We start from the raw sequence: 42576 nt of genomic DNA on the forward strand, positions 1-42576 counted from the left end.
CGAAGTTCTCCGAAGCGATTAACTCAATCTTTGAACGCTGTCTTCCTAGTTCTGCCTCAATTGCAGCAAATACCTTTTCGTCTTGACGTTTTAAATGATCCACCAAAATCCCCCTTTTCTGAACGAATTACATCAATTCCCAACAGTTTTTTCTTATTTATTCAGAAAAAACGAAAATTCAGGTTGTAATTCTTTCGAACCTTCATGTTTTCAACTACATTCTAACATGACTTTCTATATCATAAAAGAAAAAAAAGACCGAAAATCGGTCTTTTCTTTCTTCTATTATAAAGTCAGACAACATACCTTTTATCCTATGATAAAAAGCTGCTATATGACTTCCTCATTTTTCGCATTTAACGGCAAGTAATCGTTTCTTCCTCCGCTGCATAAACAGCACGTGCTCCACCTATTAGTTTTCCACGTGTTTTCGCCATCGTTACATGTGCATTTCCAATTTCCTTCAAACTTGTACGAACTGGAACAGCTACATGCTTTAAATGCATACCAATAAATGTATCACCAATATCCATTCCAGCATCCGCTTTAATAAATTCAACTACTACCGGATCTTTCAAATTGTGATACGCATATGTCCCCAATGCACCACCTGCTGATCTAACAGGCGTAACTGTTACAATTTCAAATTGATATTTTATCGCTACTTCTCTCTCAACTACTAAAGCACGGTTTAAATGCTCACAACATTGGAACGCTAACTCAATACCTGTTTGCTCTTGAAATTGTTTTAACTCAGAAAAAATCGCCTCTGCTACTTCCATCGTTCCTGATGTTCCAATTCTTTCTCCTAGCACTTCGCTCGTGCTACACCCCACTACAAAAATTTGACCACTTTGCAATGAAGCTTGTTCTTGGAAATCAGAAAGCGATATTTGTAGCTGTTCTCTTACCTTTACGATTTCTGTCATTACGCCTCTTCCTTTCACAGGTTGGTTCACCAAATTATATTTCACACTACTGATAGTTAGAATCTATTACTTTGTTTCGTATGTTTTAATTTTTCCTACGCGGTTTTCGTGACGACCACCTTCATAGTCAGTTGTTAACCAAATTTTTGCGATATCACGCGCTAGACCAGCACCAATTACACGCTCGCCCATTGCTAGCATGTTAGTGTCATTATGCTCTCTCGTTGCTTTCGCACTGAAAGTATCATGAACTAACGCACAACGAATACCGTTTACTTTGTTTGCCGCGATTGACATACCGATGCCTGTCCCACAAACTAAAATACCACGATCTACTTCACCATTTGCTACCATTTCCGCTGCTGGAAATGCAAAATCAGGGTAATCAACTGAACCAGCTTCACATTCACAACCTAAATCAATATATTCAATATTTAATTCTTCTAATAAACTTACAAGTTCTTTACGGATATTCATACCGCCGTGATCAGATGCTATTACTACTTTCATTTTTACCCCTCCAAAGTTTCAATCAATTATCTTCATTTCACACTCGCTACCTCAATAGGACGAAGTGATCTCCAATATCGTATTATACACGAAACATCAACCCTCTGAATGTTTTTTCAGTAAAGTTTGTACAAGTTTTTCCATCTCATCTAACGTTTCTTTATAAATAGAAAGCGATCCTCCAAAAGGATCTGAAATGTCTTTACCTATACCTTCAGTGAGTCCATATAATGTATTCAATTTCTTTTCAACACTCGGATAGTGACCAAGTACAATTTGCTTATGATTTTCTGTCATCGTTACGACAATATCAGCCCAATCAAGCAAAGCTTCATTTACCTGCTGCGCGGCATGATCGATTGAAATTCCTTTTTCAGCTAAAGCTTCCTTCGCATATATCGATGCATCGCTTCCAGGATAGGCGAAAACACCAGCAGATTGCACTTCAAACTTATCTCCTCCATGATGACGAAGTAACGCCTCAGCCATCGGACTACGACATGTATTGCCAGTGCAAACAAATAACACTCGTTTCATCCAAACCCACCCCTTATATTGTATCTTTTCCCTTTAATAATAGCTTACATTAGGATGGAACAAAAGAAATGTGAATATACAAAAGGCGCATTTTTCTAAGAAAAATGCGCCTATCCACATATATGTGAAACCCTATTTCCAAGTGCCTAGAGTATTTTAACATACCTACTAAACATACAACAAAAAATAAGGAATCCATTTCATATGAAACGGATTCCTTTTATACAACAATTATTTCATTGTAACTTTCATTACTTCTGTTGAACCTTTTGTAGCTGTTACACCTACAGTTGTTTTAATAGACTCAGCTGCATCTGTGTTTGTAATAACGATTGGAGTAATCGTGCTTTTCGCTTTTTCACGGATTAATTCTAAGTCGAATGAGATTAATTTATCTCCAGCTTTTACAGCTTGTCCTTCAGAAACGTGAGCTTCGAAACCTTCGCCTTCCATTTTTACAGTTTCTAATCCAACGTGGATTAAAATTTCTGTACCGTTTTTCGCTTTAATTCCGATAGCATGTTTCGTGTGGAATAATTGTACGATTTCACCATCAACTGGAGATACAACTACACCTTCAGTAGGATCGATTGCAACACCGTCACCCATCATACGACCAGCGAATACTGGATCTGGTACTTCTTCAATATTTTTCACTGCTCCAGTTAATGGAGCTACAATTGTTTCTTCATTTGTTTTTGAACCAAGACCGAATAATTTTTTAAACATAGGATAGTCCTCCTTATAATTTACCTAAAAGTTTATAGGGCAATCCCTAGTAAAGCTCGGGATACATGTAAGACTTCATACTTCGAATATTATACTGTAAAAACGCTTTCGAAATAAATTACGTCATTACTAATAGACTCTTATTGTAGCGCTTCACAAAATTCCAGTCAATTCTGATTGTCTGAATAACAATAAGAAGTTAACTTCTACTTATATTTTCTCTTTTTTCGCCCAACTTGTCTAGAGGTCTTTACTACATTTTATTTTTTGTCGTTAATTTGTAAAATTTAATTCAAACTTTTTTCGAAATTAACTTGACTAAAGTAAGTAACTATTTTATTATTACTTACATAAGGTAAGTTAATAAACTTTTAGGAGGTTTTCAAAAATGATGGATTTCGGTCTTCTTATTATTCGTCTTATTATAGGAATTACATTCATGGGTCATGGTGCTCAAAAATTATTCGGTTGGTTCGGTGGTTATGGCTTAAAAGGAACAGGCGGTTGGATGGAATCAATCGGTTTACGCCCTGGTGTATTTATGGCATTTATGGCTGGTGCAACTGAATTACTAGGTGGTTTCTTATTCGCATCAGGTATTTTCACTGTAATTGGTTCATTATTTATTGTTGGAACAATGTTAATGGCAATCTTCACTGTTCACGGAAAAAATGGTTACTGGGTAACACAAGACGGATTTGAATATAATTTAATGTTAATCGCTGTCGCTGTTGGTGTCGCTTTAATCGGGCCTGGCGCATACGTTTTACTTTAATATTTATCTCAATTTCAAGATGTTTACTTAAAAAGAGATTACTTCAGTATAATTGAGGTAATCTCTTTTTTACATCATTAAAAAAATATTATTTCCAGCAGGAGTTTCCCACTAACATCTTGTAAACAAACAATAAGTCGTCATATTCAGAAGGGAGATTTTAAACATGTTATCAATTAATCCAAATGAACAAACGGAAAAAGAGAATTACAAATTATTAACGGGCAGCATTATTCCACGTCCCGTCGCATTCGTTACTTCTATAACAAAAGACGGTGTATTAAATGGAGCGCCTTATAGTTATTTCAATATTGTTGCTGCTAATCCACCACTTATTTCAGTTTCTGTACAACGAAAAGCAGGAACACCGAAAGATACTTCCCGAAACGCAATGGAACAAGGAGAGTTTGTTGTACATATTTCTGACGAATCTTACATAGAAGCGATTAATGAAACAGCAGCTAACCTTCCGCCAAACGAGAGTGAAATCGAACTAGCAAAACTAACACCAATTAAAAGTGACGTCATCTCTGTTCCAGGTGTGAAAGAAGCGAACATTCGAATGGAATGCGTACTAGAACGCGCAATCCCTCTTGGCGGAACGGAAGACTCACCAGCTTGCGATCTACTAATCGGACGCATCGTTCGTTTCCACGTCGCAGAACACCTATATGAAAAAGGCCGCATTCACGCAGAAGGACTAAAACCAGTAAGCCGTCTAGCAGGACACAACTATGCAAAATTAGGAGAACAATTTGAATTAGTTAGGCCAATCTAAAAGTGGAAGTGGCCCGTTTAGCTTTGACCAGCTAAGGTTCTCTCGCACAAAAGGTGCTTTTTACCTTTAGTAGCGGAGGTTCTTAGATGCGAAGAGCTGGCCACTGGAACTGGATATATCTAAAAGTGGAAGCGGCTCGCTCAGAATGGGAGAGGGATGGAGCTTCTGACGTAGAGGCGCTTTTTGCCTCGCAGGAAGACGCGAAGCCACCGACCATTCTAGCCGCTGGAGCTGGATATATCTAAAAGCGAAGGTAACTTAATTACCTCCATCAATCAAACATAAAATCCCCTGCTAAATAGCAGGGGATTTTATCATTGTAATTCTTCCTTCTTTTCCTCTAAAGCAGGCAATTTCTCTTTTTTCGGTTTCCCAAGCTTAATTACTAGGAAATATAGGGAAAGCAATGTAATAAGAAAAACAATTAAAAAAGGGTATGGAGAATAAAAAGTACGCGCTGCCTCAGTCTTCCCCGCAACAAACTTCAATGACTCAATATCTAAAAACTCAGCAAACATTTGTACACCGAGCATACTAAACCAAAAAACAAAAAAACTAATAATAATACCAAAAACTTGCTTCAATCTCGTCATTCATCTCATCCTTTCTATATCTGTAATTTTTAGTGCAATAAATATAGTACAAACAAAATATGCACAGAAAGGAACCATCTCACCATTCACGAATTAACTTAATCCAACCTAACATCGAAATTTGCAAAATAATACCCCAAATTATAAGTCTTCTTAGCCATCGAGGAAAGAAGGTTAAAAACTTAACATACCATTCCAATAGCGTGTTCATAATTCCCTCCTACATAAAATTATATAGGAAAAAGGATATATAATCCAAATCCAACCAGAATGATACCACCTACTATCTCACCATATGTACCGAGTATACCTTTCGCATGTCTACCAATTAATAAACCAAACCACGCTAATAACATGCTAATAAATCCAAAAAGTAATATTGTAATGATCGTCTGTGCTCCGTAAATACCAAGACTAAGGCCTACCGAAAAGCTATCTATACTGACGCCAAATGCAAATACAAATAAACTAATTCCAATAGGAGCTGTTCTAGTCTCTTCATTTTCTAAAATAGACGAATATACGATATAAAACCCTAGCCCAATTAATAAAATAGCACCTGCAAAATGTGCAATGTCCCCATACTTCTCTGATAAAAAACGACCTAATACCATTCCTATAAATGGCATGATAATATGAAAAATCCCTATCGTCATACCGATATACAGGATTTGTCTTAACTTTAAGGTCATCATCCCCATACCAAGACTCACCGAGAACGCATCCATCCCTAAGGCGAATGCCATAATTATTAAAGGTATTAGCTGTTCAAACGTCATTCATGTCCCTCCTCGGACGTGCTACTTCAAAATATGCTTATCCGAGGAGAAATATTCTGTTTGCTAATCGTACCTTATCATTCAGTAATAATATGATGTCCTGCTGCTTTTGTTAAGCGATTCATAATTGCATTCCCTATTCCGTCATTCGGGAACGACTCACTAAAAATAACATCCACTTCACTTGCATCAAACGTTCTAAGTACATCATATAATTTGGTCGCAACGCTAGCTAAATCACTTCGCATACCACAAGATAATACGACATCTGCACTATATACATGCTGATACTCTTCTGTCGTTAATACACCTACTTTAAATCCTTCTTCCTTCTTCTTATCCACAAGACGCTGAATAAACTCACGTGATCCTTCAACAATACTAAGTGGCGCTTTCGGTGCATAATGTGTATATTTCATTCCAGGTGATTTCGGTTTTTCCTTCTCATCCTTTAAAGCTGGATCTAAAGAAACAGTACCTATTACTGCTTCCAATTGTTCTTTCGTAATCCCGCCTGGACGTAAAATTGTTGGAATCTCACTTGTACAATCGATTACAGTTGATTCAACGCCTACTCCCGTTGCCCCACCATCAACAATACCTGCAATCTTTCCATTCAAATCTTCATATACGTGAGAAGCTAATGTCGGGCTTGGACGCCCTGAACGATTCGCACTCGGTGCTGCAACCGGTACATTCGCCTCCTCAATAAGAGCGAGCGCTACTGGATGATCCGGCATTCTTACTCCAACCGTATTAAGACCTGCCGTCACCTTCTCAGAAATACCTTCTTTTCTTGGCAAAATAATCGTTAATGGTCCTGGCCAAAAGTGTTCCATTAACTTCTCCGCAACCGGTGGAATTTCATTTACAATCCCATCTAACTGAGATTTTGTACCTATGTGAACAATAAGTGGATTATCACTTGGTCTCCCTTTTGCTTCAAAAATTTTCGCAATTGCTTCATCATTCATCGCGTTTGCACCTAGCCCATATACCGTTTCCGTAGGGAAGGCAACCGCTTCGTTTTCTCTTAATAGTCTTGCTGCTTCTTGTAACTGTGGATAATATTTTTTTCTTTCCACAACATTATCCACAACCCACATATTTGTGTGCATTTTTTTCCACGTCCTTTTCTACCCTGAAATACTTGTCTATTTTTAGTTTACTATGAGATTTATCCAAAAGACAAACAAGGTTTATCCACAAAATGTGGATAAACCTAATTAATCCGTGGATAACTTTGTGAATAGCTGACAATTTAGTATTATTGCATTCGGCTCTTTTATATTTTTACAAAAGTGTTCTAGCTGTCGAATTCCCTCTGGCACTTTCTCTCTCTCTATAGTGACAAAGTCAAAAAACTGAAAGATTGTTATAGATTGTGGATGATTTGTTAGTAAGTACAATTGTCGAATATTTTTTTCTTTCATATACTGCAAAAACATTTCAAAAAAATATAAGAAAGTCTGTTTATCCACATGAGGTGTGAATAAACAAGAACGAATAAGTGCATTTTCTTCACTTTGTTCATATCCAATTACAGCTCGTATTTCTTCCGCCTCTTCCAAAATCATAAATTGTGCGTATAACTCATTTATTTTATCATCTTTTTTATTAGCTTGTCCGAAAAAAGAATGTAATCTTTCTACATCCTCTTTCGTAGCAAAATACACTTTCTTCATAATAAATCCCTCCTCATCTTTATATATGAGAAGGGACTTGTTAATAGTACTATTTAGAAAATAAAGATGTAAAAGCTTCTACAATAAATAATTTAACTTCTGGCTTTTTTTCTTCCTCTTCTACTTGTACATACTCATTTTGTTTTTCTTGCTTTTTCTCCACAGGATTCTCCACTTTTTCCACTGTTTTTGTTTCTTCTTTACTTACAGGCTGTTCTTCTACTTTTATTTCACTTTTTACTACTTTCTTTTCAGAAGCTGTTACCTTTTTTGCTACTTCCTGTTTTACAACTTTCTTTTCCTTCACCTTATCCTCTTCTATCTTTGGTGAATCGACTATATCCCCTTCAGCTTGTTCCACTTGATCTTCTTCAGGAGATTCAGCCTTCACAACATGCTCTTCTTTTCTTACAGCTGTACCACTTGAAAAATCTAAGAAACACATTGGAGGAAATAACACACACCACCAATTCGCCCCTTCACCTTTTCCAATTGTAATGAGTACCGCTTCATATTCTCCTGCTGGATAAATAAAATTCCCATATACCTTTGTAGGAAACTTTACATTCTTACCAAATTTCACTTGGAATGACTCTGTACTGCCTTCCTTTTTTAGCGTGTTTTTCACTGTTTTTTCGATTTCTGGAATATGACTTTGAATTACCTTTCGCGCCTCTTCAAATGACGTTAAATCTGCTACCCATTCATCAATTTGCGCTTTTACTTCATCGCGTACTTTACGCTTTAACGCCTGATCTTTATCTGAATCACTATTTGCTAAAATTCTTAATCGAACGGCCTCTTTCGGAATAACAGAAGGCCCTTTCGCATCAGCTTTCATATATCCAAACTGCACAAGTAACTGTGCACCAATTAATAATAGAAGAAGATAAGCAATAACTTGTTTTTTCATTTCCTCCACCGTCCCCTCTACAAACAGTGTGGACAGACTTTCATCTTTCTAAACTATTAAATTCAAAATCTATATGAATTTTCCCCACAAAAAAATAGAGTAAGGCGTGAACCTTACTCCATCTCTGCAAATACCATACGATCTTTTCCGTTAATATCAAAAACAACTTCAACATGAGCATGCGGAAAGGCTTGTTGTAACAATTCCTTTACATCCTCACCTTGCCCTACTCCAATTTCAAATGCCACAATTGCTTTCTTCTGCAACACGTTCGGCAATTCTTCCATAAAACGGCGATAGAAATCTAATCCATCTTCACCGCCAACAAGTGCTCTCTTTGGTTCATGCTCTTTCACAACAGGAGAAAGACCACGCCAATCCTCTTCTGGTATATATGGAGGGTTTGAAACGACAACATCTAACTTTTGATCTATTTTATAAAATGGTGACAATAAATCACCGTGATAGAACGTTATTTCTGCACCCAAAAATTTTGCATTTTCTTTTGCAACTTCAATCGATTCTCTTGCAATATCTACCGTATACACATGAAGATTTTTATTTTCTAAAGCGAGCGTAATAGAAATTGCTCCACTACCTGTACCAATATCCGCTACATGAAGTTTCTCATTACCAAAGTGACGCTCAATTCGCTCTAGCACTCCTACTATAAGCTCTTCCGTTTCATGCCTTGGTATTAATACTTCTTCATTCACAAAAAACGAGCGTCCATAAAACATTTCATAACCGAGCATATATTGGATTGGAATACCTTTCACGTGCTTGTGGATAAATTCCGCAAAACTTTTCTCTTGTTCCGCGGTTATCTCTTCACGCATATTCATGAGCATTCCTGTTCTGTTCGTCTTTAATACATGACAAAGGACAAGTTCTCCCGCATTTTCATCTCGTCCATTTTCCTGTAAAAAAGAAGAAGCCCATTTCAGGGCTTCATAGACACGCATTACTCAGCTGCCTCCATCTTTTGCGCCTGATCTTCCATCACTAAGGCATTGATGAAATCATCTAACTTACCTTGTAGGATTTGATCTAGCTTTTGAATCGTTAAGCCGATTCGATGGTCAGTTACACGGTTTTGCGGGAAGTTATACGTACGAATACGCTCTGAACGGTCTCCCGTACCAACAGCTTGTTTACGGTTTTGATCGTACTCAGCTTGCGCTTCTTGTCTGAATTTATCATAAACACGTGCACGTAATACTTTCATTGCTTTTTCTTTATTCTTAATCTGTGATTTCTCATCCTGACAAGATACAACTACACCAGTCGGTAAATGCGTTAAACGTACCGCTGACATCGTTGTATTAACACTCTGTCCACCAGGACCACTAGAAGCAAATGTATCAACACGAACATCTTTTTCATGAATAGTAATTTCTACTTCTTCTGCCTCTGGTAATACAGCTACAGTTGCTGTAGATGTATGAATACGTCCACCAGATTCCGTTTCAGGAACACGTTGTACACGGTGAGCACCATTCTCGAATTTCAGCTTCGCGAAAGCACCTTTACCGTTAATCATAAAGATAATCTCTTTATATCCACCTAACTCTGTATAGCTCGCTTCGATAATTTCAGTTTTCCAACCTTGCACCTCAGCATAACGGCTATACATACGATATAAATCACCAGCAAATAAAGCTGCCTCATCACCACCAGCAGCACCACGAACCTCCACGATAACGTTTTTATCATCATTAGGGTCTTTTGGAACAAGTAAAATTTTCAGACGTTCTGATAATGTTTTCTCTTGTCCTTCTAATTCAGAGACTTCTTCCTTAACCATTTCACGCATATCAGCGTCTAACTTATCTTCTAACATTGCTTTTGCATCTCGTAATTGCTCACGAACATCTTTATACTCACGGTACACCTCTACCGTTTCTTGCATATCAGATTGTTCTTTTGAATACTCACGAAGCTTATTTGTATCGCTAATAACCTCTGGGTCACTTAACAATTCATTTAACTTCTCATAACGATCTTCTACAGCTTGCAAACGATCTAACACATCATTCACCTCTACATCCTAGTATCTAATACAAATAGTATATGGTACTTACTCAAAAAAACGCAAATTATATTTAAAAGTAGCGGTGGCTCTTTCAGCTCTGACCAACTAAGGTTCTTTCGACCTAAAGGTGCTTTTTACCTTTCGGGCGGAAGGTTCTTAGATGCGAAGAGCTAGCCACCAGAACTAGATATATTTAAAAGCGCAAGCGGCTTGCACCACTCATTCTCTCTATTTTGAAAAAAACCCGCCCTACAAAGCGAGTTTTACTTATTTTTGTTTGCAGGAACTGCATGACAATGACGACAACGTGGTTCGTACGATTCTGAAGCTCCAACTAAAATAATCGGATCATTAAATGCCGCCGGCTCTCCATCAATTAATCGTTGTGTACGACTTGCCGGAGATCCACATGCAGAACATACTGCTTGCAGTTTTGTTACGTGTTCAGCAATCGCCATCAGCTGAGGAACTTGTCCAAATGGTAGACCACGGAAATCTTGGTCTAAACCAGCTACAATGACACGATAGCCACGATTTGCCAATACTTGCACCACTTCCACAATGTCCCCATCAAAAAATTGCACCTCATCGATTGCAATAACATCCAACTCTTCTGTAATATGTTCAAATATATCCTTTGAAGCTGAAACAGGAACTGCTTTTACCTTTAATCCGTTATGTGATACAACATCTTCTTCACTATAACGATTATCAATACATGGTTTAAATACAATTGCATGTTGTTTCGCAAATTGCGTGCGGCGCACACGGCGGATTAGCTCTTCTGATTTACCAGAAAACATACTACCGCAAATCACTTCAATCCAGCCATTTTGATTTATTAAGTACATGAAGCTCTCCTTTCATCTACTTTTTAGTTAAAAGTAGGGTAAAGGTATAATATTTTCGCAAAAAAAACAGACAAGCGAATACATACACTTGCCTGTTTTATGTTTTTATTACTTGATACCGTATTTCTTATTGAAGCGATCAACGCGTCCGTCTGCAGTAGCAAACTTCTGACGTCCAGTGTAGAATGGGTGAGAATCAGAACTGATCTCAACTTTTAGTAATGGATAAGTGTTACCATCTTCCCACTCAACAGTTTCGCTAGAGCCTTTAGTAGACCCGCTTAAGAATTTGAAGCCTGTGTTTGTGTCCATGAATACAACTTTCTTGTAATCTGGGTGAATTCCTGCTTTCATTCTTTTCATCTCCTTCCGCCCTGAATCATTTTCGAAACAGAGTTTTTCATCTTCAGCTGCATACACAACTATATTGATGAAACACATATGATGAAATTATAACAAGGCTAACTTCATTTTGCAACTACCTGTTTTTGTCTTTTTAAATTAAAAGTGGAGACGGCTCGTTCAGCTCTGACTGGCTAAGGTTCTCCCACTTACTTCTCCCTTTAACATCACCTAAAAAACATAAAAAAACTCGCTTACTACGAAATAAGCGAGTCCCAATCTTTTCCCTTTACTTAGTTGTTACATACCTTTTTGAGTCTGCAACAATGTTTTGTAAAAATTCTTCATTTGTCTTTGTTTGACGAAGTTTACGTAAGAAACCTTCAACGAAGTCTGGTGTATCACGCATTGTTTTACGAATACCCCACAACTTGTCTAAATGCTCTTTCGGAATTAATAGATCTTCTTTACGCGTACCAGAACGACGAATATCAATCGCTGGGAAGATACGACGCTCAGCTAATGAGCGATCTAAGTGAAGTTCCATATTTCCAGTTCCTTTAAATTCCTCGTAAATTACATCGTCCATACGAGACCCTGTATCAACAAGCGCTGTTGCTAAAATCGTTAAGCTACCGCCCTCTTCAATATTACGCGCAGCCCCAAAGAAACGCTTCGGTCTATGGAAAGCCGCTGGGTCGATACCACCCGATAATGTTCTACCACTTGGGGGAATAACGAGGTTGTAAGCTCGCGCTAAACGGGTAATACTATCCATTAAAATGATAACGTCTTTTTTGTGCTCTACAAGACGCATTGCACGTTCTAACACAAGTTCAGCTACTTTAATATGATTTTCTGGTACTTCATCAAAAGTAGAACTTACAACATCGCCCTTAACAGAACGTTCAATGTCTGTTACTTCCTCTGGACGCTCATCAATTAGAAGCACAATTAATTCTGCTTCTGGATGATTTGTTGTAACACTGTGTGCAATTTCTTTTAATAGACTTGTTTTACCCGCCTTTGGAGGCGCAACAATTAAACCACGTTGTCCAAATCCAACTGGTGCGATTAAATCCATGATGCGTGTCGGTAACTTTTTCGGTTCCGTTTCCAATTTCATTTGGCGATCTGGGTATAATGGTGTTAATGCAGGGAAATGCACACGCTCTTTTGCTGACTCTGGATCATCTCCGTTTACAGCTTCAACTTGTAATAATCCAAAATAGCGTTCATTTTCTTTCGGAGGTCGTACTTTACCAGAAACCTTATCTCCATTACGTAAATCGAAACGACGAATTTGCGAAGCTGAGATATAAATATCTTCTGAGCTTGGAGAATAGTTGATAGGACGTAGGAATCCAAATCCTTCTGATTGAATAATTTCTAATACGCCTTCCATGAAAAAGAAACCTTCTTTTTCTGCTCGAGCTTTTAAAATGGCGAAGATTAATTCTTTTTTCGTTAATTTGCTATAATACGAAATCTTAAATTCTTTCGCAAGCTCGTATAACTCTTTTAATTTCATGTTTTCTAATGCTGCAATTGACAAATTCATTCAGACACCACACTTTAACGTTATTCTCTTTTCACATGGGTAAAGGGAAAAAATACGGAAGGCAAATAATTAATAATGAAAGGCAATAAGTTCAAGTAGGGTAATATTCACTATTGTAACCCTTTTATCTAGTTTTAATCAATACGTTGGGACACAAATACAATAAGCGAAGACAAGAAAATTTGTCTTCGCTTATTATTTAATCTAGTTTTAACAACTAGAATGGTCGGTAGCTTTGCTTCTTCCATTCTGAACGAGCCACTTGCACTTTTTATTTAATAACCAAGTTCGGTTTTTTATTTAAACTATGGCGTCCGTCTACGAAACGTACTGTACCTGATTTTGCACGCATAACAAGAGATTGTGTTGTTCCAACGCTACCTTTAAATTGAACGCCTCGTAACAATTCTCCGTCTGTTACACCTGTTGCTGCAAAGATTGCATCGTCACCCTTTACTAAGTCTTCCATACGAAGAATACGATTTATATCTTCAATACCCATTTTTTTACAACGAGATAATTCAGCTTCATTTTGAGGAAGAAGCTTTCCGTGGATTTCTCCACCTAAACATTTTAATGCGACAGCTGCTAATACTCCTTCAGGAGCCCCACCAGAACCGAATAAAATATCTACACCTGTACGGTCAAATGCTGTATTGATTGCTCCAGCTACATCTCCATCGTTAATCAATTTAATACGAGCACCAGCTTTACGAATTTCTTCGATAATTGCTTGATGACGTGGACGGTTTAAAACTGTTGCTACAACATCTTCAATATCCTTGTTTTTTGCTTTCGCAACTGCACGTAAGTTATCAATAATAGGTGCATCAATATCAACGGCTCCAACTGCTTCTGGACCAACCGCGATTTTATCCATGTACATGTCAGGAGCATGTAACAAATTACCATGATCTGCAATTGCAATAACGGCAAGTGCATTCCATCCGCCAGCTGCTACAATGTTTGTCCCTTCTAAAGGATCAACTGCAACGTCTACGCGCGGGCCATACCCTGTACCTAATTTCTCTCCGATATACAGCATTGGCGCTTCATCCATCTCACCTTCACCAATTACAACTGTACCTTTCATCGGAATTGTATCAAATACATCACGCATAGCTGACGTTGCTGCACCGTCTGCTTCATCCTTTTTCCCGCGTCCCATCCAACGCGCTGATGATAATGCTGCAGCCTCTGTTACACGTACTAACTCCATAGATAAACTTCTTTCCACGATAATCCCTCTCCTTTAAGCCTTTATATTTCTGCCGTATTTTGTGAACTTTATTTTTCTATAAAGTGTACTTCCGCAAATAGTGATACTTCGCTCCCCACTTGTGGAAGTATCACTTATGCGTTCTTCATCTCTTCAATTTCTTGCTCTGTCATTTGTTCTCGCCAAATGTTTGCACCAAGCCCTTTAAGCTTGTCTACTATATTTTCATAACCTCGATCAATATGCTCAAGTCCGGTTACTTCTGTAATTCCATCCGCCATTAATCCTGCAATAACAAGCGAAGCCCCAGCTCGTAAGTCACTCGCCTTTACTTTTGCACCTTGTAATAAAACAGGACCAGTTACAATTGCCGAACGACCTTCTACTTTAATTTGTGCATTCATACGACGTAATTCATCAATATGTTTGAAACGAGCACCGTAAATTGTATCCGTTACAACTCCCGTCCCGTGCGCCTTTGTTAAAAGCGTCGTAAACGGCTGTTGTAAATCTGTTGCGAAACCTGGATATACAAGCGTTTTTATATCAACTACTTTTAACCTTCTATTACCGTTCACTGTAATTTGATCATCGTTCGTTTCAACTTGAACACCAGCTTCTCTTAGCTTTGCAGTAACTGACTCTAAATGCTGAGGAATAACATTATCAACTGTTACTTCTCCTCCTGATGCCGCTCCTAAAATCATATACGTACCAGCCTCAATACGATCTGGAATGATAGTATGGTGACAACCATGCAGTGAGTCCACACCATCAATTCGGATTACATCTGTACCAGCACCTTTAATGCGTGCTCCCATGCTTGTTAACAATGTAGCTACATCAATAATCTCGGGTTCTTTCGCTGCATTTTCAATAACAGTTCTACCTTTCGCTCGGACAGCTGCTAGCATAATATTAATCGTAGCCCCTACACTAACAACGTCTAAATAAATACGTGCCCCGCGCAATTCATCTGCTCTTAAATAGATAGCACCTTGTTCATTCGTAACATGTGCACCTAACGCTTCAAACCCTTTAATATGCTGATCAATCGGCCTCGGTCCTAAATGACATCCACCTGGAAGCCCAATAACAGCTTTTTTAAAACGACCAAGCATCGCACCCATTAAATAATAAGAAGCACGCAACTTTTTCACTTTTCCATTTGGTAAAGGCATCGCAACCATGTTAGAAGGATCGACTACCATCTCTTCCTCCTGCCCATATGTTACTTTCCCTCCAATTTCCTCTAGTAAGTCTCCTAACATTTTCACATCCGAAATATTAGGAACTCCACCAATGGTTACTGGAGTATCTGCTAAAATTGTCGCTGGAATTAGTGCAACAGCGCTGTTTTTCGCACCACTCACTCGAATTGTTCCATTTAAAGCTCTTCCGCCTTCAATTAGCAATTTTTCCATATTGAGCTCCCTTCTTGTGAATGTATTTACCTTCTAAATTCTTTATAAAAAGAATTAGAAGATTCCCCTTAACAATCTCAATCACTCTTTCCATCCCAAAACTCAATAAATAGGAAACCATTATCTCCATTTCTCCTATATTCCGAATAGATAAAGATTAACTATTCATCGAGCAAAATTTATCAATTTAGATACGTTATCACATTTATTAATAGGACTATGCACATTATTTTCTATTTCAAAAACGAAATGATAAAAATCTTTAGACTTGTTCACGCTTTCATTATACAACGAAAGGAAACCGTCTAAAAGACTAGACGGTTTCCAAAACGGAATTTTATTCTTACGCTTTACCGTTAGAACCGAATTCGCGAATTTTACCAGCAACAGTTGCTTTGATAGCTTCGCGGCCAGGTCCAATATATTTACGAGGATCGTAAACTTCTTGATCTTTGTTTAATGCTTCACGAACAGCTTTTGTAAACTCAATTTGGTTCTCAGTGTTTACGTTAATTTTTGAAGTACCTAAAGAAATAGCTTTTACGATATCAGCAGTTGGGATACCAGTACCACCGTGTAATACTAAAGGTACGCCAGTGAAGTCGCGAACTTGCTCCATTTCTGCGAATCCTAAGTTAGGCTCACCTTTGTAAGGACCGTGTACAGAACCTAAAGCTGGAGCTAGGCAGTCGATGCCAGTTGCTTCAACAAGGTGCTTACACTCTGCAGGATCAGCGTAAATTACGCCTTCAGCGATGATATCATCTTCTTGTCCGCCAACTGTTCCAAGCTCAGCTTCAACAGATACGTTACGAGCGTGTGCGTATTCTACCACTTTTTTAGTAGTTTCAACGTTTTCTTCGAATGGGTGGTGAGAAGCGTCAATCATTACAGATGTGAAACCTGCATCGATTGCTTCTTTACATTTTTCGAAGCTTGAACCATGGTCAAGGTGAATCGCTACAGGAACAGTAATGTTCATTTCTTCGATTAAAGCTTTAACCATAGCTACAACTGTTTTGAAACCAGTCATATGACGAGCTGCACCCTCAGATACGCCTAGGATTACAGGAGATTTTTCTTCTTCCGCAGCAGCTAAGATAGCTTGAGTCCACTCTAAGTTGTTCATGTTGAATTGACCAACTGCGTATTTTCCTTCTAGTGCTTTGTTTAGCATTTCTTTCATAGAAACTAAAGGCATGGTGAATCCTCCTAAAAAACGTTTTTTGTATCCGATAAATTCTTATCGCTGGTAGTATGACCAGAATAAGGTAAAATATGTATATTTACATACCGGACTTTTTTCTACACTCAATAGGATAACAACTTGTACTCAAAAACTCAACTGTATTCACCTGCTCAATAGTCCATGTAAACGCTTTTTTCCATATTTTTTATAAAAAATTCATTTTTTACGCCTCTACAGCAAGCTCATTTCTCACCGCTTGACGAATTTCATCAATATCAAATGGTTTAGCAAAGTGCATTAAAGCTCCTAAATCTTTTGCCTCTTGGATCATATCAAGCTCTCCATAAGCAGTCATTAAAATTACTTTAATACTCTCATCAATTTCTTTTACATGCTTTAAAATCTCTATACCATCCATACCTGGAATTTTCATATCTAACACAACTAAATCTGGATTATCTTTTTTCACGATATCTAAAGCTTGAAATCCATTCGCTGCTTGGAACGTCTGATAACCTTCTTTTTGGAACACTTCATGTAATAACACACGAATGCCATATTGATCATCAACGATTAAAATTTTCCCTTCCATAACTCCCAACCTTTCTGTATAAATACAAGATTTAAAGCTTCTTATATCTTAACGATTTATTTTCGCTATTCTTTGGCAAATTCCTTCCTATTCTTTCTTATTTTACCGTTTCCTTTTTTGTTATGCTACCCTACGATTTCACCTTTCTAAAAAAATACACTATAATGAAAGCCGGCGAACACGTACGAAGGGAGTAACATTATGTTAAAAATTTTTTCGACTCAATTAAGTGGTTATTTCTCCAGAGTTTCTCAAAAAGAGGAAATGAATATAGAAGATAGCGCTCGTCTACTTGCTCAAGCATTAGTTGGCGATGGCTTCATTTATTTACATGGTACAAATGAAATGGATGGCGTTGTTGCTGAAGCACTATTCGGTACTGAACCAATGCAGCAAGCGAAACGTTTATTTGAAAATGATAAAGAAGCAGAAGTAACTTCTGCAGACCGTGTACTTCTTATTAGCCGTTTTTCAACAGATGAAGAAGCGGTAAGTATTGCAAAAAAACTTCAAGAAGAAGGCCACTCTATCGTTGGAATCTCTGCTATTCAAGAAGGTATTGAATCACTGGAACAATATACAGATGTACATATTGATACAAAACTGTTAAAAGGTCTTATTCCAGACGATGAAGGTAATCGCTACGGATTCCCAAGTTTAATGATAGCCTTATTTGCTTATCACGGATTGAAATTTACAATTGATGAAATGTTAAACGAATATTAAAAAAAGCGCCCTATTTCAGGCGCTTTTTTATTACTTGCTCTCTTTATTCGTAATAGAAGCACTTACGAAATCATGGAACAATGGTTGTGGACGGTTTGGACGAGATACAAGTTCTGGGTGGAACTGTGCTGCCACGAACCAAGGATGATCTTTTAATTCAATGATTTCAACTAGGCGACCGTCTGGGCTTGTACCAGAGAATACAAATCCTGCTTTTTCCATATCCGGACGGAATTGATTGTTGAACTCATAACGATGACGATGACGCTCATATACAACTGGCTCACTGTAAGCTCTATAAGCATTCGTTTCTTCAGAAAGCTTACATGGATATAGACCAAGACGAAGTGTACCACCTAAGTCTTCTACATCTTTTTGCTCTGGTAATAAGTCGATGATTGCATAAGGTGTGTCAGGATTAATTTCAGAAGAGTTAGCTCCTTCTAATCCTAATACGTTACGTGCAAATTCGATTGATGCAAGTTGCATACCTAAGCAAATTCCTAAGAATGGAACTTTGTTTTCACGAGCATATTGAATTGCAACGATTTTACCTTCTACACCACGATCTCCAAAACCACCTGGCACAAGAATACCATCTGTGTCACCAACTAATTCTTTTACGTTCTCTGCTGTTACGTGCTCAGCGTTTACCCATTTCACTTCTACATCTGTGTCGAATGAATAACCTGCATGACGAAGTGCTTCTACAACAGAAATATATGCATCTTGAAGCTCTACGTATTTACCAACAAGAGCGATTTTTGTTTTCTTAGAAAGGTTACGTACTTTATCAACTAGCGCAGTCCACTCTGTCATATCTGCAGCTGGATTGTCTAATTTTAAGTGATCGCAAACGATTTGGTCCATGTTTTGCTCTTGAAGAGATAATGGAACCGCATATAAAGTATCTGCATCGCGTGCTTCGATAACTGCTTTTGTATCGATGTCACAGAATAATGCAAGCTTGTCTTTCATATCTTGAGAAACAGGCAGTTCTGTACGAACAACGATAATATTTGGTTGAATACCTAAGCTACGAAGCTCTTTAACGCTATGTTGCGTTGGTTTTGTTTTCATTTCACCCGCTGCTTTTAAGTACGGGATTAACGTACAATGAATGTACATTACATTGTCACGACCGATGTCGCTCTTAATTTGACGGATTGCTTCTAAGAATGGTAGAGATTCGATATCACCAACAGTTCCACCGATTTCTGTAATAACAACGTCCGCATTTGTTTCGCGACCAGAACGATATACACGTTCTTTAATTTCGTTAGTAATGTGAGGAATAACTTGAACTGTTCCTCCTAGATATTCACCACGACGCTCTTTTTGAAGAACTGAAGAGTAAATTTTACCTGTTGTTACGTTGCTGTATTTGTTTAAGTTGATGTCGATAAAACGTTCATAGTGACCAAGGTCTAAGTCCGTTTCTGCACCATCATCTGTTACGAATACCTCACCGTGTTGGTATGGGCTCATAGTCCCTGGGTCTACGTTAATGTACGGATCAAACTTTTGAATCGTTACGTTTAAACCACGATTTTTTAAAAGTCTTCCAAGAGATGCTGCTGTAATACCTTTACCTAAAGACGATACTACACCGCCTGTTACAAAAATATACTTAGTCATGAAAAAGCTCCCTTCTACCTTGTTGTTATATAATCACCGTTGCAAAGCGCAACGTATGTAGATAACACTGTATCTATCTTATTGTTAGACTCTTTTTGTATTCTAAACAAAAAACAAAAAAGAAAATTGCTCCCCTCATCACAAAAAGTAACAAGTAGGGAGCAATTTTCTTTTATATTTACACTTTAAAAGTATTATCGTCCTTTTTTAAAGAGCCCAAAAATGATTCTACATGGACGATAATGAAAAGTCAAGAACTACAGTTCTTCCTCTTCTTCTTCAGTTTCATCATACTCAAGTTCTTCTTCAGCGAAGTCATCTTCATCATCTTCATCTAAATCATCAAGATCATCGTCATCTCCGTCTTCTTCTTCAAGAACCTTGTCCAAATCTTCTACTTCTTCTTCTTCCTCTACATTTCCGTCTGCATCGTCGAAGTCATCTTCGTCTTCCATGTAGTCGTCAAAACCGTCCTCTTCAACTTTACGTTTCTTCTTCGGTTTTGGCTGAGGCAGAATTTCTTCATCGATTTGCTCATATGGGTACCAGCTACGTAGTCCCCAACGATTTTCTCCTAAATTAATGAAGCGTCCATCGATGTTTAAATCTGTATAAAATTGTGCGAGTTTCGCATTAACTTGCTCTTGAGATAGTCCCAGCACTTGAGCGATTTCTTTAACCAACTCGTTGAATGTCGTTGCTTGTCTTTTATCCCCTAAAACGCTATGTACAACTTCAATCATTGAACATTCTTTTAGCTCTTCTGGTGAATATTGCTTAAAATTCACTTATGCGGCACTTCCTTTCATCAAATATAACCTTATATATAACGGTCTGCTTAAAAAAATCCATACTATTCATTATAAACAAAAGTCGCACAAATATGCTACAAAAAAAACGGGAAACTTTTATCCCGCTATTTGCGAGCAGTAAAACTCCCGTCTCAACATTCGGCTGGAGCAAAGAAGTTAGGCGGAAGCCCCGCTACCTTTAAACGCCTGATTTGTGAAGGCTACTAATCGGCTTTGGATGAATACCCTCACTTTATATGGTAATAAAATTATAATTTGTCCATTCCTTACTTCGGAAGCATATGCGCCCCTTGCAACACATACCTAATTTGCATTTCTGTATATTCTTCGAGCGTATACAGTTTTTGCAGCGCCCAACGTCTAAATCCCCACATCTGTCCTTGTATGAAAATGTTATGTGCAAGAAGCTGTATTTCTTTTTTATTTAATATAAATGTTCCATTTTCTGTACATTGTTCTAAAATATTCTCAAACATTCCTACCATTTGAAACTCTTTCTCTAGTACGTATGGGAGTGATTCTTTCGGTAAAAACCGTACTTCTTGATACATGATTAATACTTCTTCTTGCAATTCGTCCATCACTTTAAAGTAATTTGTTATCGCTATCTTTAAACTGTCTATACTTCCCTTCTCCGTGCATACTACTTCCTCTAATCGTTCTTTTACATGTTCATAAATACTATCACAAACTAAATATAACACGTCATCTTTCGTACGAATGTATTCATATAGTGTTCCGATACTAAATCCGGCCGCTTTTGCAATCTCTCTCGTTGTTGTACGCGGGAATCCTTTTTGCTTAAACAGTTGCACCGCACCTTTAATCATTTGTTCACGCCTTAACGCAACTAATTTTTCATCTTTTACTGACGCATGCACATTATGTTTAACCATCCCCTTCACCTCTCTCTATTATTTTTTGGAAGGAAAAAGCGTAGGAAAATACCTACGCCTTTGCCCCTACTTCGTTAACATACGAGAAATTACGAGCCTTTGAATTTCTTGTGTTCCTTCATAAATCTGTGTAATCTTTGCATCTCGCATATAACGCTCTACTGGATAATCTTTCGTATAACCGTAACCACCAAATACTTGCACAGCTTCAGTCGTCACCTTCATCGCTGTATCACCTGCAAATACTTTTGACATCGCTGATTCTTTCCCATACGGAAGCCCTTCCGATTCAAGCCACGCAGCTTGATATGTTAAAAGGCGTGCAGCCTCTACATCCGTTGCCATATCCGCAAGTTTAAAACCAATCCCTTGCTGCGCCGCAATCGGCTTTCCAAATTGATGGCGCTCTCTTGCATATTCTACAGAAGCATCTAAAGCCCCTTGTGCAATACCAACTGCTTGTGCAGCAATACCGTTACGACCGCCATCTAACGTTTGCATTGCAATCTTAAATCCTTGCCCTTCTTCTCCTAGTAGATTTTCTACAGGAATACGGCAATCTTCAAACATAATTTCAGTCGTTGGCGAAGAGCGAATCCCTAGTTTACTTTCCTTCTTCCCAACCGAAAATCCTAGCGTGTCGCTTTCCACAATAAATGCGCTCGTGCCGCGCTGCTTCGATTCAGGATCTGTTAACGCAAAAACAACATAAATGTCAGCAATACCGCCATTTGTAATGAAAATTTTCGATCCATTTAATATGTAATGGTCTCCATCTCTTTTGGCGATTGTCTTCATTCCACCAGCATCTGATCCAGAACTCGGTTCCGTTAAACCGTATGCACCAATTTTCTTCCCTTCAGCCATCGGTCGCAAAAACTTTTGCTTTTGCTCCTCCGTTCCGAATTTAAAAATCGGCCACCCAGCAAGTGAAGTATGCGCGGACAGCGTTACACCTGTAGAAGCACAAACGCGTGATAATTCTTCGATCGCAATTACGTACGCTAAGTAATCGCTTCCAATTCCACCATACTCTTCAGGCCATGGAATACCTGTCAAACCAAGCTCCGCCATATGATCAAATAGCTCGCGGTCAAATCTCTCTTCCTCATCACGCTCAGCTGCCGTTGGTGCTACTTCGTTCTTAGCAAAATCCCGAACCATTTTTCTTATCATTTCATGTTCTTCTGATAATTTAAAATGCATTTCCGTCTCCCCCTCTTCCCTTTATAAAGCACGGCTAATAACAAGTTTTTGTATCTCACTCGTTCCTTCATAAATTTGCGTAATCTTCGCATCACGGAAAAATCTCTCTACCGGATAATCTTTCGTATAACCGTAACCGCCAAATACTTGTACCGCTTCAATTGCAACTTCAACTGCTGTCTTAGAAGCAAATAACTTCGCAATAGACGCTTCTTTACCGCATGGTAATCCTTGTGCTCTAAGCGATGCAGCCCTATATACAAGTAATCGCGCCGCCTCCACACTTGTCGCCATATCTGCAAGTTTGAAGCCAATCCCTTGCTGCGCCGCAATCGGCTTCCCGAATTGCTCTCGTTCCTTTGCATAATCTATCGCACATGCGAGCGCTGCTTCCGCGATCCCTAAAGCCTGCGCCCCGATTCCAATTCGTCCAACATCTAAATTCGCCATCGCTACCTTGAATCCTTGTCCCTCTTCACCGAGTAAATTCTCAGCCGGCACTATCATATCTTCGAACGTAAGTTGAACTGTACGAGAACCGAGAAGTCCCATCTTATGTTCATCTTTTCCGATAATTAAGCCTGGCGTATCTTTCTCTACAATAAATGCAGAAATACCACTTTTTCCTGCATCTGGATTTGTAGAAGCGAAAACGATGTATGTACTTGCTTCGCCGCCATTTGTAATAAATACTTTCGATCCATTAATGATGTAATTATCACCTTTCTTGACAGCTCGTGATTTCAAACTCCCTGCATCTGATCCAGCATTTGGCTCAGTTAAGGCGAATGCACCTAAATATTCACCAGCCGCAAGCTTAGAAACATATTTCTGCTTCTGCTCTTCTGTTCCAAAGTATAAAATCGGGTTCATTCCAACTGACGTATGTACAGCTAAAATTACACCAACCGTTGCGCTTACTTTTGAGATTTCCTCAATTGCTAAAATGTAAGAAATAAAATCCATTTCTGCGCCGCCGTATTTTGCAGGCGCCGGAATACCCATTAATCCAAGCTCACCCATCTTTTGCAAAATCTCTGTCGGGAACACCCCTTGTTCCATGCTAGGAACAAAGGGTGCTATTTCCTTCTGTGCAAAATCCCGGACCATTTTCCTCATCATCTGTTGCTCTTCATTAAAACGAAAGTTCATATACTCCGCCTCCATTTGCTATATATCTTTTAACAATTTGGTAAGACCACTACTCTATACAAGGAGGGATTTACTCATAAACGTAGAAACCACGGCCCGTTTTACGCCCTAACCATCCTGCATTTACGTACTTACGTAGTAATGGACATGGGCGATATTTACTATCTCCTAATCCTTCATGCAACACTTCCATAATGTATAAACACGTATCTAAACCGATAAAATCAGCGAGCGTTAAAGGGCCCATCGGATGATTCATGCCAAGTTTCATTACTTCATCAATCGCTTCTTTCGTCGCTACACCTTCATATAACGTATAGATTGCTTCGTTAATCATCGGTAATAAAATACGGTTCGATACAAACCCTGGGAAATCATTTACTTCAACTGGTACTTTCCCAATTTTCTTCGTAATATCTTCAATCGTTTCATATACCGCATCATCTGTAGCCAATCCACGAATAATTTCAACAAGCTTCATAACTGGAACTGGATTCATAAAGTGCATACCGATTACTTTTTCTGGGCGTTTCGTTACCGCTGCAATTTCAGTAATTGGAAGAGATGACGTATTCGTTGCTAAAATTGTATGATCTGGAGCAATTTCATCTAAATTCGCAAATATTTTCTTTTTAATATCCATTTTCTCAACAGCTGCTTCAATAACAAGATCAGCTTCTTTCACACAATCTAAATCAAGAGTTACTGTAAGACGATTTAACGTTTCCTCTTTCTCTTCTTCCTTCATGCGTCCTTTTTCTACTTGACGCACTAAGTTTTTCGTAATGATAGCTAACCCTCTATCTAATTGCTCTTGTTTTAAATCTTGAATCTTCACATCATATCCTGCCATTGCACATACTTGCGCAATTCCCGATCCCATTTGTCCCGCACCAATTACAACTATTTTTTGTACACCCATTCTTTCTTCCCCCTTAATATAAGTCTGTAATAAATGAATCGTTTTCTCGCCGTAAATTAATGAACCTCAATCATAACTGCATCACCTTGACCGCCACCGCTACAAATCGAAGCAATTCCAATTCCGCCGCCGCGCTGCTTCAGTGCATGGATAAGTGTAACGATAATACGCGCTCCGCTTGCTCCAATTGGGTGTCCCATTGCTACCGCGCCGCCATTTACATTCAATTTTTCTGGGTCAATACCTGCAATCTCTGTACTCGCAATTGCTACTGCCGCAAACGCTTCATTAATCTCGAATAAATCGATGTCTTCAATTGTCTTGCCGGTCTTTTTCAATAATTCGTTAATTGCATAACCTGGCGTTCTTGGGAAATCTTTTGATTCTACCGCGATTGCCGTATGTGCTAAAATCGTCGCCAAAGGCTTTCTTCCTTCTTGCTTCGCTCTGTCCTCGCTCATTAATACAAGTGCAGCACCGCCATCATTCAGTCCTGGAGCGTTACCAGCTGTTACTGACGATGTCTTATCAAATACAGGTTTTAATTTCGCTAACTTTTCAATTGTTGTATCTTCACGCGGCGCCTCATCTTTAGCAACAACAATAGGATCGCCTTTTCTTTGCGGAATTGTTACTGGTACAATTTCCTCTTCAAAGCGCCCTTCTTTATGCGCTGAAACCGCACGCTGATGACTACGATATGCCCATCCATCTTGGGCTTCGCGAGAGATTCCGTCTTCCTTCGCAACTTCGCCGCCATAAACGCCCATGTGTATGCCTGAAAATGCGCATGTTAAACCATCTGCAACATTTAAATCGATAACTTCGTTGTTACCCATTCTGTATCCCCATCTTGCACCTCGTAAAATGTAAGGACTGTTACTCATCGATTCCATTCCACCAGCTACAATAAGTGATTGATCACCAGTACGAATAATTTGATCTGCTAACGTAACCGCACGAAGTCCCGATGCACAAACTTTATTTACTGTTTCCGTCTGCACTTCCCAAGGGATTCCAGCAGCTCTCGCAGCTTGACGAGATGGAATTTGCCCCTGTCCACCTTGAATAACCGTTCCAAATATAACTTCTTCAACATCACTAGCAGAAACATCTGCTCTTTCAAGCGCTGCTTTAATTGCAATTCCTCCAAGTTCTGTTGCCTTCACATCTTTTAAAGATCCTCCAAATTTTCCAACCGGTGTTCTTGCAGCACTTAAAATAACTGTTTTATTCATGTTTCTTTCCCCCGTTTCTTTTTTAGTACCGAGCGCTCGCTCGGTATCCTTGCGTTGAGAAGAGGTGCAATAATTGCACCTCTTTCTAAAGTTGTATACATGCTTACAAACTACATTGCTTCTTTCTTCTGTCCGATAACAGATCGTTCTAAAATCTCTGTTACATCAAGTGTTTGAACTTTCTCTTCTACTTCCTTCGCTTTCGTCCCATCACTAATCATCGTTAAGCAATACGGACAACCTGTACCGATAATGGATGGTTGCACAGCTAGTGCTTGTTCTGTACGAGCAACGTTAATACGAGAACCCGTTGTCTCCTCCATCCACATTAAGCCACCACCTGCGCCACAGCACATTCCTGTTTCACGGTTACGTGCCATTTCTACAAGATTCACACCAGGAATTGCTTTCAAAATATCGCGCGGTGCTTCGTACACTTCGTTGTATCGTCCTAAATAACAGGAATCATGGTACGTAACTGTCTCCTCAATAGCGTGAACAGGTTTTAAGAGTCCTTCTTTCACCCACTGAGCTAACAATTCTGTATGATGATAGACTTCTGCTTGTAAGCCAAAGTCTGGATACTCATTTTTGAATGTATTATAAGCGTGAGGATCAATCGTAACGATTTTCTTCACTCCTGCTTTTTCAAATTCTTCGATATTCTTTGTTGCCATCTCTTGGAATACGAACTCATTTCCAAGGCGACGCGGTGTATCTCCAGAGTTCTTTTCTTTATTACCAAGAATCGCAAATGAGACGCCTGCTTCGTTCATTAACTTCGCAAACGATATCGCAATCTTCTGACTACGATTGTCGTATGATCCCATCGAACCAACCCAGAATAAATATTCGAACTCCTCGCCAGCTTTTGATTTTTCTTTTACAGTCGGAACTGTTACTTCATCATCACCTTGGCGCCATGTTTCACGCTCTTTACGGTTCAGACCCCATGGATTCCCTTGACGCTCGATATTCGTCATCGCACGCTGCGCTTCCGCATCCATCTTTCCTTCTGTTAAAACAAGATAGCGGCGTAAATCAATAATTTTGTCAACATGCTCATTCATAACCGGACACTGATCTTCACAGTTACGGCACGTTGTACAAGCCCAAATCTCTTCTTCTGTAATAACATCTCCAATTAAACTCGGATCGTAAGCTAGCGCTGTAGCTGCTGATTCTTGCTGCCCTTTTCCAGCTGCCATCATCGCTAATTGATTTCCTTGTGTATTATTAAAAGCAACTACTGGAACCCAAGGTGCTTTCGATGTTACCGCCGCTCCTTTATCAGTTAAATGATCACGAAGTTTTAAAATTAAATCCATCGGTGATAACATTTTTCCTGTTCCTGTTGCCGGACACATATTTGTACAGCGCCCACACTCTACGCAAGCGTATAAATCAATAAGCTGATTTTGTCTAAAGTCTTCAATTTTACCAACACCAAATGTTTCTTGCGTTTCATCTTCAAAATCAATCTTTTCAAGCTTCCCTGGATTTGAGAGACGACCGAAGAAAACGTTAGCTGGTCCAGCAATTAAATGTGCATGTTTTGATTGTGGAACATAGACTAAAAATGTTAACAAAATTAGTAGATGCACCCACCAAGAAAAATAGAACACTGAAATGGCTACGGTTTCATTTATTCCCGAGAAAACGTAAGCGATTGCAGAAGCGATCGGTTCACTCCATGAAAGTTCCTCGCCGTGCCATATAATTCCCATCCCATTACCAAGTAGTACAGAAATCATTAAACCACCGATAAAGATAAGAACAAGGCCTGATTTAAAATTACGTTTCAAACGAACTAGCTTCTCAACATAACGTCTATGAAAAGCCCAAAAGACTGCGATTAATATAACGAGTGTGACAATTTCCTGGAAGAATGTAAATGCAGGGTATAGTGGTCCAAGTGGAAGATGCGATCCTGGTGCGAGTCCTTTCCAAACGAAGTCAATTGCTCCAAATTGGACAAGAATAAATCCGTAAAAAAACATAACGTGAATAATGCCGCTCTTTTTATCTTTCAGCAGCTTTTTCTGACCGAAAACATTGACCTTAAGAAGATCCCAACGTTCTTTGAAGCGACGGTCAAATTCAATCTTTTTTCCTAATTGTATGTAGGCCATTCTCGTTCGTATAAGATATACAAACAAATATCCCGCATAAGCAATAACAGCAATGGCAGCCAGCCAATTAATGATCAGTAAGCTATTCATTTTTATGCTACCCCTCTCTTTGTAAGCCTTCTTTCTTTTTTAGAATCTTCAAAAACATATAATTTTCTGAATTTTATCCCCTACCTTCATTATATAATGAGTGAGCATTCAGTCAACAGTTTTTTGTTATACAACAACATATTTTTTAATAAACCTGTTTATTTGGGTGAAACTATAAAGTGAAACTTTAATCAGTGGGGACTGTCCATTCCACACTAAATATTAGTTAAACCAATCGGGCTTTTACGGGCAGTTGATTTCAACCTAGCTTCCTCGTATTCAGCGGATTTTGAGGCGATTGTCTTACTGCCCGTTAAAGCGGGATAAGATGAAATTTTAATGAACAAACCGTGCTATCTTCTAGTTAAATTTTTGGTAGCATTCTTACTCCCCTTATCATTTGTAACACACTGAAGGTGAAAAGAATGCAAAGGAGGGACTTCACTCATGTTCTATTTCTCTCTCTTATTCATATGCGTTACTCTTTGGATCACAATTGACCTTTCATATGGGAGACTTCTTCATTTAAAACGTGTGCGTTCCCGTACTTTCCCTTTACGTCAAAGTGATTTTCACCTTTATACATATGGGAAAGATTTATACGATGCTTTATTTACTGATATAAAACAAGCCCAGCACCACATTCACGTTTTATTCTTCATTGTAAAAAATGATAAGATCAGTCGTGAATTTTTAAAGTTACTTATTGATAAGGCAAAAGAAGGCATTGAAGTAAGACTGTTACTTGATCGATTTGGTAGCCATTATTTATCAAATGAAGCAATTCGTTCCCTACAAAAACATGGTGTCTCTTTTTCTTTTTGTCATAAAGTCAAATTCCCTTTCCCTTTCTTTTCTGCCAATCAACGCAATCATAGAAAAATTACAGTGATTGACGGGAAAATTAGTTATATTGGGGGATTTAATATCGGCGAGGAATATTTGGGACATAATGAGCAATTAGGATTATGGCGAGACTATCATTTACGTCTTACAGGAGAAGGCGTTCAGGATTTACAAAAACAATTTTTACATGACTGGTTGGATGATACGAACCAAAATTTATTGGATGCTCCTCTTTATTTTCCGAAACAGGAACCTGGTACCATCCTACATCAATTCATTCCAACCGATGGTGCCTATTTACAACATACCTTTTTACATTTAATTAAAAGTTCGAAAAAGGAACTTTTTATCGGTACACCATATTTCATTCCTGGCAAAAAAATTATGAACGCTCTATTAAAAGCACGAGAAAGAGGGGTCCAAATAACAATTCTCGTTCCAGAAAAGGCTGATCATGCCCTCGTTCGAGAAGCGAAATTCCCGTACTGCCGAAAGTTAATACGGGCTGGTTGCAATATTTACGCATTTCAACAAGGTTTTTTTCACGCTAAAGTTATTATAGTGGACGATGATATTTGCGATGTTGGAACTGCAAACTTTGATATGAGAAGTTTATATAGTAACCATGAAATCAACTGCCTCTTATACGATAGGCACTTCATACAGGTGGTAAAAAATAAATTCCATGAAGATTTAAAAAATGCGTCATTACTTTCCTATGACGATGTTAGCCCGCTTTCCCTTATAGATAGAGGAAAGGAATGGATAGGAACGATACTTGCTTTCTTCTTATAAGAAAGGTGATGAATAAAAGAGGTGTATTCCTTATGATTATGCGGTTTGGATACGTCTCACATGCAATGGCATTGTGGGACTGTTCTCCTGCTAAAACGATGACATTTACAACTTTTAAAAAACTCAATAAACAAGAGCGAGAGGATAAACTGTACGATGTTACAAGGCAAAATTTAGAACATACAATACGTATCCTTCATTACAATATCGCACATGAAATCCCATTATATCGTCTTTCTTCTTCCATCGTTCCACTTGCAACACACCCTGAAGTTGAATTTGATTATATTGGAGCATTCATGCCGCTTTGGCGTAAAATAGGGTCGTTAATTCAAGAGCACAATTTACGAGTAAGTTTTCACCCAAATCAATTTACATTATTCACAAGCGATAAGCCGCATATTACAACTAATGCAGTTACGGATATGACCTATCATTATAAAGTATTACATGCGATAGGAATTGCAGATTCTTCTTACATTAACATTCATGTAGGTGGTGCCTACGGAAATAAAGAAGCAGCAGTTGGACGCTTCCATGAAAACATAAAAAAACTTCCTGCACATATAAAAAAACAAATGACTCTAGAAAATGATGATAAAACATATACAACTGCTGAAACTTTATCAATTTGCCAAAAAGAAAAGATCCCTTTCGTATTTGATTATCATCATCACATGGCTAATCTTTGCGAAGAATCACTAGAAGAATTACTTCCTGCAATTTTTGAAACTTGGTCACATACAAATATCCCACCTAAAGTTCATATTTCCTCTCCTAAATCAGAAAAAGAATTTAGAGCTCATGCAGATTATATTAATTTAGAATTTATTAAGCCCTTTTTACACATTGCAAAAAAAATTAATTATAATTTTGATATTATGATTGAAAGTAAACAGAAAGATTTAGCAATGTTACAATTAATAAGTGAGCTTTCTTCTATAAAAGGAATCAAAAGAATAAATGGCGCAACATTACAATGGTAAATTGTCATGTTGCGTTGTTTTTTTCAAAAAGTAATTCTTATAGTAAAAAAGTTCCTATTTTATATGATATTATTTAAATTAGCATTTTCATCCTGCGATTCAACTTTATTGAAACGGAGTCATCATATGATTAATCAAAAAAAATATGTACAATTTGTCATGATGTATATAATTGTATTTTCTCTTTGGATATTCCTTATTCCAAATGAGTGGAACATAAAAGAAATTGGAATCCTTTTCTTATTTTGTTTTGCCGCAATCTTTTCTTGTTATTGTTCCTATAAAGCAATAAAAAAAATGAAGCGTGGTGATAAATTATTTTGGGTGTTATTATTATGTACTTGCCTATGTGGATTGGCTATGGAGATAACTTTATTCCTTCATTCACTTTCTATATGCGATCAAGTCCTATTCTCTTATGAGGCACTACCTTTTTTCATCATACAATATATTTTACTCTTTTCTGGATTTGCTATAAAGTTCATAAAACATTACTCTATTAGAGGCCTTGCTCAATTTTCATTCGATAGTATCTTTATCGTTATTATGAATATTTATTTTACCTTAACCTTTATTTTAGATCTTTCAAGCTTTCATACGTTAACAAAGGATACGTGGGTTTTAATTGGATATTTTATTGCACAATCATTAGTCATTTACGCCGTTATTAGCCTATATAGAAGAGAACAATATTCTTCTAGTAGAATTTCATTAATTATTGGCTTTACTATCATTCTTGTATACGGATATATACAGCTATTCCAGTTAAACACAGGAATAAAAACTTCTGCTGAATTCTCTTATTTAATACATACTGCTTCGATTTTATTAATTGGTTTATCGTCCATACTATACATTTTAGATAAGCCAATGCAACATGAAACAAAAACGAAATATTATCGATTTGATTATGTACGCTTTATATTGCCTTATTTTAGTATAATCATTACTTTTTCCTTTATTATCATTCAGCCTTGGGATGATAAATTCATGTTAATTGGTCTTGTATTATCACTTATTTTATTATTCTTGCGACAACTTTACATGTGGAAAGATAATAAAGTCTTAATTGATACATATGAACAGCTGACTACACAACTAGAAGATGAAGTTGAAGAAGGTGCTTCTGCGTTATCAAAAAGTGAACAACGTTATAAATCTTTATTTGAAGATCATCCTGATGCCGTTTTCTCTTTAAATATGCATGGTATTTTTCAGCAATCTAACACAGCTTGTGAAAGCTTATTTACTGCTTACTATTGTGAAGTAGCAAGCTATTCCCTTCTGCACTTTATTGATCCAAAAGATCATGACTTACTAAAAAGAGCATTACAAATAACAAAAGAAGGTAGACCACAAACTTTAGAGGTTCGTACGAAAGAACAAGAAGGCTATTACTATTACCTTCACATTACACTCATACCTACTTTTATAAATAAAGAAGTTGTTGGGATGTTTGGGATAGCGCGTGATATTACAACTTTATATGAAAAACAAAAACAAGTAGAACATTTGGCATTTCATGATGCACTTACTGGATTACCAAATCGCCGCAAATTCGAAAAAGATTTAAAGACTATTTTAAATACAGCTCAAACTAGCGCAAATGATGTTGCCGTCATGTTTCTTGATTTAGATCGATTTAAAAAAATTAACGATCGACTCGGTCATGATGTCGGAGACTTATTACTAATTGAAGTAGCAAAAAGGTTACGCGGATGTTTGCGTTCAAAAGATATCGTTGCCCGCCAAGGCGGAGATGAGTTTACAATTCTATTACCAGATATGTACTCAGAAAAAAGTGCGGCTTTTATAGCTGAACAGATTTTAACTATTTTAAACAAACCATTCTTCATTAAAGATGAAGAACTATCTGTTACACCGAGTATCGGCATTGCAATGTATCCTGATTACGGAACCGATGTAACTGAATTAATGAAAAATGCCGATTTAGCTATGTATCGTGCGAAAGCAAATGGAAAAAACAGATTTGTTTTCTTCTCGAAAGAAATGAGTATTGCACAAAATGAGATTGAGTTCTTAGAAGGTGAACTTTCAAAAGCATTACAACAAAATGAATTTTTCCTTGAATACCAACCACAAGTAAGCACAAAAACAAAACAAATTATCGGTTTTGAAGCGTTAATTCGTTGGAAACATCCAAAACTCGGTATCGTATCTCCTGCCCAATTTATTCCTCTAGCAGAGGAAACAGGATTTATTATTGAACTTGGAAATTGGATTTTACGTACTGCCTGCTCAGAAGCAAAAAGATGGCATAATCAAGGTTTTTCTCACTTAAAAGTTGGTGTGAATTTATCTGTTGTTCAATTTAACCATACAGATTTAATCCCAACTATTTCAAAGGTGTTGAAAGAAACAGAACTAAAACCGGAAGCACTAGATATTGAAATTACAGAAAGTATCGCTATTAACCAAAATCAATCTGTAGTTGCAAAGCTAGAGCAGCTTCAAAATCTCGGTATTCAAATTTCAATAGATGACTTTGGAACTGGTTATAGTTCTTTAGCTTATTTAACAAAATACCCAATCAACACATTAAAAATTGCTCGAGAATTTATTTGTGGAATTACAACAAGTCCTTTAGAGGAAGCAATTATCTCTTCCATTATTACACTATCAAAAGAATTAAATTTAGAAGTTATTGCAGAAGGTGTAGAAACAGAAGAACAATGGAAATTTCTTTATGAACAAAACTGTGACCACATTCAAGGATTCTTTATTAGCAAACCTGTTTCTAGTAAAGACGTTTGGATGTTACTCCATAAAAAAACAACCGCCTAAGTAAGACGGTTGTTTTTTAGTACTCATAAGGTACCTCTTGAGCTAATTGTACCTCTTGATCATTATGAGAAATTATTTGGCTTTTCTCTAATGCTATATCTCCTAATGAAATACCCCATGCCATCGCTAACGTTAATAGACTACCAATAAGCAGTTTCTTCATATTCCATCACCTGCATTTTTTCTTTAAATATACCATGAAAATTTATCCACATTTTATGCAATTATGCATATTTGTTTTTTAGGTCTTTTTTATTTTTTCATTTTTTTCATAAGTGATTCTTTTAATGCGTGGTTTCCTAACATATCAAAAAAGAAGCATGCTTTTTCGTAAGCATCTTCAATTTCTGCTCTATCAGACCCTAGCTTTGCTAGGCATTCACCTTTTCGAAAGTATAGCTGTCCAATCAATGTCATACTATTAATTTGACACGATAGTTCAATAGCTTTATTTGCGTGGCAAAGCGCTTCTTCGTATTGATTATCTGAGTATAATGCTTTTGCATGATTATGTCTCACCTTTACATCAAATTCTTTATTATCATGCAATGTCTCTAACTGTTTTAATATATTTTCAAATAACTCAATAGCCTTCTTCAAATAGCCATTTTCAGCATAAATGTTTGCAATTGCATTTTCAATATAAAGATTCTGATATACATCTATTCCTGCCAATTGTTGATTGAGCAATTTCTTTAATTCTAAAATACAATATTCGTAATCAATTTTTTTCAATACGTAAGCTGCTACATGATATTGCCATTGAAGAAATTGCTGAAGCTCGGGATGATATTCTTCCTTTTTCAGTTCATTCCATACCCTATTATAAATTTCTTTATATTTTTTTTGCTTACAAAGCATAATAATTCGATCTTTTAACTGCTTATTCCTCTCAATATCAGAATAAATGAGTACCTCATAAAAATGAATAATGGGAACTTGTAATTTTGCTGCTATACCTTGCAATATATCCATACTTGGGTATACCGCACCCGATTCAATTCTACTCACTTCTGATTGATGACATATGTTCTCGGATAACTGTTTTTGTGTTAATCCTCTCATCACCCTAATTTTCTTAATTTCAATTCCTAATTTTTCTGCGTGCATACTTACTCACCATCCCATTATAACAATCTAATTTTTTGAGTTGTCATACCACTACAATAATGTGAATTCGACAATTTTTGATATGAAATAATGCATAATATATATAAAATCTGGCAAATGTTTCATACAATTCATCTCACATACAATAGATTAGGAGTGTTATAGATGAATTATAGAAAACTTGCTAGTGCATTCGTTACATTCGGTCTCCTTTGTCCTTTATCCACAGAAGCTATTCATGCCCAAGAATTAAACAAAAATGAAGTGAAAGTTGAAATTGCTCAGCCTGGTTTAACAATCGGAAAATTAACAGAACCTCAAAATGATACGAAAGAGAATATTGCTAAAAAATATTTAAAAGGTGAGGTAAACGGGGCTAAAGCTCAACAAGAGCAAGTTACAACTGAAAAAAATGTTGATTTTCAACCTACAAATAAAGAAACAAAAGAAAATCAAACCGAAGTTCGCCTTGCACAAACTTACAAAAAATATAAAGTATATGGCCAAGATCTTATTGTAAACGTAGATAAAAATGGAGTAATTACAACTGTTAGTGGTAAAGTTGTCCAAAATTTAGACCAACAACCTAATCTTACTATAACAAATTTTTTGTCGAAAAATGAAGTAAAATCTAAATTACGCGATATACTTCAAATTCCAAACGATGCGACTGAGACAGAATTCTCCAACGAAACCGTTGTTTATAAGAAAAAAGATGGATATTACACATTTGCAACTGTTATTACCTTTACTTACGAAAATAATGAACAAATTATAAACGGTAATGCAATCCTTGATTTAAAAACTGGCGAGGTACTTTTCCAAGAAAAATTCATTAAAAATAAAGAGAATAAAACTATAAATCAAGTAACATCACCTAGACTATCCCCCACAAGTGAGCAAGGAACCGGGAAAAATGCACTTCAAGAAAACATCTCTTTCAATATCGCCAAAGGGACTGACGGAAAATTTTATTTAGCTGATCTATCACGCGGAACTGGCATATATATTTATAATGCAAACTATGCGGACTCTCTCGGCGGATATAGTCAAGCTGGTTATCCAGGGACACTAGTTTCAAGTAGCACTCCTAACTTTGCAGATAAAGAAGCAGCGGGTGCTATGAAGAATATGAGTGATATTTATGACTACTTCAAAAAAGAACATAATCTAAAAAGTTACGATAATAAAGATTCAAAAGTTGTTGCTAGTGTACACGGTTTTGATTCTACTGAAGTTAGTGATGGTGTAAAAGAAGATTATGTAAATGCATTTTGGCACCCTGCTTGGAATCAAATGGTATTTGGTGATGGTTTAAACGGAAAGCTCACTTCAGCCCTTGATGTAACAGCCCATGAATTTGGACATGCTGTATTCAGCGGTACGACAAAGAATAAAATTGTGAGATATCCAAGCGCTGAAACATCTGCGTTAAACGAGGGACTAGCAGATTTCTGGGGCACACAAATCGAATATTATGTAAAGAAAGATAAGGGAAACTGGATTATGGGCGATACACTAGGTGGCCTAACAATCCGTGACATCCCGGGAGAAATTGGTGACGGTGGTCATAAATTATATACAAACTTACAAGATTTTTATAACGATGGAAATAATCAAGAGTCTCACGTAAATTCTGGTATCATCAGCCACGTATTATATCAATTAGCTGAAGGTAAAACATATAACAATGTTGCTGTTCAAAAACAAGGCAACGAAAAAGTAAGTAAAGTTGTTATGCGCACATTGCAAAATTACGCAACTTCAGCTGAAGATTTTGAATCACTCCAATCCCACATCGTACAAGCTGCAAAAGATTTATACGGAAATGCCGTATCAAATGAATTTGCAAAAGCATTTGAAGCACATGGTTATAAACCATTACAAAAAATAAATAGAGTAATAGAAGTATAATAATAAAAAAGAAGTTTACCGTTCGTAGGTAAACTTCTTTTCATATCCATCCCTTTTCTTCCGCAATTGTAATTGCCTCAATTCTATTTTTCGCGTCGAGCTTCGTTAACACTTCAGAAATATAATTACGTACTGTGCCCGGTGAAAGATAAAGTGTTTTCGCAATTTCATTTGCAGTCTTTCCTTCTTTAGCAAGTAACAATACTTCTTTTTCACGATCTGACAACGGATTTTGCTCCTGCCATAAACCAAACATTAAATCTTGAGAAACCTCTCGTTTTCCCTTCATTACATTACGAATCGCTGCGGCTAAATCTTCACTTGGGCTATCTTTTAACAAATATCCGTGCACACCAGCTTTCATTGCTCGTTCAAAATAACCAGGTCTTGCAAATGTTGTTAAAATCATTACTTTGCATGATGATTTTTCTTTCTTTAAAGTCTCAGCGACATCCAATCCACTTTGAATCGGCATTTCAATATCCATAATACTTACATCTGGCTTTAACGATTCAATTAATTTTAACGCCTCTTCTCCGTTCGCAGCTTGCCCAATCACTTCCATATCATCTTCTAAATCAAGTAGGGCTCCTAATGCACCACGAAGCATCCGTTGATCTTCCGCAATAATAATTCGAATCATACCCTCACCTCATCTTTTCCTGTTCTAATGACCACTGGTACTTTTACTGTTAATAGCGTCCCTGAATGTATCGTATTTAGTTCAACAAATCCATCAATAAGAGCAATTCGTTCTTTCATACCGCGAATACCATTTCCATCATTGTTTTGATCCTCTAAACCAATTCCGTTATCTTCTACTTTCAAAATCAGTTCACCTTGTGATTCTAATACAGAAACAGTACACTGCGTCGCCTTACTATGTTTTACAACATTCGTCACAGCCTCACGTAAACACATTCCTAAAATATTTTGTTCAATCGGTGATAACGAACTTGCACTCGCTTCTTGTTCTATTTCTAATTCAATATTAGCAGCTTGTAAGATCGCTTTTATTTGCTCAAGCTCTTCTTCTACTGTAATCATGCGCATATCAGAAATTAATTCCCTCAGCTGTTTTAAAGCGGTACGAGATGTTTGTGTAATTTCCTTTGCTTCCACACTTGCACGCTCTGGATTTTTTACGATTAACTTCTCAACAAGCTGGCTTTTTAACGTAATAAGAGATAACGTATGACCTAACGTGTCATGAAGATCCCGTGCAATTCGCTGCCGTTCTTCACGTTTTACTAAATCTTTAATTTGCTCATTCGCTTCGTTTAATTGGTTCTTTAACATCTTTTTCTGATTAAAATTACGCATACCAAATGGCGTAAGAAGCATTAAAATAAACATCGGAACGATATTTACTAAATTTGCCGGTGTTAGTTGATTCATATTTACAAATACAAATGCTCCGAGCATTACAACTAACAGACATAGTAGCACTCGAAATACTTTCTTACTTGGCGCAAAGCCCATCGCACTTGCCGTGAAAAAGCCAAAGAATATCATGAAAGGATTATAAAATATGGCAAATAAAAAGGTTAATATCATTTGAATAAATGCCCACAAAACGAACGTCTTCTGAACAAAATAAAGTTGACGGTATGTGATAATGAAGACTATCAACATACCGATCCCCATTACAAGTTTCCATCCTGATACTTGTGTTAAATTATAAATTGGAAATAACAAATATACGAGCCACATATACGGAAAAAATCCCATATGTTTCGGAAAAACCTCAATCCTCTTCTCTATCATTTATACCGCTTCCTGTCTTTTTCTTATATATATTGATACTACAACAAATATAAGGAAATAACCTCCTAGTACCGCGATATTTTCCCATCCAATTGATTTTCCAGCTACAATATCCCATGCACCGCTTCCAAAATGATATGTCGGTGTCCATTCACCAATCGTTCTTAATATTTTCGGGAATACTTCAATCGGCATCCATAACCCGCCAATTACAGCTAAACTCATATTTAAAATATTTGCTAGGCCAGCAGCTGCGTCTGCCTTCTTAATGGAACCTATTACTGTTCCTAACGCTAAAAATGGTGTCACACCTAACAATAACCATAATCCAGCACCAATCCATTGTCCTACCGTTAACTCAACATGATTAATTAATATCCCTGCCATAAAAATAACTAAGATTGAAAAAGCATTTACTACTGTTTGAGCGATAATTTTTGCTGTTAAATACGCCCCTTCAGGAAGCGGTGTAATTTTTAGAAGATGTGTCCAACCTTGCCCTCTTTCCTGAGAAAGTCTCACACCAAAACTAAAAAGTGCAGTCCCTACAATACTAAAAGTCGCCATAGAAATTAAATAATGTGCTTTCCACGCATCTCCGTTTTGTGGCACTTGCACAACATTTGTGAAAATGTAGTAAAACATAACTGGCATTAATAATGAGAAAAAGATAAATAATTTATTACGAAACGTACGTAAAATTTCTATTTTGCATTGCATCCATAAAGCTTTCATGCAATTTCCCCCTTTTGATTTGCGACAAACTGTTCAAATGCTTCATCGAGACTTCCACGTTCAACAGAAACATTTGTTACAGGTAGATTCTTCTGATAAATTGCTTGTAGAGTGGCATCTGTATCTTCCGTCGTTAAAGTGAAGCGCCCTTCATTTGACTGTACTTCTGTTACATGCGGTAATTCCTTTAGTAAACTCTTAGGGATTTTTTCTTTCGAATAAAACGAGATCGTTTTTCGAGAAATCGTCGCTTTCATTTCATCTGGTGTGCCATCTGCGATAATCTTTCCGTTCGCAAACAATAAAATACGATTCGCCAACGCATCTGCTTCCTCTAAATAATGTGTTGTTAAAATAATCGTTTTCCCTTCACTTGCTAACGTTTTAATCGTTTCCCAAAACGTTCTTCGAGACGTAATATCCATTCCAACTGTCGGCTCATCTAAAAATAACAAATCTGGATTTCCAGCAAGTGCGAGTGCAAAATTTAATCTTCTTTTTTGCCCACCTGATAACTTTTCACATCTTTGCTTTCGCTCTGATTCCAAATTTGATAACTGTAGTAATGTTTCTTTCGCTACCGGGTTTGTATAATAACTGCGGAATAGCTCAATTGCCTCTTCCACTGTAATGCTATCAATCACACTTACTTCTTGTAACATTGCACCAAGGCTATTACGAACGCCTCTATGCTTTGGACTCTTTCCAAATATAGAAACTGTCCCTTCTGTAGGATCTTTTAATCCAAGCATCATCGAAATCATCGTCGTCTTCCCCGCACCATTTGGTCCAAGTAATGCTACTATTTCCCCTTTATCCACGTGAAATGAAACGTTACTTACTGCGTTTTTATGTTTAAATGTTTTAGTAACACCATTTATCTCAATAACCTTTTCCATCTCTCCACCCCCGCTGTTTCTTATATTTACATTGTATTCCTTGGAAAAGTTAGGAAACAGTATGATGCGTCATGACATCGATATGACAATTGTCATGTATTCTTTGTATGAGTAATCAACCCGCATACCGCAAGCGAGTAGCAGGACGAAAATAAACATGATACAATCGGGTAAGATATATATTCGAGGAAGGACAGTGGTTTTCATGATTATTCGTAATGAACAGGATTTAGAAAGCTTACGAAAAATCGGCCGCATCGTTGCGCTTGCACGTGAAGAAATGAAAAAAGAAGCGAAGCCAGGTATGACAACGAAAGAGCTTGATTTGATCGGTAAAAAAGTATTAGATGAGCATGGTGCTATTTCTGCACCTGAAAAAGAATATGATTTCCCTGGTGTAACTTGCATTAGTGTAAATGAAGAAGTTGCTCACGGCATTCCAGGAGATCGTGTATTAAAAGAAGGCGACTTAGTAAACGTCGACGTATCTGCCGCACTTGATGGTTATTATGCAGATACGGGTATCTCATTTGTACTTGGGAAAGACGAAGAAAAAGAAAAACTTTGCCAAGCAGCTGTTGACGCATTTTGGGCAGCAATGAAAAAAGTTAAAGCTGGTTCAAAACAAAATCAGATTGGTCGTGCGGTTTCAAACTTCGCACATAAAAGTGGATACAATGTTATTCAAAACTTAACTGGTCATGGTATCGGTCTTAGTTTACACGAAGCACCAAACCACATTTTAAGCTATTATGATCCAATGGATAGTGCACTTCTAAAAGACGGTCTTGTTATCGCTGTAGAGCCATTTATCTCTATGAAAGCTGATCATATTATCGAGCGCGGTGATGACGGTTGGACATTCGTTACTCCTGACAAAAGCCTTGTTGCACAATGTGAACATACAGTTGTCGTAACACGTGGTGAGCCGATAATTTTAACAGAAATATAATACGAAAAAACGACTGTTTTGTAGATTGATTCTACATAAAACAGTCGTTTTTTCGTTTTTGGAAAATATATGAAATGTTATTGAACTCTTTATCATTTAAGTATATAATCTTTAGCGGAGGTTATTTAGGCTTATCTTTACTAAAAAGATATTGTCACTAAGAAGTAACGTACCTTCCTTTTTATTGTTTGAAACAGTTTCAAAAATGACCGTAGTAACGGATTAGTCGAATATTCTGTAATTCTTATATTCCTCTAACAATGTAAGAAATAATCGTATTTCCACTTCGGTCCACTAATCGTAAAACTCTCTTTAGACAAAATAGATGACTATTTTCAAAGTACATATTTTCTTCATTCTGACCAAAATCAACCCTATCTAGATTTTTATTTCCACATAACCTTAAGGCAAAAACAAGCCTTCACAAAGGGATACATTACTTTGGTTAGCATGTATCGTAAAACTTACCTTTATAACCATTCTTTTTATTAGATTTACATGAAAACTCTCACCTATAAAGGTCTGATATCATTTTTATATCAGTATTTTTTTCGACATTTTTTGTCGAATTGTGTATATTTCCATATAAATGTGTAAATATACATTTTGTTTTACGTTAAATAACACTACATTGAATATCATCTTTTTTGTCGGAGAACGCGTATAGAAATGGAGGGATAGCAAAAACAAATCGCTTATAACAAATACTTTTAATATTCCATTTGTTCATGTGGAATAAGTCCCCAATGGACAAAGGAATGTTCAGAGGAGGAACAATGAAAAAACTTTTCAATATATGTTTAACTGTATTCGTACTATTTTCGCAGCTTGCTAGTTTTCCATACAATCAAGTACGAGCGGAAACCTTAACAGGAGATTCATTATTTGACACTGTTGAAATGAAAGATGCAACTAATCATATTATTGACGAAGCAAAAAATCCTAACAACTTAATAAAGATAGGATCGACTATTCAAGTTGAATACGCTTGGTCAATAAAAGATCAACAAGTTGTACATGCAAACGATACCGCAGTACTTCAAATACCACTTGCATTAAAAGTATCTAAAGATTCGCAAGGGAATTTAGTAGCAGATCAAAAAAATATTGGTCAATATTTTATAACAGCTAAAGATAATAAATTAAAACTAATATTTAATGATCAAGTAGAAACTTCAAAAGGTGCTAAAGGAAAAATTAAACTTGATACTGTATTTAATCCAACTTTAAAAACTGGAGAAAAATCAGTTCAAATCGCTTTTCCTCTAGGAACAATGCTTCATCCTATTTCAGTTCCTGTTCAAGTAGAAGATTCTAAAGAAGATGTAACCAAACAGGATACTAATAAACAAGCGCAAGATCCAGTAGCTAAACCTGTTACTGATAATCCGGAGAAAAATCCAGCAACTAAACCTGTTACTGACAATCCGGAACAAAATCAAGCAGCTAAACCTGATACTGACAAAACTGAAAAAAAAAAAGCACCAAAACCTGGAACTCACAAAACGTAACAA

General features: G+C 37.1%; 41 protein-coding genes and 2 pseudogenes (1 of these 43 running past the window's edge). 9 read left to right on the forward strand and 34 right to left on the reverse strand.

The annotated features are described in order from the left end of the window. The 5 genes from glyA to JDS81_RS17135 form a co-directional block, all read right to left on the reverse strand. Positions 1 to 103: the 5' end (the start) of a serine hydroxymethyltransferase gene (glyA, locus tag JDS81_RS17115; RefSeq protein ID WP_000349812.1), read on the reverse strand. Its footprint begins 1139 nt before the window's first position; only the first 103 of its 1242 coding nucleotides appear in the window; it begins with the start codon at positions 101 to 103; the stop codon falls past the left edge of the window. A gap of 253 nt (positions 104 to 356) precedes the next feature. Then, positions 357 to 947, reverse strand: coding sequence for a TIGR01440 family protein (locus JDS81_RS17120; protein WP_142311467.1), 591 nt, complete (start codon positions 945 to 947; stop codon positions 357 to 359). A 48-nt stretch (positions 948 to 995) separates the two neighbouring features. Then, complete coding sequence (gene rpiB, locus JDS81_RS17125) at positions 996 to 1439, reverse strand: ribose 5-phosphate isomerase B (protein WP_000869542.1); 444 nt, start codon at positions 1437 to 1439, stop codon at positions 996 to 998. A gap of 96 nt (positions 1440 to 1535) precedes the next feature. Continuing rightward, on the reverse strand, positions 1536 to 1976 hold the full coding sequence (locus JDS81_RS17130) for a low molecular weight protein arginine phosphatase (RefSeq protein WP_000832365.1): 441 nt from the start codon (positions 1974 to 1976) through the stop codon (positions 1536 to 1538). A 231-nt stretch (positions 1977 to 2207) separates the two neighbouring features. After that, positions 2208 to 2705 (reverse strand): PTS sugar transporter subunit IIA, encoded by a 498-nt coding sequence (locus tag JDS81_RS17135; RefSeq protein ID WP_000473666.1) that lies wholly within the window; start codon positions 2703 to 2705, stop codon positions 2208 to 2210. Between the two features lie 388 nt (positions 2706 to 3093). On the opposite strand from JDS81_RS17135, the gene JDS81_RS17140 reads away from it, so the two are divergent. Beyond that, on the forward strand, positions 3094 to 3480 hold the full coding sequence (locus tag JDS81_RS17140) for a DoxX family protein (RefSeq protein WP_000968621.1): 387 nt from the start codon (positions 3094 to 3096) through the stop codon (positions 3478 to 3480). 166 nt (positions 3481 to 3646) lie between these two features. Further along, positions 3647 to 4258, forward strand: a complete 612-nt coding sequence (locus JDS81_RS17145) for a flavin reductase family protein (protein WP_000949059.1) — start codon at positions 3647 to 3649, stop codon at positions 4256 to 4258. A gap of 314 nt (positions 4259 to 4572) precedes the next feature. Here JDS81_RS17145 and JDS81_RS17150 read toward each other — a convergent pair whose 3' ends face one another. From JDS81_RS17150 to spo0F, 15 genes are all read right to left on the reverse strand, one after another. Further along, positions 4573 to 4851, reverse strand: coding sequence for a DUF3935 domain-containing protein (locus tag JDS81_RS17150; RefSeq protein WP_000197482.1), 279 nt, complete (start codon positions 4849 to 4851; stop codon positions 4573 to 4575). Between the two features lie 79 nt (positions 4852 to 4930). After that, on the reverse strand, positions 4931 to 5062 hold the full coding sequence (locus JDS81_RS30755) for a hypothetical protein (RefSeq protein WP_001094286.1): 132 nt from the start codon (positions 5060 to 5062) through the stop codon (positions 4931 to 4933). Between the two features lie 19 nt (positions 5063 to 5081). Then, a complete protein-coding gene (locus tag JDS81_RS17155) occupies positions 5082 to 5630 on the reverse strand; it encodes a manganese efflux pump MntP (protein ID WP_000142481.1) in 549 nt (182 codons plus the stop codon). A 77-nt stretch (positions 5631 to 5707) separates the two neighbouring features. Continuing rightward, positions 5708 to 6748 (reverse strand): L-threonylcarbamoyladenylate synthase, encoded by a 1041-nt coding sequence (locus JDS81_RS17160; RefSeq protein WP_016107303.1) that lies wholly within the window; start codon positions 6746 to 6748, stop codon positions 5708 to 5710. Between the two features lie 108 nt (positions 6749 to 6856). Continuing rightward, complete coding sequence (locus tag JDS81_RS17165) at positions 6857 to 7315, reverse strand: GNAT family N-acetyltransferase (RefSeq protein WP_000758449.1); 459 nt, start codon at positions 7313 to 7315, stop codon at positions 6857 to 6859. 49 nt (positions 7316 to 7364) lie between these two features. Continuing rightward, positions 7365 to 8228: a stage II sporulation protein R gene (gene spoIIR, locus JDS81_RS17170; protein WP_097954093.1), complete on the reverse strand. Its 864-nt coding sequence runs from the start codon at positions 8226 to 8228 to the stop codon at positions 7365 to 7367. Between the two features lie 113 nt (positions 8229 to 8341). Next, entirely contained in the window at positions 8342 to 9193 is an 852-nt protein-coding gene (gene prmC, locus JDS81_RS17175) for a peptide chain release factor N(5)-glutamine methyltransferase (protein ID WP_199688602.1), read from the reverse strand. Further along, positions 9193 to 10260 (reverse strand): peptide chain release factor 1, encoded by a 1068-nt coding sequence (gene prfA, locus JDS81_RS17180; protein ID WP_000887062.1) that lies wholly within the window; start codon positions 10258 to 10260, stop codon positions 9193 to 9195. The genes prmC and prfA overlap by 1 nt, the downstream gene beginning before the upstream one ends. 266 nt (positions 10261 to 10526) lie before the next feature. Beyond that, the gene (locus tag JDS81_RS17185; RefSeq protein ID WP_000280853.1) at positions 10527 to 11114 is read right to left on the reverse strand and encodes a thymidine kinase; all 588 of its coding nucleotides are present in this window, start codon (positions 11112 to 11114) and stop codon (positions 10527 to 10529) included. A gap of 108 nt (positions 11115 to 11222) precedes the next feature. After that, the gene (locus JDS81_RS17190) at positions 11223 to 11468 is read right to left on the reverse strand and encodes a type B 50S ribosomal protein L31 (RefSeq protein ID WP_000643435.1); all 246 of its coding nucleotides are present in this window, start codon (positions 11466 to 11468) and stop codon (positions 11223 to 11225) included. Positions 11469 to 11745: 277 nt separating this feature from the next. Beyond that, positions 11746 to 13017, reverse strand: coding sequence for a transcription termination factor Rho (gene rho, locus JDS81_RS17195; RefSeq protein ID WP_001053898.1), 1272 nt, complete (start codon positions 13015 to 13017; stop codon positions 11746 to 11748). A gap of 271 nt (positions 13018 to 13288) precedes the next feature. Then, complete coding sequence (gene glpX / locus JDS81_RS17200; protein ID WP_097954091.1) at positions 13289 to 14254, reverse strand: class II fructose-bisphosphatase; 966 nt, start codon at positions 14252 to 14254, stop codon at positions 13289 to 13291. Between the two features lie 116 nt (positions 14255 to 14370). Then, complete coding sequence (murA, locus tag JDS81_RS17205; protein ID WP_000413255.1) at positions 14371 to 15660, reverse strand: UDP-N-acetylglucosamine 1-carboxyvinyltransferase; 1290 nt, start codon at positions 15658 to 15660, stop codon at positions 14371 to 14373. A gap of 343 nt (positions 15661 to 16003) precedes the next feature. Beyond that, complete coding sequence (locus tag JDS81_RS17210; protein WP_001131849.1) at positions 16004 to 16861, reverse strand: class II fructose-bisphosphate aldolase; 858 nt, start codon at positions 16859 to 16861, stop codon at positions 16004 to 16006. A gap of 211 nt (positions 16862 to 17072) precedes the next feature. Then, positions 17073 to 17441: a sporulation initiation phosphotransferase Spo0F gene (gene spo0F, locus JDS81_RS17215; RefSeq protein ID WP_000398594.1), complete on the reverse strand. Its 369-nt coding sequence runs from the start codon at positions 17439 to 17441 to the stop codon at positions 17073 to 17075. A gap of 201 nt (positions 17442 to 17642) precedes the next feature. Here spo0F and JDS81_RS17220 point away from each other — a divergent pair, with 201 nt between their 5' ends. Beyond that, positions 17643 to 18167 (forward strand): DUF2529 domain-containing protein, encoded by a 525-nt coding sequence (locus JDS81_RS17220; protein WP_097954090.1) that lies wholly within the window; start codon positions 17643 to 17645, stop codon positions 18165 to 18167. A gap of 30 nt (positions 18168 to 18197) precedes the next feature. On the opposite strand, the gene pyrG is transcribed toward JDS81_RS17220, so the two are convergent. The 8 genes and pseudogenes from pyrG to JDS81_RS17260 form a co-directional block, all read right to left on the reverse strand. After that, positions 18198 to 19805 carry a CTP synthase gene (pyrG, locus tag JDS81_RS17225; protein WP_000170441.1) on the reverse strand — a complete coding sequence of 536 codons (1608 nt, stop codon included), beginning with the start codon at positions 19803 to 19805 and terminating at the stop codon, positions 18198 to 18200. A gap of 257 nt (positions 19806 to 20062) precedes the next feature. Beyond that, on the reverse strand, positions 20063 to 20593 hold the full coding sequence (gene rpoE, locus JDS81_RS17230; protein ID WP_001009769.1) for a DNA-directed RNA polymerase subunit delta: 531 nt from the start codon (positions 20591 to 20593) through the stop codon (positions 20063 to 20065). A 290-nt stretch (positions 20594 to 20883) separates the two neighbouring features. Beyond that, a complete protein-coding gene (locus JDS81_RS17235; RefSeq protein ID WP_000238592.1) occupies positions 20884 to 21513 on the reverse strand; it encodes a TetR/AcrR family transcriptional regulator in 630 nt (209 codons plus the stop codon). Between the two features lie 66 nt (positions 21514 to 21579). Further along, positions 21580 to 22719 carry an acyl-CoA dehydrogenase AcdA gene (gene acdA / locus JDS81_RS17240; RefSeq protein ID WP_000545536.1) on the reverse strand — a complete coding sequence of 380 codons (1140 nt, stop codon included), beginning with the start codon at positions 22717 to 22719 and terminating at the stop codon, positions 21580 to 21582. 21 nt (positions 22720 to 22740) lie between these two features. Next, positions 22741 to 23871 (reverse strand): acyl-CoA dehydrogenase, encoded by a 1131-nt coding sequence (locus JDS81_RS17245; RefSeq protein WP_001011192.1) that lies wholly within the window; start codon positions 23869 to 23871, stop codon positions 22741 to 22743. A gap of 70 nt (positions 23872 to 23941) precedes the next feature. Beyond that, positions 23942 to 24793, reverse strand: a complete 852-nt coding sequence (locus JDS81_RS17250) for a 3-hydroxybutyryl-CoA dehydrogenase (protein ID WP_000538854.1) — start codon at positions 24791 to 24793, stop codon at positions 23942 to 23944. A gap of 56 nt (positions 24794 to 24849) precedes the next feature. After that, positions 24850 to 26132 (reverse strand): annotated as a pseudogene (locus JDS81_RS17255) (acetyl-CoA C-acetyltransferase). A 9-nt stretch (positions 26133 to 26141) separates the two neighbouring features. Next, positions 26142 to 28253 (reverse strand): (Fe-S)-binding protein, encoded by a 2112-nt coding sequence (locus tag JDS81_RS17260; RefSeq protein ID WP_001086767.1) that lies wholly within the window; start codon positions 28251 to 28253, stop codon positions 26142 to 26144. Between the two features lie 447 nt (positions 28254 to 28700). Between JDS81_RS17260 and cls the strand changes: the two genes are divergently transcribed. The 3 genes from cls (at position 28701) to JDS81_RS17275 (ending at position 33685) form a co-directional block, all read left to right on the forward strand. After that, positions 28701 to 29894 (forward strand): cardiolipin synthase, encoded by a 1194-nt coding sequence (gene cls, locus JDS81_RS17265; protein WP_097954088.1) that lies wholly within the window; start codon positions 28701 to 28703, stop codon positions 29892 to 29894. 32 nt (positions 29895 to 29926) lie between these two features. Then, positions 29927 to 30880, forward strand: a complete 954-nt coding sequence (uvsE, locus tag JDS81_RS17270; RefSeq protein ID WP_140154198.1) for a UV DNA damage repair endonuclease UvsE — start codon at positions 29927 to 29929, stop codon at positions 30878 to 30880. Positions 30881 to 31006: 126 nt separating this feature from the next. Further along, positions 31007 to 33685 carry a DUF4084 domain-containing protein gene (locus tag JDS81_RS17275; RefSeq protein WP_000609942.1) on the forward strand — a complete coding sequence of 893 codons (2679 nt, stop codon included), beginning with the start codon at positions 31007 to 31009 and terminating at the stop codon, positions 33683 to 33685. A 16-nt stretch (positions 33686 to 33701) separates the two neighbouring features. Here the strand turns inward: JDS81_RS17275 and papR are convergent, their stop codons facing one another. Together papR and JDS81_RS17285 are read right to left on the reverse strand one after the other, a co-directional pair. Beyond that, positions 33702 to 33848: a quorum-sensing peptide PapR gene (papR, locus tag JDS81_RS17280; RefSeq protein ID WP_000734723.1), complete on the reverse strand. Its 147-nt coding sequence runs from the start codon at positions 33846 to 33848 to the stop codon at positions 33702 to 33704. Between the two features lie 89 nt (positions 33849 to 33937). Continuing rightward, positions 33938 to 34795: a helix-turn-helix domain-containing protein gene (locus JDS81_RS17285; protein ID WP_000542898.1), complete on the reverse strand. Its 858-nt coding sequence runs from the start codon at positions 34793 to 34795 to the stop codon at positions 33938 to 33940. Between the two features lie 165 nt (positions 34796 to 34960). Here JDS81_RS17285 and JDS81_RS17290 point away from each other — a divergent pair, with 165 nt between their 5' ends. Further along, positions 34961 to 36709 carry a M4 family metallopeptidase gene (locus JDS81_RS17290; protein WP_097954087.1) on the forward strand — a complete coding sequence of 583 codons (1749 nt, stop codon included), beginning with the start codon at positions 34961 to 34963 and terminating at the stop codon, positions 36707 to 36709. A 40-nt stretch (positions 36710 to 36749) separates the two neighbouring features. Here the strand turns inward: JDS81_RS17290 and JDS81_RS17295 are convergent, their stop codons facing one another. From JDS81_RS17295 to JDS81_RS17310, 4 genes are read right to left on the reverse strand one after another with little or no spacing between them, the layout of a single operon-like run. After that, on the reverse strand, positions 36750 to 37352 hold the full coding sequence (locus JDS81_RS17295) for a response regulator transcription factor (protein ID WP_000619274.1): 603 nt from the start codon (positions 37350 to 37352) through the stop codon (positions 36750 to 36752). Beyond that, positions 37349 to 38476 (reverse strand): sensor histidine kinase, encoded by a 1128-nt coding sequence (locus JDS81_RS17300; protein ID WP_097954086.1) that lies wholly within the window; start codon positions 38474 to 38476, stop codon positions 37349 to 37351. Before JDS81_RS17300 ends, JDS81_RS17295 begins: the two co-directional genes overlap by 4 nt. Continuing rightward, positions 38477 to 39211 (reverse strand): ABC transporter permease, encoded by a 735-nt coding sequence (locus JDS81_RS17305; protein ID WP_000646291.1) that lies wholly within the window; start codon positions 39209 to 39211, stop codon positions 38477 to 38479. Then, positions 39208 to 40110, reverse strand: a complete 903-nt coding sequence (locus tag JDS81_RS17310; RefSeq protein ID WP_097879101.1) for an ABC transporter ATP-binding protein — start codon at positions 40108 to 40110, stop codon at positions 39208 to 39210. Before JDS81_RS17310 ends, JDS81_RS17305 begins: the two co-directional genes overlap by 4 nt. A 157-nt stretch (positions 40111 to 40267) precedes the next feature. Between JDS81_RS17310 and map the strand changes: the two genes are divergently transcribed. After that, complete coding sequence (gene map / locus JDS81_RS17315; protein ID WP_002106654.1) at positions 40268 to 41062, forward strand: type I methionyl aminopeptidase; 795 nt, start codon at positions 40268 to 40270, stop codon at positions 41060 to 41062. A gap of 776 nt (positions 41063 to 41838) precedes the next feature. Next, positions 41839 to 42561, forward strand: a pseudogene (locus tag JDS81_RS17320) (Ig-like domain-containing protein); the annotation flags it as partial. Positions 42562 to 42576: the final 15 nt, after the last annotated feature.

It is taken from the genome of Bacillus cereus group sp. N31, assembly GCF_016483245.1.
Classification (GTDB): Bacteria; Bacillota; Bacilli; order Bacillales; family Bacillaceae_G; genus Bacillus_A; species Bacillus_A toyonensis.

What these genes read in the sequence shown, in the direction of transcription:
- JDS81_RS17130 (WP_000832365.1), bottom strand. Translation starts at nt 1,976, where the DNA reads ATGAAACGAGTGTTATTTGTTTGCACTGGCAATACATGTCGTAGTCCG.
- JDS81_RS17185 (WP_000280853.1), bottom strand. Translation starts at nt 11,114, where the DNA reads ATGTACTTAATAAATCAAAATGGCTGGATTGAAGTGATTTGCGGTAGT.
- JDS81_RS17145 (WP_000949059.1), top strand. Translation starts at nt 3,647, where the DNA reads ATGTTATCAATTAATCCAAATGAACAAACGGAAAAAGAGAATTACAAA.
- JDS81_RS17305 (WP_000646291.1), bottom strand. Translation starts at nt 39,211, where the DNA reads ATGAAAGCTTTATGGATGCAATGCAAAATAGAAATTTTACGTACGTTT.
- papR (WP_000734723.1), bottom strand. Translation starts at nt 33,848, where the DNA reads ATGAAGAAACTGCTTATTGGTAGTCTATTAACGTTAGCGATGGCATGG.
- JDS81_RS17190 (WP_000643435.1), bottom strand. Translation starts at nt 11,468, where the DNA reads ATGAAAGCAGGAATTCACCCAGATTACAAGAAAGTTGTATTCATGGAC.
- uvsE (WP_140154198.1), top strand. Translation starts at nt 29,927, where the DNA reads ATGATTATGCGGTTTGGATACGTCTCACATGCAATGGCATTGTGGGAC.
- JDS81_RS17235 (WP_000238592.1), bottom strand. Translation starts at nt 21,513, where the DNA reads ATGGTTAAACATAATGTGCATGCGTCAGTAAAAGATGAAAAATTAGTT.
- JDS81_RS17250 (WP_000538854.1), bottom strand. Translation starts at nt 24,793, where the DNA reads ATGGGTGTACAAAAAATAGTTGTAATTGGTGCGGGACAAATGGGATCG.
- JDS81_RS17210 (WP_001131849.1), bottom strand. Translation starts at nt 16,861, where the DNA reads ATGCCTTTAGTTTCTATGAAAGAAATGCTAAACAAAGCACTAGAAGGA.
- JDS81_RS17160 (WP_016107303.1), bottom strand. Translation starts at nt 6,748, where the DNA reads ATGCACACAAATATGTGGGTTGTGGATAATGTTGTGGAAAGAAAAAAA.
- cls (WP_097954088.1), top strand. Translation starts at nt 28,701, where the DNA reads ATGTTCTATTTCTCTCTCTTATTCATATGCGTTACTCTTTGGATCACA.
- JDS81_RS17275 (WP_000609942.1), top strand. Translation starts at nt 31,007, where the DNA reads ATGATTAATCAAAAAAAATATGTACAATTTGTCATGATGTATATAATT.
- rpiB (WP_000869542.1), bottom strand. Translation starts at nt 1,439, where the DNA reads ATGAAAGTAGTAATAGCATCTGATCACGGCGGTATGAATATCCGTAAA.
- JDS81_RS17140 (WP_000968621.1), top strand. Translation starts at nt 3,094, where the DNA reads ATGATGGATTTCGGTCTTCTTATTATTCGTCTTATTATAGGAATTACA.
- JDS81_RS17155 (WP_000142481.1), bottom strand. Translation starts at nt 5,630, where the DNA reads ATGACGTTTGAACAGCTAATACCTTTAATAATTATGGCATTCGCCTTA.
- spo0F (WP_000398594.1), bottom strand. Translation starts at nt 17,441, where the DNA reads ATGGAAGGGAAAATTTTAATCGTTGATGATCAATATGGCATTCGTGTG.
- JDS81_RS17290 (WP_097954087.1), top strand. Translation starts at nt 34,961, where the DNA reads ATGAATTATAGAAAACTTGCTAGTGCATTCGTTACATTCGGTCTCCTT.
- spoIIR (WP_097954093.1), bottom strand. Translation starts at nt 8,228, where the DNA reads ATGAAAAAACAAGTTATTGCTTATCTTCTTCTATTATTAATTGGTGCA.
- JDS81_RS17285 (WP_000542898.1), bottom strand. Translation starts at nt 34,795, where the DNA reads ATGCACGCAGAAAAATTAGGAATTGAAATTAAGAAAATTAGGGTGATG.
- JDS81_RS17245 (WP_001011192.1), bottom strand. Translation starts at nt 23,871, where the DNA reads ATGAACTTTCGTTTTAATGAAGAGCAACAGATGATGAGGAAAATGGTC.
- JDS81_RS30755 (WP_001094286.1), bottom strand. Translation starts at nt 5,062, where the DNA reads ATGAACACGCTATTGGAATGGTATGTTAAGTTTTTAACCTTCTTTCCT.
- map (WP_002106654.1), top strand. Translation starts at nt 40,268, where the DNA reads ATGATACAATCGGGTAAGATATATATTCGAGGAAGGACAGTGGTTTTC.
- JDS81_RS17220 (WP_097954090.1), top strand. Translation starts at nt 17,643, where the DNA reads ATGTTAAAAATTTTTTCGACTCAATTAAGTGGTTATTTCTCCAGAGTT.
- murA (WP_000413255.1), bottom strand. Translation starts at nt 15,660, where the DNA reads ATGGAAAAATTGCTAATTGAAGGCGGAAGAGCTTTAAATGGAACAATT.
- JDS81_RS17165 (WP_000758449.1), bottom strand. Translation starts at nt 7,315, where the DNA reads ATGAAGAAAGTGTATTTTGCTACGAAAGAGGATGTAGAAAGATTACAT.
- rho (WP_001053898.1), bottom strand. Translation starts at nt 13,017, where the DNA reads ATGAATTTGTCAATTGCAGCATTAGAAAACATGAAATTAAAAGAGTTA.
- acdA (WP_000545536.1), bottom strand. Translation starts at nt 22,719, where the DNA reads ATGCATTTTAAATTATCAGAAGAACATGAAATGATAAGAAAAATGGTT.
- prmC (WP_199688602.1), bottom strand. Translation starts at nt 9,193, where the DNA reads ATGCGTGTCTATGAAGCCCTGAAATGGGCTTCTTCTTTTTTACAGGAA.
- JDS81_RS17295 (WP_000619274.1), bottom strand. Translation starts at nt 37,352, where the DNA reads ATGATTCGAATTATTATTGCGGAAGATCAACGGATGCTTCGTGGTGCA.
- JDS81_RS17135 (WP_000473666.1), bottom strand. Translation starts at nt 2,705, where the DNA reads ATGTTTAAAAAATTATTCGGTCTTGGTTCAAAAACAAATGAAGAAACA.
- JDS81_RS17310 (WP_097879101.1), bottom strand. Translation starts at nt 40,110, where the DNA reads ATGGAAAAGGTTATTGAGATAAATGGTGTTACTAAAACATTTAAACAT.
- JDS81_RS17260 (WP_001086767.1), bottom strand. Translation starts at nt 28,253, where the DNA reads ATGAATAGCTTACTGATCATTAATTGGCTGGCTGCCATTGCTGTTATT.
- pyrG (WP_000170441.1), bottom strand. Translation starts at nt 19,805, where the DNA reads ATGACTAAGTATATTTTTGTAACAGGCGGTGTAGTATCGTCTTTAGGT.
- JDS81_RS17300 (WP_097954086.1), bottom strand. Translation starts at nt 38,476, where the DNA reads ATGATAGAGAAGAGGATTGAGGTTTTTCCGAAACATATGGGATTTTTT.
- JDS81_RS17150 (WP_000197482.1), bottom strand. Translation starts at nt 4,851, where the DNA reads ATGACGAGATTGAAGCAAGTTTTTGGTATTATTATTAGTTTTTTTGTT.